Source organism: Flagellimonas yonaguniensis (assembly GCF_029193885.1).
GTDB lineage: Bacteria > Bacteroidota > Bacteroidia > Flavobacteriales > Flavobacteriaceae > Flagellimonas > Flagellimonas yonaguniensis.
Window position 1 is genome coordinate 1 of the sequence record NZ_JARFVB010000001.1, and the last position, 57,671, is coordinate 57,671.

General features: G+C 43.1%; 46 protein-coding genes, 1 tRNA gene and 1 pseudogene (1 of these 48 running past the window's edge). 8 read left to right on the top strand and 40 right to left on the bottom strand.

Going from position 1 to position 57,671, the window contains the following annotated elements; translation table 11 throughout:
- Positions 1–746 precede the first annotated feature (746 nt).
- The 17 genes from PY092_RS00005 to PY092_RS00085 form a co-directional block, all read right to left on the bottom strand.
- Complete coding sequence (locus PY092_RS00005; RefSeq protein ID WP_275613819.1) at positions 747–2,015, bottom strand: site-specific integrase; 1,269 nt, start codon at positions 2,013–2,015, stop codon at positions 747–749.
- 231 nt (positions 2,016–2,246) lie between these two features.
- Positions 2,247–2,318 (bottom strand) — tRNA-Arg (locus tag PY092_RS00010).
- 102 nt (positions 2,319–2,420) lie between these two features.
- On the bottom strand, positions 2,421–2,825 hold the full coding sequence (locus PY092_RS00015; protein ID WP_275613820.1) for a response regulator: 405 nt from the start codon (positions 2,823–2,825) through the stop codon (positions 2,421–2,423).
- Between the two features lie 99 nt (positions 2,826–2,924).
- Positions 2,925–3,338: a DUF6691 family protein gene (locus PY092_RS00020; protein WP_275613821.1), complete on the bottom strand. Its 414-nt coding sequence runs from the start codon at positions 3,336–3,338 to the stop codon at positions 2,925–2,927.
- On the bottom strand, positions 3,335–3,892 hold the full coding sequence (locus PY092_RS00025) for a YeeE/YedE family protein (RefSeq protein ID WP_275613822.1): 558 nt from the start codon (positions 3,890–3,892) through the stop codon (positions 3,335–3,337). Before PY092_RS00025 ends, PY092_RS00020 begins: the two co-directional genes overlap by 4 nt.
- A gap of 60 nt (positions 3,893–3,952) precedes the next feature.
- Positions 3,953–4,156, bottom strand: coding sequence for a YgaP family membrane protein (locus tag PY092_RS00030; RefSeq protein WP_275613823.1), 204 nt, complete (start codon positions 4,154–4,156; stop codon positions 3,953–3,955).
- Positions 4,157–4,166: 10 nt separating this feature from the next.
- Positions 4,167–4,472: a hypothetical protein gene (locus tag PY092_RS00035; RefSeq protein ID WP_275613824.1), complete on the bottom strand. Its 306-nt coding sequence runs from the start codon at positions 4,470–4,472 to the stop codon at positions 4,167–4,169.
- A gap of 1 nt (position 4,473) precedes the next feature.
- Complete coding sequence (locus tag PY092_RS00040) at positions 4,474–7,668, bottom strand: efflux RND transporter permease subunit (protein WP_275613825.1); 3,195 nt, start codon at positions 7,666–7,668, stop codon at positions 4,474–4,476.
- A 16-nt stretch (positions 7,669–7,684) separates the two neighbouring features.
- Positions 7,685–8,773: an efflux RND transporter periplasmic adaptor subunit gene (locus PY092_RS00045; RefSeq protein ID WP_275613826.1), complete on the bottom strand. Its 1,089-nt coding sequence runs from the start codon at positions 8,771–8,773 to the stop codon at positions 7,685–7,687.
- A 7-nt stretch (positions 8,774–8,780) separates the two neighbouring features.
- Positions 8,781–10,085, bottom strand: coding sequence for a TolC family protein (locus tag PY092_RS00050; protein WP_275613827.1), 1,305 nt, complete (start codon positions 10,083–10,085; stop codon positions 8,781–8,783).
- Between the two features lie 153 nt (positions 10,086–10,238).
- Entirely contained in the window at positions 10,239–10,373 is a 135-nt protein-coding gene (locus PY092_RS00055; RefSeq protein WP_275613828.1) for a hypothetical protein, read from the bottom strand.
- Positions 10,374–10,379: 6 nt separating this feature from the next.
- Positions 10,380–11,837 carry an NAD(P)/FAD-dependent oxidoreductase gene (locus PY092_RS00060; RefSeq protein ID WP_275613829.1) on the bottom strand — a complete coding sequence of 486 codons (1,458 nt, stop codon included), beginning with the start codon at positions 11,835–11,837 and terminating at the stop codon, positions 10,380–10,382.
- A gap of 120 nt (positions 11,838–11,957) precedes the next feature.
- Positions 11,958–12,995 carry a cytochrome d ubiquinol oxidase subunit II gene (gene cydB / locus PY092_RS00065; RefSeq protein WP_275613830.1) on the bottom strand — a complete coding sequence of 346 codons (1,038 nt, stop codon included), beginning with the start codon at positions 12,993–12,995 and terminating at the stop codon, positions 11,958–11,960.
- A gap of 4 nt (positions 12,996–12,999) precedes the next feature.
- Positions 13,000–14,373 carry a cytochrome ubiquinol oxidase subunit I gene (locus tag PY092_RS00070; protein ID WP_275613831.1) on the bottom strand — a complete coding sequence of 458 codons (1,374 nt, stop codon included), beginning with the start codon at positions 14,371–14,373 and terminating at the stop codon, positions 13,000–13,002.
- A gap of 130 nt (positions 14,374–14,503) precedes the next feature.
- Positions 14,504–14,632, bottom strand: a complete 129-nt coding sequence (locus PY092_RS00075) for a hypothetical protein (protein ID WP_275613832.1) — start codon at positions 14,630–14,632, stop codon at positions 14,504–14,506.
- 96 nt (positions 14,633–14,728) lie between these two features.
- Complete coding sequence (locus PY092_RS00080; RefSeq protein ID WP_275613833.1) at positions 14,729–15,991, bottom strand: NAD(P)/FAD-dependent oxidoreductase; 1,263 nt, start codon at positions 15,989–15,991, stop codon at positions 14,729–14,731.
- A 169-nt stretch (positions 15,992–16,160) separates the two neighbouring features.
- A complete protein-coding gene (locus PY092_RS00085; RefSeq protein WP_100816973.1) occupies positions 16,161–16,367 on the bottom strand; it encodes a YgaP family membrane protein in 207 nt (68 codons plus the stop codon).
- Between the two features lie 205 nt (positions 16,368–16,572).
- Here PY092_RS00085 and PY092_RS00090 point away from each other — a divergent pair, with 205 nt between their 5' ends.
- Entirely contained in the window at positions 16,573–17,454 is an 882-nt protein-coding gene (locus PY092_RS00090) for a sterol desaturase family protein (RefSeq protein ID WP_275613834.1), read from the top strand.
- Here the strand turns inward: PY092_RS00090 and PY092_RS00095 are convergent.
- From PY092_RS00095 to PY092_RS00155, 13 genes are all read right to left on the bottom strand, one after another.
- Entirely contained in the window at positions 17,451–18,452 is a 1,002-nt protein-coding gene (locus PY092_RS00095) for a Tll0287-like domain-containing protein (RefSeq protein WP_275613835.1), read from the bottom strand. The genes PY092_RS00090 and PY092_RS00095 overlap by 4 nt on opposite strands.
- Positions 18,452–18,721 (bottom strand): heavy-metal-associated domain-containing protein, encoded by a 270-nt coding sequence (locus PY092_RS00100; protein ID WP_275613836.1) that lies wholly within the window; start codon positions 18,719–18,721, stop codon positions 18,452–18,454. Before PY092_RS00100 ends, PY092_RS00095 begins: the two co-directional genes overlap by 1 nt.
- A gap of 16 nt (positions 18,722–18,737) precedes the next feature.
- Positions 18,738–19,082, bottom strand: coding sequence for a rhodanese-like domain-containing protein (locus PY092_RS00105; protein ID WP_275613837.1), 345 nt, complete (start codon positions 19,080–19,082; stop codon positions 18,738–18,740).
- A 107-nt stretch (positions 19,083–19,189) separates the two neighbouring features.
- Positions 19,190–20,599 carry an MBL fold metallo-hydrolase gene (locus PY092_RS00110; RefSeq protein ID WP_275613838.1) on the bottom strand — a complete coding sequence of 470 codons (1,410 nt, stop codon included), beginning with the start codon at positions 20,597–20,599 and terminating at the stop codon, positions 19,190–19,192.
- A 56-nt stretch (positions 20,600–20,655) separates the two neighbouring features.
- The gene (locus PY092_RS00115) at positions 20,656–22,389 is read right to left on the bottom strand and encodes a SulP family inorganic anion transporter (RefSeq protein ID WP_275613839.1); all 1,734 of its coding nucleotides are present in this window, start codon (positions 22,387–22,389) and stop codon (positions 20,656–20,658) included.
- A gap of 63 nt (positions 22,390–22,452) precedes the next feature.
- The gene (locus tag PY092_RS00120; RefSeq protein ID WP_275613840.1) at positions 22,453–23,085 is read right to left on the bottom strand and encodes a Crp/Fnr family transcriptional regulator; all 633 of its coding nucleotides are present in this window, start codon (positions 23,083–23,085) and stop codon (positions 22,453–22,455) included.
- Positions 23,086–23,227: 142 nt separating this feature from the next.
- The gene (locus PY092_RS00125; protein ID WP_275613841.1) at positions 23,228–24,304 is read right to left on the bottom strand and encodes an alkaline phosphatase family protein; all 1,077 of its coding nucleotides are present in this window, start codon (positions 24,302–24,304) and stop codon (positions 23,228–23,230) included.
- Positions 24,294–25,898: a fibronectin type III domain-containing protein gene (locus PY092_RS00130; protein ID WP_275613842.1), complete on the bottom strand. Its 1,605-nt coding sequence runs from the start codon at positions 25,896–25,898 to the stop codon at positions 24,294–24,296. Before PY092_RS00130 ends, PY092_RS00125 begins: the two co-directional genes overlap by 11 nt.
- Entirely contained in the window at positions 25,898–27,268 is a 1,371-nt protein-coding gene (gene pbfA / locus PY092_RS00135) for a (R)-1-hydroxy-2-aminoethylphosphonate ammonia-lyase (protein WP_275613843.1), read from the bottom strand. The genes PY092_RS00130 and pbfA overlap by 1 nt, the downstream gene beginning before the upstream one ends.
- Positions 27,246–28,517, bottom strand: coding sequence for a ComEC/Rec2 family competence protein (locus tag PY092_RS00140; RefSeq protein ID WP_275613844.1), 1,272 nt, complete (start codon positions 28,515–28,517; stop codon positions 27,246–27,248). Before PY092_RS00140 ends, pbfA begins: the two co-directional genes overlap by 23 nt.
- Positions 28,518–28,519: 2 nt before the next feature.
- On the bottom strand, positions 28,520–30,175 hold the full coding sequence (locus PY092_RS00145) for an alkaline phosphatase family protein (protein ID WP_275613845.1): 1,656 nt from the start codon (positions 30,173–30,175) through the stop codon (positions 28,520–28,522).
- 78 nt (positions 30,176–30,253) lie between these two features.
- Positions 30,254–31,705: a SusD/RagB family nutrient-binding outer membrane lipoprotein gene (locus tag PY092_RS00150; RefSeq protein ID WP_275613846.1), complete on the bottom strand. Its 1,452-nt coding sequence runs from the start codon at positions 31,703–31,705 to the stop codon at positions 30,254–30,256.
- A gap of 21 nt (positions 31,706–31,726) precedes the next feature.
- Complete coding sequence (locus PY092_RS00155) at positions 31,727–34,936, bottom strand: SusC/RagA family TonB-linked outer membrane protein (RefSeq protein WP_275613847.1); 3,210 nt, start codon at positions 34,934–34,936, stop codon at positions 31,727–31,729.
- Between the two features lie 282 nt (positions 34,937–35,218).
- Between PY092_RS00155 and PY092_RS00160 the strand changes: the two genes are divergently transcribed.
- A complete protein-coding gene (locus PY092_RS00160) occupies positions 35,219–35,785 on the top strand; it encodes a helix-turn-helix domain-containing protein (protein ID WP_275613848.1) in 567 nt (188 codons plus the stop codon).
- Here the strand turns inward: PY092_RS00160 and PY092_RS00165 are convergent, their stop codons facing one another.
- The 3 genes from PY092_RS00165 to PY092_RS00175 are packed head-to-tail and all read right to left on the bottom strand — an operon-like array spanning position 35,786 to position 38,827.
- A complete protein-coding gene (locus PY092_RS00165; RefSeq protein ID WP_275613849.1) occupies positions 35,786–36,460 on the bottom strand; it encodes a phosphonatase-like hydrolase in 675 nt (224 codons plus the stop codon).
- Entirely contained in the window at positions 36,457–37,629 is a 1,173-nt protein-coding gene (locus PY092_RS00170) for a TIGR03364 family FAD-dependent oxidoreductase (protein ID WP_275613850.1), read from the bottom strand. The genes PY092_RS00165 and PY092_RS00170 overlap by 4 nt, the downstream gene beginning before the upstream one ends.
- Positions 37,619–38,827: a DUF5690 family protein gene (locus PY092_RS00175; RefSeq protein WP_275614621.1), complete on the bottom strand. Its 1,209-nt coding sequence runs from the start codon at positions 38,825–38,827 to the stop codon at positions 37,619–37,621. The genes PY092_RS00170 and PY092_RS00175 overlap by 11 nt, the downstream gene beginning before the upstream one ends.
- 350 nt (positions 38,828–39,177) lie before the next feature.
- Here PY092_RS00175 and PY092_RS00180 point away from each other — a divergent pair, with 350 nt between their 5' ends.
- Positions 39,178–40,827, top strand: a complete 1,650-nt coding sequence (locus tag PY092_RS00180) for a solute:sodium symporter family transporter (RefSeq protein ID WP_275613851.1) — start codon at positions 39,178–39,180, stop codon at positions 40,825–40,827.
- A 48-nt stretch (positions 40,828–40,875) separates the two neighbouring features.
- Here PY092_RS00180 and PY092_RS00185 read toward each other — a convergent pair whose 3' ends face one another.
- Together PY092_RS00185 and PY092_RS00190 are read right to left on the bottom strand one after the other, a co-directional pair.
- Positions 40,876–41,565 carry a LytR/AlgR family response regulator transcription factor gene (locus tag PY092_RS00185; RefSeq protein ID WP_275613852.1) on the bottom strand — a complete coding sequence of 230 codons (690 nt, stop codon included), beginning with the start codon at positions 41,563–41,565 and terminating at the stop codon, positions 40,876–40,878.
- 3 nt (positions 41,566–41,568) lie between these two features.
- On the bottom strand, positions 41,569–42,591 hold the full coding sequence (locus tag PY092_RS00190) for a sensor histidine kinase (RefSeq protein ID WP_275613853.1): 1,023 nt from the start codon (positions 42,589–42,591) through the stop codon (positions 41,569–41,571).
- A 229-nt stretch (positions 42,592–42,820) separates the two neighbouring features.
- On the opposite strand from PY092_RS00190, the gene PY092_RS00195 reads away from it, so the two are divergent.
- Positions 42,821–43,381 carry a YceI family protein gene (locus PY092_RS00195; RefSeq protein ID WP_275613854.1) on the top strand — a complete coding sequence of 187 codons (561 nt, stop codon included), beginning with the start codon at positions 42,821–42,823 and terminating at the stop codon, positions 43,379–43,381.
- Positions 43,382–43,625: 244 nt separating this feature from the next.
- On the opposite strand, the gene PY092_RS00200 is transcribed toward PY092_RS00195, so the two are convergent.
- From PY092_RS00200 to PY092_RS00215, 4 genes are all read right to left on the bottom strand, one after another.
- Entirely contained in the window at positions 43,626–45,575 is a 1,950-nt protein-coding gene (locus PY092_RS00200) for a heavy metal translocating P-type ATPase (RefSeq protein WP_417958142.1), read from the bottom strand.
- 41 nt (positions 45,576–45,616) lie between these two features.
- The gene (locus tag PY092_RS00205) at positions 45,617–46,033 is read right to left on the bottom strand and encodes a Fur family transcriptional regulator (RefSeq protein ID WP_275613856.1); all 417 of its coding nucleotides are present in this window, start codon (positions 46,031–46,033) and stop codon (positions 45,617–45,619) included.
- Positions 46,034–46,203: 170 nt separating this feature from the next.
- Positions 46,204–46,680, bottom strand: coding sequence for a thioredoxin family protein (locus PY092_RS00210; RefSeq protein WP_275613857.1), 477 nt, complete (start codon positions 46,678–46,680; stop codon positions 46,204–46,206).
- A gap of 109 nt (positions 46,681–46,789) precedes the next feature.
- Positions 46,790–49,153 (bottom strand): TonB-dependent receptor, encoded by a 2,364-nt coding sequence (locus PY092_RS00215; protein WP_275613858.1) that lies wholly within the window; start codon positions 49,151–49,153, stop codon positions 46,790–46,792.
- A 92-nt stretch (positions 49,154–49,245) separates the two neighbouring features.
- On the opposite strand from PY092_RS00215, the gene PY092_RS00220 reads away from it, so the two are divergent.
- The 4 genes and pseudogenes from PY092_RS00220 (at position 49,246) to PY092_RS00235 (ending at position 55,273) form a co-directional block, all read left to right on the top strand.
- Positions 49,246–49,908 carry a metal-dependent transcriptional regulator gene (locus PY092_RS00220; protein ID WP_275613859.1) on the top strand — a complete coding sequence of 221 codons (663 nt, stop codon included), beginning with the start codon at positions 49,246–49,248 and terminating at the stop codon, positions 49,906–49,908.
- A gap of 145 nt (positions 49,909–50,053) precedes the next feature.
- Positions 50,054–51,097 (top strand): metal-dependent transcriptional regulator, encoded by a 1,044-nt coding sequence (locus PY092_RS00225; protein WP_275613860.1) that lies wholly within the window; start codon positions 50,054–50,056, stop codon positions 51,095–51,097.
- Positions 51,081–53,299: pseudogene (gene feoB, locus PY092_RS00230) on the top strand (ferrous iron transport protein B). Before PY092_RS00225 ends, feoB begins: the two are co-directional and overlap by 17 nt.
- A 657-nt stretch (positions 53,300–53,956) precedes the next feature.
- Positions 53,957–55,273 carry a tyrosine-type recombinase/integrase gene (locus tag PY092_RS00235; RefSeq protein WP_275613861.1) on the top strand — a complete coding sequence of 439 codons (1,317 nt, stop codon included), beginning with the start codon at positions 53,957–53,959 and terminating at the stop codon, positions 55,271–55,273.
- Positions 55,274–55,513: 240 nt separating this feature from the next.
- Here the strand turns inward: PY092_RS00235 and PY092_RS00240 are convergent, their stop codons facing one another.
- On the bottom strand, positions 55,514–57,671 hold the 3' portion of the coding sequence (locus tag PY092_RS00240) for a relaxase/mobilization nuclease domain-containing protein (protein WP_275613862.1). 146 nt of this gene lie beyond the right edge of the window; the window shows 2,158 of its 2,304 coding nt (coding positions 147–2,304); its start codon lies beyond the right edge, outside the window; it ends in the stop codon at positions 55,514–55,516.

A 57,671-nucleotide genomic window follows, 5' to 3' on the forward strand; every position in this document is an offset into this window, starting at 1 on the left:
TCTTGCCCGACATGAACTGCTCGAGCACCTTCTTTTCAAATTCTGTCTGTTCTTTCTTTGTCATGGTACTGTCTGAATAAAATTAATACTTCTAATCTTTTTCAGACAGAGTTCAGTTTACAGTCTCCTACCCAAGATTCATTTAGTATTAAAAATCAAAATTTAGCGAGCGTAACGCAGTGAAGTGCTGCAAGCGTCCCAAAACTTACCCTTAACTAATACTACTGAGCGAGGTAATTTTATCCATTAATCCGATATACTCTTCTCATCATTTGAGGTAATCCAACGGTCTGTTAGCCTCAATTTTATATTGTTCCAATCTCCATTCCGTTATTTTAAGCTTTAGACTGCTTCCATAGGCCATTTTGTTTTTTCATCAAATTGTGTCAATTTTTTCGTCAAAAATTTCCAGGGCTTACAGGGCTTCCCAAAGGGTTTACTGTAGATTTAGGAAAAGTTTACTGTAGCCCCGATTTTTGTGAAGTATTACAAAATCAGGTCAATCAACTGGTTTTCAACTTGTTGAATACCCGAAAACAACCGTGATGGCGCAATCTGCGCATCACCCTCTTGCTATTCCTTTTTTCACGCAAGCGTGAACTTTCTTTGGTGTATAGAGTAACAATAAATTCAGTGGTTTTTGTTTATTAGAAGCTGTTGAATGAATTTATCTTCCCGAACACTACAAAAACTCGATAGGAACCAAGCGCAAAAGTCTGGGTAAGATTGGGACTTGCAACACTACGTTACCCTTGGTTCGCTTTCTTCTTTAACTCTGATTTGGTTGCTACTTCTAATTTGCTTCTCAAAATCTCCATATCCTCACCAACCTTCCTTTCCAACACCTTTGCATAAATCTGGGTGGTGGTAAGTTTTCGATGTCCCAACATTTTTGAAATGGTTTCTATGGGTACACCATTGGTCAGGGTAACTGTCGTGGCGAACGTATGCCTTGCCATGTGAAATGTAAGATTCTTTTTAATTTTTGCTTCACTTGCAATCTCTTTCAAATAGGCGTTCATCTTTTGATTTGATATTCTTGGGAACAGCGTATTATTTATTACTGATCTGGAATCTTGTTTATACCGTTCAATCAAATCCATAGCTTTTTTTAAAAGTGGTATTTTAACAGGGTTATGGGTTTTCTGCCTTTTAGTGATTATCCAATATTTTTTATCCAACCCCATTATTACGTTATCTTCGGTCAGAAGCATTAAATCAGTATAGCATATACCGGTATAGCAACTGAATACAAAAAGATCTCTAACAGTTTTTAATCGCTTGGTTTGAAGCTCCAATTCTTCAATCGCTTGAAGTTCCTCGGAACCTAAATATTCTCTGTTCGTAGGGGTCAACCTTTGTTTAAACTGCCTAAACGGGTCTTTATCTATCCACTCCAGTCGATAGGCCAGAGAGACCATTTTCCTCAGTCTTTGAATATGCTTCATTACAGCATTGTTACCAATTTGCTTCTGATAGTGATTAGGTTTATGCTTGCGAAGAAAATTTTCAAAGTCAAGGATAAACTTATAATTCAGTTCATCAAGTCTGATGTCTTCCAATTTTAATTTTGTTTTCAAGAATAAAAAGATATACTTCTGGCTTGTCAGGTAGAGTCTCGAGGTATTTCCGTGGAGCTTGGGAAACATATTGGAATTATGGTAGGACACTAAGTCCTTCATGGTAAAATGTTGATTCTCCACTTCCTCATCCAGAAACCTGGCCTTTACACTCTTAGGAGTGATATGTTTACCCTCTATTCGTAATTGTTGGAATGAATGAAACAAACCAGAGTAGAACCCATCAAGATATTGGTTGATGGATTTGGCATCAATAGTAGAATTTTTTACCCGCTGCCTTTCGGAGTCCCAGTGATTGATTTGGATTCTCCGCTTTAAACTAATGTTCAGTTTTTTACCATTGACAGAAATCCTGGCATAAATAGGGGCTTTTCCATTTTTTGACCTACCGGAATAAAGCCAAAACAGGACGGAAAAAGTGAAATTTGACCTCATAGTTGTCTTCTTTTTGTTAAACGTTGACGAAGACGAAAGTCAAATCAAATCGAGTGTTCCAACTAAATTACTGAATTTTAATTACTTAAATTAAAACAGCAACTTGAAAAATGTTGACGATTTGTGAACTCTAAAAGCCGAAATCAAAGGAATTCAATTAAAATCAAAAAATATTAAATATCTGGTTTTCATTTATTTAATGATTCTTTGAATCATTCAGAAGTCAAAAAGTAGCCCCGGCAAGAATCGAACTTGCATCTAAAGTTTAGGAAACTTCTATTCTATCCATTGAACTACGGGGCCATACCATAAAATGGATTGCAAAAATAGCGTTTTTGATGAACTTTTCGCTAAACCGACAATCAATTTAAAATGATTTAATAAGCGACAGCAAAGAGTCTAATCTTACGCCCGTTTTCTTTCTTCTTCCTGAAGTATTTTCTCCAAATAGGAACGCGATAATGGCTTATCCACATAGCCAGAGATCATACCGTTTTTTTTGGCTATTGCTCTATCCGAAGCATTGGTAAAGGCTGAAAGCACATATACACTGGGAAGTTCGTGTCCCTTGAACAAATTCTTTAGATTTTCCAAAAAATCCCAGCCGTTCATTCCATCCATAACAAGGTCCAAAAAGATGATATCGGGCAACCTATCCTGTTCTTCAATGGAACTAAAGCAAGCCTGTATCCCCTCTTCTCCACTGGAACAGGTCACAATGTCAAAATTACCGTGGGATTGCTGTATGCAGTACCGAGTCGCGAATTGCGACACCAAATCATCGTCTATGATGAACGTAATTAACTTCATGTAGGGACTATTGTAAATTTGGGACGACCAAAGCTATGTGCTAGTTTGCTATGAACCATTCATTTTCGTTGTTTGGCCCAAAATACCGTTGAGTCAACCTTAATGGGGCAATTTGCCCCTAACGACACCATAAACAAAAGCACCCAATACCGCACCTAGCAGTACAATAAAAATGGGCCAATAACCCGCACCTACCAATATATAGATGGGTCCTGGGCAAGCTCCTGCCAAAGCCCAGCCCAGTCCAAATAGGGTTCCGCCCAGAATATATCGGGCAAACGTCTTTTCCTTATCGGGTATACTGATGGTTTCTCCCGAAAATGATTTTATCTTGGATTTCTTGATCCAAAAAACAAGTACAACCCCCAAGGCCAAAGCAGAACCAATGATACCATACATATGGAATGAATCGAACTGGAACATTTCATAGATCCTGAACCACGAAGCTGCTTCGGACTTATAAAGCACAATCCCCAAAAATGTTCCCAATATGATGTACACTATATTCTTCATACCGTAAAAATTAAAGGAAACAATAAGTGGACCATGATCAATCCGCCGATAAAAAACCCGATGACCGCGATCAAGGAAGGTCGCTGTAGGTTGCTCAAACCGGAAATGGCGTGTCCAGAGGTACATCCCCCAGCATAGCGGGTTCCAAAGCCCACCAAAAAACCAGCTATCAAAAGTATTATCCAAACTTTGGGATTCGAAAGTGACTCCATACTGAAAAGTTCCGAGGGCAAGTAGGCAGTTCCAGCACTATCAAAACCGAGGTCTTGGAGCTTGGTCACTGTTGTATCCGATATATCCACAGCTGGGTTGGGAGAAAGCCAATGTGCCCCAAAAAAACCCCCAATGACAGAACCCAGTACTACCAAAAGGTTCCATCGTTTGGATTTCACATCAACTTTGAAATAATCCGTGAACTTTCCTGCACCACCGATGGAGCAAAAAGTCTCCAAGTTGGAGGACATTCCAAAACGTTTGCCCATAAGAATGAGCAGTGCCATAATAATGGCAATAAGAGGGCCCGACACATACCAAGGCCAAGGTTGATAAAGCATTTTCGTGAGGTTTTTGGGCAAAGGTCACGAAAATGCCTCAAATAACAAACTTATGGGATGCTAGCAACAGTTATCATCCGAGTCAGAAACCCCGAATTTCTTCAAGATGTCTTCCAATAAACACCATTTGGTCAATGATGATTGTAGCAAGTTGGCCCCGACGAATGCGGTAAACCAAAGCCAGTTGATGTTCACATAAATGGCCAAGGCCAAACTGATCAGGATAAATGTTCCTGCAACTCCTCTTACAATTCTATTCTTCATTCCAATTTTTTTAAACGGTTCTATCAATGGGTATTTCCACTGCCCTGATCGGGTTGGTGGTTTCGCTCTCCTCATTGAACTGCTTCAATAGTTTGAACAACTCCGTCACTTTTTCTTCTTCAGTAAAGGAAAAGAACATATTGGATGCCGCCCCTCCTTTTTCACTTGGGAACCAACTACTGGTGTACATCAGTGGTGCTGCACTTTTGTACCCGTCAATATCGGACCCACTAAAACTTTCCACACCTGCCTTCTTAAAGAGTTTGAAAACCTCGTTTTTATATTCCTCCACAGTGGTAACAATGATCATTTTCATGTTAGTTGTAATTTTTACGTTCAATCATATAATAAACCAATGGCACAACCAAGAGTGTCAATACGGTAGACACTATGGTTCCTCCCATAAGTGATATGGCCAATCCCTGAAAAATAGGGTCGAACAAAATCACAAAAGCTCCAATGACCACGGTTCCAGCGGTCAATAAAATAGGGGTTGTACGCACGGCTCCTGCTTCTATAACAGCTTGCTTTAATGGAACATCTTCTTTGAGCCTTAAGTTGACGAAGTCGATAAGCAATACCGAGTTCCGTACCATAATACCTGCCAAGGCTATCATACCGATAAATGAAGTTGCGGTAAAAAACGCACCAAACAACCAATGCCCCAACACAATCCCGATCAATGACAATGGTATGGCCACCATCATTACCATTGGTGCCTTAAAGTTTTGGAACCAACCTACGATGAGCATATATATGATCACGATCACACCCATAAAGGCAATTCCCAAATCACGGAATACCTCCAAGGTAATTTGCCATTCCCCATCCCATTTTACGGTATAGTCATCTTCAAATTGAGGCTGTTCCATATAGAGTTCATTGATGGAATAGCCTTTGGGCAACTCCAATTGATTCAACTTGTCCGTCATGCCCAAAATGGCATACACGGGACTTTCCAGTTCCCCGGCCATATCGGACATCACATATACTACTCGCTTCTGGTTTTTCCTATAGATGCTCTTTGCCTTGGTTCCTTCCTTTACTTGAACCAAATCACCCACGGAGACCATATTCCCCTGTTGGGATGCTATCTTCAATTGTTTGATTTCATCCAAGCTGGATTTATCCTTTTCACTTACGGACAAAACAATTCCGACTTGATCAAAAGCATCTTCCCGGTAAATGTGCGATACAGGCTGTTCACGGAAAGACATGGCCATTACCTGAACTATTTGTTGAGGAGTAACCCCGTAAAGCATCGCCTTTTCCTTGTCTATCACAAAATCGTACTCCACCTGATCGTCCTCGACCATCCAATCCACATCCACCACATCGGTAGTGTTGTTCAAGATGCCCTTCACCTTATCGGCCAAGGCAATCTGCTTGTCATAATCTGGTCCATATACCTCAGCCACAATAGTAGAGAGTACAGGAGGTCCTGGTGGCACCTCAACAATCTTGATGTTCGCATGGTACTTTTTGCCCAATTCTTGGATTTTTGGCCTGAGCAATTTGGCAATATCATGACTTTGTTCACTTCTGTCGTGCTTGTCCACCAGATTGACCTGGATATCGGCCATATTGCTTCCCCCGCGTAGGTCGTAGTGCCTTACCAAACCATTGAAGGTTATCGGTGCGGAGGTACCCACATAACTCTGATAGTTGACCACTTCGGGTCGTGTGGAGAGATACGCCCCAATTTCTTTGGTCACCGCTGATGTCCTTTCCAAAGTAGTGCCCTCAGGAAGATCTATGACCACCTGGAACTCGTTCTTGTTATCAAAAGGCAACATTTTTACCGCTACGGATTTCGTAAAGAACATGGCTACAGAGGCAATCAGCAAGAAAAAAGTAATCCCCAAGAACATCCATCTTTTTTTCTTGCTATCTATTAAAGGTTGTTCGAACCTTGCATAAGCTTTGTAAATAAAAGTATCCTTTACTTCGATAGCCTCTTTTTCCTTTTTCTTCTTTTTGTCCTTCTCTCTTAGGAAGATGTAGCCCAAATACGGGGTTATGGTCAAAGCCACGAACAATGATAGCAACATCGCGATGGATGCCCCAATGGGCATGGGCGACATATAGGGGCCCATCAAACCAGATACAAAGGCCATTGGCAAAACAGAAGCAATTACCGTGAATGTTGCCAAAATGGTCGGGTTACCTACCTCATTGATGGCGTAGATAGCAGCATCCTTGAACGGCAAGCGTTTCATTTTAAAGTGACGGTGCATGTTCTCCGCTATAATGATGGAATCGTCCACCACAATACCCGTTACAAACACCAAGGCAAACAAGGTAATTCTGTTCAAGGTATAATCCAGCATATAATAGCTGAGCAAGGTCAATGCAAAGGTAATGGGCACTGAAAGGAATACCACAAGTCCACCTCGCCATCCCATGGCCAACATGACCACAAAGGTCACTGCGATAATGGCACCAATCAAGTGCATCAACAACTCGGATACTTTTTGGGATGCAGTTTCCCCATAATTTCGGGTCACTTCGACCTTAACTTCATCTGGAATCAAGGTAGTTTTTAAGTGATCCACCTTTTCCAACACCACATCGGCAATCTTCATGGCATCGGCACCTTTACGCTTGGCAATGGAAATGGTTACCGCTGGGTATTCCGATCTGTATTCCGTTGCTTTTTCGCTTGCAGCACCGAATCCGAGGGAAACATAGTTTTTGGGCAATTCTGGGCCATCCAAAATGGTGGCCACTTGCTTTAAGTAGATAGGCTGACCTTGTTTGGTTCCCACAATCAGATTTTCCAGATCTTCCTGTGTTTTCAAGAAGTTTCCTGTACTGATATGAAACTCGGTGTCGTTGGAAAGGAAATTGCCGGCATCCATCTGCTGGTTGTTGGCCTGAATCATTTGAGCAACTGCCAACACATCCATCCCAGACTCCGCCATTTTATCCTTGTCCACCACCACACGAAGTTGGGGACTGCGCCCTCCTATCTTCTTGGTAATGGACACCCCGTTGACTTTTTCTATCTCGTTGATAAGCTCTCCGGAAATCTGTCTCAACTGGAAGTCATCATACTCATCACTCCAAAGTGTCAAGGCGAGCATGGGAACATCATCTATGGCACGGGTTTTTACCAATGGCATGGTTACCCCTTCGGGCATTTGGTCCATGTGCTTGTTGATCTCATCGTACAAACGCACTAAAGACCTTTCGATATCCTCTCCTACGTAGAACTGTACAATGGCCATCCCTTGCTCTTGCATGGAGGTGGTGTACACGTATTCCACACCTTTGATATTGGATATGATTTTTTCCAGTGGTTTTGTGATCCTGGATTCCACCTCAGTTGGGCTGGCTCCGGGATATCCCACAAATATGTCCGCCATGGGCACATCTATCTGTGGCTCCTCTTCCCTTGGAATAAGGAAGGAACTGTACACCCCAATGACCATGAACACGATCATTAGGAGCACCGTTAATTTGGAGCTGATAAACCCTTTGGCTATTTTTCCTGCAAGTCCGTCTTTCATTGTTAGCTTTTTTGGGTTATTGAATGCTTACTTTGGCTCCATTGTATAACTTTCCTTCGGCCGACACGATATATTGATCTCCCTTGGACAAGCCAGACAATACTTCGACTTCATTTCCGTAATTCTCGCCCAAACGCAACCAGCGTAGCAAAGCCACATTATCCTGGCCCAAAGTATACACACCCGCTAACTGGCCTTTATGCACCAAGGCTTCGGACGGAACGGTAACAACTGTTTTACCGTCGCTCTCGCTTTCCGCCTCGAGCCTAACGGTGGCATACATACCTGACAAAATCTTGGCCTCTGTTTTATCCAATAATACCTTCATCACATATTGTCCGCCCGTATTTTGTGCAGATGCACTCAACTCGGACACTTTTCCCGTAATCGTGGTATCCAATGCTTTTACCAAAATATGGGCTTTGGTCCCCACTTCGATGGCCGAAATGTTGTTCTCCGCCACTTTGGCCTCTACTTCAAATCCACCAGGGGATTCCACAGATACCAACGGAACACCAGGGTTGGCCATATCTCCCTCATCGATGTACGTATTGGTAACCACTCCACTGAAAGGTGCCCTTATATTGGCGTAAGCAAACTGGGAGTTCACTTCGTTCTTCATTTGGTTTGCGGCTTCCAATCTGGCCTTGGCCATTTCGTAGCGCGCGGTCATGTCATCCAATTCTTTTTGTGAGGCACTGTTTTCATTGAAAAGGTTTTGGAACCTTTCATAATCTTTCTTGGCGTTGTTGAAGGCAACCGTGGCCTCGGTAATGGATGCTTCCACTTGTGCTTTTTTGGCACGCAGATCCACATTGTTGATAGAAATCAATAAATCTCCCTTGCTTACTTTCTGACCTATTTTTACGGGAAGTGATTCCACGTGACCCATCATTCGGGTGCTCAAGGTGGCACTGTTCACAGCTTTAATCTGACCACTTCCTGCCAAAATGGTGGAACTATCGCCCATGTCCACATCGGCAACGGTTACCGGAACAGCTTCCGTATTGTCCACAGTTTGTTTTTCGTCACTTCCACAGCCCATCAGGAAGAATCCCAAGGATGCGGTCAGAATGAAACTTTTATATATCGTAGTGTCTTTCATCTTGCAATTATTCTTTGGTTAAAAATGTTAATAAGGATTGTGCCTGATTGTATTCAAAAATGGTCTGATAGTATGCCAATTGCTTTTCAGCATAGGTGGCTTCGGCCATCAATAGATCAGTCGTTTTTTCCAAGCCCTCTTTGAATCTGTTGGTGCGTATCCTTAATGATTCTTCGGATTGCTCCATAGCCAATTTTGAGGTCTGGAGCCTGCTCTCGGCATCTTCGACCATCCGCTTGGTGCGTTGAAGCTCCATAGTACTTTTGGCGACGTACTGTTCGTATTCCTGTTTCGCTTTTTCATAACTTGTTTTGCTCTTCCCTGCTTTGGCAAAGCGCTGCGATCCTTTAAAAACATCCCAGCTCAAACTTGCCCCGATAATGTATCCTTTGGCATCGGCCTGAAAAATTTGGTCATCATACATTTCATAGCTGGCGAAAGCATTCAACCTTGGCAAAAAGGTCATATTATCGGCTTTCATGTTTGCTTTGTACGCTTCGGACACCAAATCCATGGCTTTGATATCCGCCCTATTTTCCAAAGAGCCTTCCACGGTTTCGCCAAGATTGTCCGGCACCAGCTCTTCTGATGGCTCATAGACAACATCTCCTTGTTCGTTCATTAAAAAAGCCAAATAGTCAGATGCATTTTTCACATTGCTCTTGGCCGTGTTCAATTGATCGGAAACCTCGGTGACCCGAACTTTTACTTCCAGCAAATCCGCTTTCTGAAGCAGCCCTTGGTCATAACTGTTCTGTGCCGTGTTCAAGTTGGCATTTGCGGCTTCAAAAGCTTTTTGCAACACTGCTACGGCTCTGTGGGCCAATTGTAATTGACCGTAGGCCTTTTGGGCCTCAAAATTGAGATAGTCCCTGGTTCGCATCGCCTGAAGTTCCTTAGCTTCCATAGTGGTCTTGGCCGCTTTGCGCTGATAGAATCCATCCAAATTGATCAAGGGTTGTTCCACCGAAACTTTGGTGGCATAGTTCTCTATCTGGTCGGGATCGTTCAAAAGGGCAGGGTTAAAATCCGCCTGGGTCAAAATCTCTTGGTTCAGTTTGGAACCGAAAGCCATCAATGGGTTTGTTGTTACCATTCCCGTATGCGACACGGCAATCTGTGGCAAAAAAATGGAATTGGAGAATCTATAGTCATATTTCGCCATCTTGGCTTCCTGTTCGGAAACCTTAATACTGGCATTGGACTCTTGTACCCTTGTCAATACTTCTTCCAGAGAAATATTGATTTGGTCCTGGGCAAACAATTGGCCCTGAGTCCACAATAGAATCGTTATTATCAGTATCCGTTTCATCTACTTATTTAATTTGAAGCAAAAATAGATTTGGCAATACACCTGCACAGTAACCTTGGTTACCAAGAAAATTTCAAAAAAACACCTCAATACGAAGACAACTTAACAAAGTAAGCCTGTATTGAGGTGCTCTACAATGATGAAAATCAGCGACTAAGCACTTCGGGTTCCCCCGTGCCCGCCTGCCACCACAATCAATACCTTAATGCTCAAATAAATGAACTTAAAGAACTGGATAATGGGATTCATCATCGTAAACCGTTTGTATTTTGAGATTCTTCGTGTCATAACTTTCTATTCTGGGATTAACCACCAAAAGGGTTTCATTTTTGCTTTATAAATAAAGGCGTAGTGCAAGGCCAATTTCAACCAGTGACCTGCAAGACCAATGGTTCCAAAGGTTTTACCCAGTTTTCTTCCATGGGTATCGGGATATTTATTGTAATCGGGCACGATGGGATAGGTAGTGATGCTCACACCGCTTCCCGTGGTCATACCAAAACCTGCGGATGCAATACAGGCCGCCCCCATATTCCCCATAGATCCTTTATGATGCAACTCTTGGTTGGAATGTTTAATCATCTCAATGATATTATCCGCTACCAATTTTGCCGTAATCCCCGAAGGCATTCCCGTTCTTGGGGGGGCAGGGGTAATATCCGTTCCGTTTTTGCTTTTTCTGGGTTTGGAGATGCTATGCGGTGGTGCGAAGGCTATCCCAGGGGCAAAAATGTTGGAATACGATGGATTTTGATAGGTTTCAGGCCAATCCTGAACACTCCATTCCTCATAGGGTTTAGGGGTGTAATCGGCATCAACGATCATAAATCCCCTAAAAAGCTTATCAGTGATATCGTCCCCCGTTTTATCGTAAGCCTTGAAACCATGTCCAGAGAAGGAAGGTATCAACATGGCAAAATCGTAGCTTTCCTTTTTGTACTCTCCGTCCAAGGTCTCATAATGGGCCACTCCGTCCTCAACTTTGTTGACCCCAGCTTCCAAAATCCATTTTATCCCCCTATCCTCAAATATCATTTCCACCATTTCGTTGGACTTCATGATATTGCTTCCATAGCTCATCAACATTCCGTCCATACCAAAATCCCCCAGATGGTATTCGTTAGAGATCCAGGTAATTTCGGCCATATCCCTTACCTTGTGTCTCCTAAGTTCTTGTTCCACATTCAAGATGTATTCGAATGCGGCGCCTTGACAGGTTGATTTGGCATGACCGGTTCCGATCAATATTTTGACTTTTTTGCCCTCCTTCATTTGCTTGATGAGTCCTTCCAGCGCAATCCAAGCTTCTTGAGCATGGGTATAGGTACATACCGAATGTGCTTTGTTCTTGCCAGGGGACAATCCTTCTGTGGCCTCAAAGTTGAGTTTTGGCCCTGTGGCATTGATCAGGTAATCGTAGGTTACCTTCTCTTGGGTTCCTTTTTCATTGCCCGCAACATATTCCGCCATTATATAGGGTTTGATTTCTTCCGAATCGCCTTCAGGATGAAAACTGACTGCTTTGGCCTGTTTGTAATCAATATGTTTTTTGGCATATAAGGGTGCCAATGGGAATAGGATATCCTTTGGTTTCATTCTACCGATCCCGACCCAAATATTTGACGGTATCCATTGGTAGTTCCCATTTGGGGATACCACCACCACCTCATGCTCTTTAGAGAGCTTTCTTCTTAAATGGGAGGCTGCTACATGACCTGCAATACCAGCTCCCAATACAACTATTTTGGACATTTTTGAATTATTTACCCAAATGTACTGGTAGCCGATCAGATATAAAGTGACCTAGGTCACATTCAAAAAAGAGCACTGTGCTTAATGCTCTTTTCTTCAATTGGAACAAAAAATCCAAAATCAATAACTGGTCTCGTCCAATTTAACTTTGCCCCAAAAGGTCTTGTATACGAATATGGTATAGAAAAGCACCAAAGGTGTCCCTATGGCCACAATGACCATCATGATCTGCAAGGATTTTGTGGAAGATGCCGCGTTGTAGATATCTATATCGTACATAGGATCTATGGTGGAACGCAATAATACCGGATACAGTTCAACCGCTACCAAGACCAATAGAAACGCTATGGTCAAAGAGGAGAATAGAAAAGCCCATTTATATTTTCGCTTTTCGGCCAATCTGGGCACATTGGCAATACTTAGGAAGGTAAGTAAAGGAATAATGAAAAGTGAGGGGTTACTTTTGAAATCATCCGACAAATGGGGAATATAAATCAATGTGTACAGGGTGGTCACTGCAAAACTGACCATAAAAAAGATCATGCCCCTTTTTAAGAGACGAGTTAATTTTGCGAACAACCTACCTTCCGTTTTCAACAAAAGAAAAATAGCACCATGTGCCATAAAAAGGGACAATGTGGTAAAGCCTGTCATCAAGGCATAGGGGTTCAAAAACTCAAAAAGCACTCCTCCTTGGTACTGGTAGTTTTCACCAATGGCTATTCCCTGCAATATATTCCCGAGCACAACACCCAATAAAAAGGCGAGCATAATGCTTGAAATGCTATAACAGACGTCCCACAACCTCCTCCACCACAACATGGGTTCCTTGCCCCTGAACTCAATGGAAATAGCCCTGAAAATAATGAACAAAAGAAACAACATAAAAGGAATGTACAACGATGAGAACATGGTCGCATACATTACGGGGAAGCCTGCGAAAAGTGCTCCACCTCCAATGACCAGCCACACCTCGTTGCCATCCCATACCGGACCCACGGCATTCAATGCTATCCTACGACTGTTCTCTTTCTTTAGAAAGAGATGCCACGCTCCTGCCCCAAAATCAAAACCATCCAAGATGGCATACCCTGAGAAAAGTCCTCCTACCACTAAAAACCACCATGTGGGATAATCCAATCCTAAAAAAGTTTCCATAAGCTTAGTTCATCATATGAGTTAATGTTCCTCCAAAAGGTGTATCGTCAGATTCCGATTCTTCATAGGGCCCATGTTTGATTTTCTTGTGCAATAGGTAAATGAACAACACGAACAAAAGGGCATATACCAAAAAGAACAAGATCAAGGAAAACAAAATTTGGTTGTCGGTAACGGCCTGGGAAAATGCATCAGAAGTTCTCAATAGTCCGTAGACCACCCAAGGTTGTCTTCCCATTTCGGCAGCAAACCAACCTACTTGATTGGCTATTTGAGGCAAGAAAACTGCAAAAACAAAAATCCAAAGCAACCATTTTTTGTTGAACAGCTTACCTCGCCACCACAAAAAGGTCGCGAAAAGGGTCAAAAATATCAAGGCCATCCCAATGGCCACCATAATGTGATAAAATTGAAAGACGGCATTTATCTGCGAAGGACGTTCATCTTCAGGAAAGGCATTAAGACCTGTTACAGGTGAATCAAAATCATAATCCAGTAAAAAGGACAGTCCTCCAGGCACCTTGATTCCGGATACCTCTTGATTTTCCTTATCCACCCAGCCCAGAATGTACATATCGGCGGGTGCCGATGCTTCAAAATGACCTTCGAGCGCGGCCAGTTTTGCTGGTTGGTTCTCCGCTACCCCATCAGCCGATTGGTGCCCTGTGAACAATTGGCCCAAAGAAAACACGGTGGCAACCACCAAAGCTATTTTAAAGGCCTTCTTCGAAATCTCAACATATTTCCCCTTTATCAGATAGTAGGCATGGACACTCAATACCAGAAAAGCTCCGGCCAGAAAAGCTCCCAGCCAAACATGCGTAAGCCTATCCACACTGGACGGATTGAAGACCATGGCCCAAAAGTCGGTGATCTCCGCCCGGGCATCCAATCCTTCGCCCACAATATGGAATCCTGCAGGGGTCTGTTGCCAGCTATTGGCCACAACGATCCAAATTGCAGAGAACATGGAACCCAGAAAAACCCCAATAGTGGACACCAGATGCACCCAAGGTTTGACCCGGTTCCAACCGAACAATAAAATTCCCAAAAAGCCACTTTCCAAAGCGAAGGCAAAAATCCCCTCTGCTGCCAAGGCACTGCCAAAGACATCTCCGACATAACGGGAGTATACGGCCCAGTTGGTGCCAAATTCAAATTCCATGACAATGCCCGTGACAACCCCGATACCGAAGGTAAGGGCAAATATTTTGGTCCAGAAACGGGCCAGTTTGTGATAGGTTTCGTTTTTAGTCCTTATGTAGATACTTTCAAAAATGACCAATAACAACCCAAGGCCTATACTAAGAGGGGGATATATGTAATGAAAAGCAACAGTAAAGGCAAATTGGATCCGAGCAAGTATTTCGGTTTCCATAAATAATATTTTGTTTTCAAAAATAGCTTTAACGCCAACCTTTTTAGGTTACTAAAGTTACAAACAAAATGGATTTAACATAAAAAAACCATCTTATGCTAAATCCATTTCTCCTATGTCTGATTAGTGTTTATTTTTTACCACTGTTCATCAAAGCGAAAACTGCAACCACAAGAACTATGACCACCAGTGCAAACACACCTATCATCCAGATGCCGTTTTCCCATGATACCAAAGGAATGTTCATTAATGATTTCACGATGTATTGGTTTTTAAGTTTGAGTCAAATTTACTGGCTTGACCCAATTGAAAATATGATAATTCTCATAAAAACAAAATCATAATGCATTGATCCCTAAACATTTTTACCCTTGAGCATTTTGTTCCAATATAAATTGGGCAGTCCGTATTTTTTCAACATCCAAAGTCTCCAATGTTCCTTGTCACTGTTAAAGACCAGCATACGTTTTAACTTAGGGTCCGGTATAAAATTGTTGTTGTAATCAAACTCGGCCAAGGTCATTTTTCCATAGCCGGTGACCAAGGGACATGAAGAATACCCATTATAAGATTTATTATTGGCCGTCTTGTGGTCCATCAATTTTAAAATATTGTCCACAACAACGGGAACCTGTTTACGAACCGCAGCCCCTGTTTTGGCCGTTGGCAATGCCGCAACATCTCCCAGACCAAAAATATTCGGGTAGGTATGGTGCTGCATGGAATGATGATCCACATTCAACCAACCTGATTCATTGGCCAGTATGGAATCACGGATGAACTTTGGCGCTGCTTGTGGTGGAGCCAAGTGCAACATATCAAAAGGCACACTGATGTCCACATCGCCCACCATGGTCTCTCCCAACTCGTTGTCCTCGTTGATGATGCACCTGTTTTCTTCTGGAGCCGTATGGCTAAAGTGAACGATCCGGTTTTCTACATCAATTTCTTTGGGCGCATAAAAAGGCTTGAAGTGAATGCCATACCGATCAATGACCTTCATAAGGGTCTCACGAATCTCCTTGACCCCGAAAATAACGGTTCCCGGGGTAGCAAAAATCACGTTGGTATCTTTCTTCAGGCCTTGCTTCCTAAAATAGTCCGCCGCCAGATAGGCAATCTTTTGGGGAGCCCCTCCACATTTAATGGGCGTGGTTGGCTGTGTGAACAAGGCATTTCCCTTTTTAAAATTCCTAATGGTTTCCCATGTTCGCTCTGGATCAATATAATTGCTACAGGCCACTCCCTGCTCCAAAGCTTCGGGCAGGCCTTTGATCATACTTGGTTCCATGACCAATCCTGGGGCCACTACCAAATAATCGTAGGTTATATCGCCACTGCTTTCGGTCGAAACCATATTTTTCTCCGGATTGAAGCCAGCGGCCTTGTCCTTGACCCAGTCGACCCCTTTGGGCATAACATCTGCCATAGGTTTGGCAGTCTTTTTAAAATCATAGGTTCCAGCACCTACAAGGGTCCATGCAGGCTGGTAGTAATGTGTTTCGGAGGGTTCTATAATAGCTATGTCCAGCTTTTTGTTTTTCCTCAATAATTGGGCAGCAGTCATAATTCCAGCCGTTCCTCCCCCGATTATCAGGATTTGATAATGTGACTTCATGTTTCTTTAGTTAAATCTATTTAGGTAAAATATTGAGGAATATCATATTATATTGTAACTAAAGTTACATACTTGATAATTTGAAGGCTGTTTTATGTGAATATTATCATTTTCACAAAAAAAAGCCGCTCTCAATAGAACGGCTTTCCTTATCAACCAACCAAAAAACCTAATTCTTGACCTTGCATGTATTAATCCCGAATAGGGTGTACAAAGGACAAAAACTAACAAAGCTTGTCAAGACAAATATGGCTGCCAAAGCCAGCAGCACGTATGCCAATGTTCCTGTAATTACATTAAAATAATACAATGCCCCTACACCAAGTGCCAGGATAATCCGAATTGTACGGTCTGCACCGCCCATGTTTTTTTTCATAATTGATAGTTTATGATTATTACTATACAATTTACCAAAAAATAGATCAGCTTGTATTCTCCTCTTTTTGATAATCAGAGGATTACTTCAAAAGTAGTGGTTCGTCGCCGACCAAATAGTAACCTCTGTTACACAGACGCCATTATTTTTAAAGTATTTTTGTTTATGAATCAGTTTTCAGCTTTTTGAACGACTTAATACTGGTATGTTGGAGTATTTTGATGCTTTTATCAATGGATTTCTTGGAACCGTGCGATGGACATGGAGGTCCATTATTTTTGATGTTCCCTGGTACACCAATTATTTCTGGGGATTGATCATTATCTCTCTTTTGGTCTGGGGGCTGGAAATCCTTTTTCCTTGGCGCAAAGAGCAGTCTATTTTTAGAAAGGACTTTTGGTTGGATGTGTTTTATATGTTCTTCAACTTTTTTGTGTTCGCCATTATCATCAGTGGGGTCTACAAAGTCTTAAGCGTACTTTTTGTGGATATTGGAATCACTTCAAAGTCCTTGGTCATTTTGGATATCGCCAATTGGCCGCAATGGGTGCAACTGCTGGTCTTTTTTGTGGTGCTCGACTTTGTACAATGGTTTACCCACGTTTTGTTGCACAAATACCCAATGCTATGGGAATTCCACAAGGTGCACCACAGCGTAAAGGAAATGGGGTTCGCTGCCCATATGCGTTTCCACTGGATGGAAAACATCCTCTACAAACCTTTAAAAACTTTGGGAGTGATGGTTCTGGGTGGCTTTGAGCCTGAACAGGCCTACATTGTACATTTTGCTGCCATTGCCATCGGGCATTTTAACCATTCGAACATTAAACTGACCTATGGTCCATTGAAATACATCTTGAACAATCCCGTGATGCACTTGTATCATCACGCCTATACCATTCCCAAAGGATCCTACGGTGTGAATTTCGGCATAAGCCTGAGCATTTGGGATTACATCTTCAAGACAAACTATATTCCAGAAAACGGAGGGAAAATTGAATTGGGTTTCCCTGGTGATGAGAAATTGCCCAAAGGATTTTGGGGCCAATTGATCTATGGCTTTAAAAAGCCAAAAAAAGATAGCTAGTCCGTGCTCTTCGGAGCATCAAAAACAATGCTCCAAATACCTCGCACCTCATCGGGCCCATACCCTATCGCCTTATCTTGGGGATACAGTTCCAACAGGCTCGCATATACTTTGGGGGTTATGTTTTTATCCGGAGTTCCGTGACAGTTCAGGCACATGGTGTTCGTTACAATGGGATAATAGAAGTGTACTTTTCCGTTCTCTTCACTTAAAATAGGTTCAACGGACGCTCCACCTGCAACCTGTCCCTTAAAAGTTTCGATATGCATCAATTCTATTGCATTGGCTTGATTTTCAGGGTTTCGGGGTTTATCTGAAACCCTTTTGATTCGGGCATTAAAGTTGGTGGACATGCTATCGGTCAGCGGGTATGCTCTTTCATTGCAAAATACCACAGCCTCTTCCACTCCTTTATTCTGAATAGTGCCCATTAGATTTTTACCAAGTACCTTTTTAGTCTCCAAAGCATAACGCATTCCCAATTCCTTGGGGGTTACTTCGGTTTCGGACACTTTTGGTGTCTTGCCCCTGTTGTAGAGCGAATCCCCTCGACGATCCATCCAATGTGCTTGAAACCAATCCGGTTCTTCAATCTGATAATCGTACATGTACTCAGCAATCCTTCTTACCCCACCTTGTGGGAACTGTTGGGCCGGCATCAATCCGAACCTGCGGACAGCTCCACGCATTTGGGCATGGTCTTCAGAAGGCGATTTCACGAACGCCATAATGGCCTCCACAAAAGCTTCCCTATTCGCATAATTTTCCAGATAATGGGCTTTTACGGCAACCATCGGCGGACCAATTCGCTGTCCGTTTTCCGGTGCAGATGGATTATGGCATAAATAGCATTGGTTTTCCATCATTTTTTTGCCTTCCTCAACTTGAGAGACCTTTTGTGCTATCGGTTCAGAGGCTTCTTCATCCGAAGTTTTAGGTCCCTGCTTGCAGGATAGCATCAGGAAAAAAACAAATATGGATATTGTAGTGAATCTCATCAGTTGGACATTTTACCACTGGCACAACTTACAAACGATTTTGCCTTGTCCACAAAACCGTTTTCATCATCAATAGTAGGATATCCCATGCGTTTGAGGGCGTCTTTAACTAAGGAAGCATCATCGGCGCTTTGATGATCAAAGCTAACCGATGAGCTGTCCTTCTCCACAATCACATCTTTGATTTCTTTTATCTCTGAAAGTTTGTTGGATATCGTCTTGACGCATCCTCCACACTTTAGATTTTGTATTTGGAATATTGTTTTCATAGCACACTTTTCTGAATCAATAGCACCAGCTTCTATACCCGCCCCTTAAATCGTATACCTTGGTAAAACCCATGCTTACGAGCTTCCTGGCTGCTTTCTGACTTCTGTTTCCCGATTGACAATAAATGTAAAGGGGAGCATCTTTCTTCATCTTGGAGAATGCGGATTCAAATGCAGTCCCTTGGAAAAAATCGATGTTCTTGGCTCCTTTTATATGACCGGACATGAACTCTCCCTTGGTTCTCACATCCACTAACTGGACCTTGCCTTTGGATATGGCATCTTTATATTCCTCCCTATCCATAATCTGGATTTCATCGGGAAGGTTTTGCTCCTTGAACAAAAAACTGAATATTGACATAGTTTCGTTGTTTTGAGATACTAAAGTATCCCAAACAGCCAATGGCGGTCAGTAACGATAGTTACACAAAACCATCTTTTGATGATTTTTCCGAGCTTATCCCTGTCTTATTTCAAAGTAGTCGGGCAAACGTAGTCGGTTACTGGTATTCCTGCTTTTTTAATATCAGCAAAACCACCAGATACGTCCACCAAATTGTGGATTCCCCTACTTTTTAAGATGGAAGAGGCGATCATACTGCGATATCCTCCTGCGCAATGCACATAGAAAATCTCTTTTTCGGGAAATTCCGATAAGTGATCATTGATGTAGTCCAATGGTGTCAAGTGGGCATCTTCAACATGCTCTGCCTTGTATTCCGATTCTTTACGGACATCGTAAACAGGCACTCCCTTATCAACCAACTTTTTCAATTCTTCCGCATTGACGCTATCCACAGTATCCACATCTTTTCCTGCAGCATCCCAAGCGTCGATTCCACCCTTCAAATAACCCAAAGTATGGTCAAAACCAACCCTTGACAAACGGGTAATGGTTTCTTCTTCCCTTCCCTCCGGGGTTACGAGCAGAATAGGTTGTTTTACATCGGCGACCAACGCCCCCACCCATGGGGCAAAACTGCCGTCCAACCCAATAAATATAGATCGTGGCACGTGACCTTTGGCAAAATCATCTTGATGGCGAACATCGAGCACAATGGCACCTGTTTCGTTAGCTGCAACCTCAAATGCTTCAGGGGTAAGGGACCGGGTCCCTCTTTCCAATATTTTGTCGATGTCCTCGTAGCCTTCTTTGTTCATTTTTACATTGAGCGGGAAATATTGTGGCGGTGGCAATAGGCCTTCCGTTACTTCCGCGATAAATTCATCCCTTGTCATATCGGCCCTTAGGGCATAATTCATCTTTTTCTGATTGCCCAAAGTATCCACGGTTTCCTTCATCATGTTTTTTCCACAAGCGGAACCTGCTCCATGTGCAGGGTATACGATTACATCATCAGCCAAGGGCATAATCTTGCCACGAAGGCTATCGAACAAAGTTCCTGCCAATTCCTCTTGGGTCATATGGGCTGCTTTTTGCGCCAAATCTGGTCGACCGACATCACCTAAGAACAAGGTATCCCCACTGAAAATCGCATGGTCCTTGCCATTTTCATCACGCAACAAATAGGTGGTGCTCTCCATGGTGTGCCCGGGGGTGTGCAACGCAACTATGGTAACATTCCCAAGCTTGAACTCTTCCTTGTCCGCAGCGATAATCGCATCAAAAGAAGGTTCAGCCGTTGGGCCATATACAATAGGCGCACCGGTTTCTTTGGACAGGGTAAGGTGTCCACTCACAAAATCGGCATGAAAATGCGTTTCAAAAATATATTTGATCTTGGCACCGTTCTCCTCAGCCGTCTTAATGTACGGGTCAACCTCTCTCAAGGGGTCGATTATCGCTGCCTCTCCTTCGCTTTCTATGTAGTAGGCGCCTTGTGCTAGACAACCTGTGTATATCTGTTCAATCTTCATTTTTTGTGGTTTTTACCAAATATATAATTCCGTCCCTTAAAGTTAAGTCACTAAAGTTACAAACTCTTTGCTTTGGACTGTAAGGACACTTTTTTCTGTATTGTACTCAATTTATGTGGGTTATTGCAGCAATCCACGGCATCGTAAGTCTGCACAAATAGGTTTTCTTCGCCCAGCACATCTATGATTCCGCTACTGTACAATATATCCCGTGTTGGGCCGATGGCCCCAGCGATCAAAAACTGGATCCCGTTCTCCCGCTGTTCCAAAATGATACGTTCCAGCATCACGGCTGCACTACTATCTATATAATTGATGGATTCTGCGTTCAGGATGATGAACTTGAGCTTTGGCCCTTTCTTTTCAATCTGTTGATAGAGCTGTTTTTTAAAATAATCCTTGTTGCCAAAGTATAGTTGGGCATCAAACCTGATAATTAATTTATCCTCATACACCTCCACATCTTCCAAAAAACGGTTCACGTTTTTGAAATAGGTGGTGCCCTTGATCTTCCCCAAAACCGCAATATGGGGGTTGGAAATGCGATACACCAATAATAAAAGTGAAAGCAATACCCCGAGAAGAATGCCTTCGATCAATCCGATGAACAAGGTCATCAAAAAGGTGGCATTCAGCAATAGGAACTCATCCTTTCTATTCTTCCAAAGCTGTAGCGGATACTTCAAATCGATAAGACCAAAAACCGAAACTATGATGATGGCCCCCAGTACCACAGTGGGAAGATTGTAGAAAAGCGGGGTCAAGAACAACAAGACTCCAGCTACCAGCAAGGCACTAAAAACCAATGCCATTCCCGTTCGTGCACCCGAATGATCGTTGATGGCCGTTCTGGAAAAACTTCCAGAAACGGAAAAGGACTGGAAAAACGAACCCAAAATATTCGACATCCCCAGAGCACGTAGTTCTTGATTGGGGTCCAAATCGTATTCAGGATGACGCTCCTCCACCGTTTTGGCAATGGAAATGGATTCCATAAACCCAAAAAGGGCGACTGTTATGGCGATGGGCAGGAACTGTCCAATCTTGTTCCATTGCATACCTGGTATCTGAAAACTGGGCAATCCCCTTGGGATATCCCCAACTACTTTGATTCCTTTGGATTCCAATCCCAAGAGTACTACGGACAAAATTCCCAGAACAACGACCAATAAAGGTATGGGCAATTTTTTATTAAGCTTTTTCAATCCAATAATGATGAGTATCACTAAAGTTCCCATCCCCAAAGTCAATGGATTAGCATCGCCCAAACTGGAAAAAATACTTCCCAAAAGCACATAGATCTTTCCCGATTGCTGCAAATCCACTCCCAAAATATGCTTTAACTGCCCCAAACCTATTAAAATTGCGGCGGCGGATGTAAATCCATTAATTACCGGCTTGGAGAGAAAATTGACAAAAAAGCCCATTTTTAAAACCCCCAGCAACAATTGGAACAGTCCTATGAGCAGGGTCAAAAATATAACGGCAGCAATATAATCTTGGGTATTGGCCAACTGCATCGCCCCGATTCCTGCGGCAACCAATAAGGAATCCATTGCCACGGGACCAACGCCCAATTGTCTCGAAGTTCCGGTAAGGGCATATACCAATTGGGGCACCAGAGCCGCATACAGCCCATAAATAGGGGGCATACCAGCAATCAAGGCATAGGCCATGCCTTGGGGAATCAGCATAATTCCCACGGTAAGTCCCGCTACCAAATCGCCATAGAACGTTGAGCGGTCATAATTGGCAATCCACGTTAAAAAAGGAAAAATCCTTTTGAGCATGCAATTGGTTTTATGCAAAAATAGGTTGACTAAAGACAATCCAAAGTAACAAAGGGCACAAACTTATAGATCCACAATTTGAATGTAGTTTCTATGTAGTTCCAACTTCTTCATTTTTTCCAGTTTTTTCAACAATCTGGAAACCACCACCCTGGAGGTGTGCAAATCGTAAGCAATTTCTTGATGCGTATTTCTAATGCGGTTATCATTGGTCACTTCCACCTTCTTTTTAAGGTAATCCACCAGCCTTTGATCCAAGTTTTTAAAGGCGATGCTATCCACGGTCTGAAGCAATTCGTTAAGACGGTTTTGATAACTTTCAAAAACATAATTGCGCCAACCTTTGTACTTGGCCATCCATTCTTCCATTTTTTGGACGGGAACCATCACAATCTTGGTATCTGTCTCAGTAATCGCCCTGATCTCACTTTTGGTCTGCCCCATACAACACGCCATCGTCACGGAACAGGTTTCCCCTTGTTCCAAATAGTATAAAAGCAATTCATCGCCCTCTTCATCTTCTCGAAGCACTTTTATGGCTCCGGATAACAATAGGGGAATGCTTCGTATGTATTGCCCAATACCCATTATGGTTTCCCCCGCAGGCACCTCCATTAATTTCCCCTCTTCTAGAATCTCATCGATTAGAGGCTGTTCAAAATAGTTGCTGAATGTTGCTAAAAGCTCTTCTTCCATGTTATAAAAATACACTGCTCTAAGGTAACCATTTTAGTAAAAACGGAACATTTTGGGCCATCTGAAAAAATAAGACCCGTACCTATGGCACGGGTCTACTGCGGTAACGCAAACTAACAAACTGAATTAAACGAACTTAAACTTATAATTTTATGGGTTTCCCCTCGATTTCTTTTGAGATGGGCAAGTCCAATATCTTCAGAATAGTGGCTGCAATCTGATTGGAGTACAATTGTTCTTCCCCCATAACTTCGCCTCTAGGATCAATATCTTTTCCAAAAGCCATCATCCAAACGGAGCCTGCCCCTTTGATATCGCTTCCATGGCTTCTCCAGGTATCCAACGGCTCTGTTCCACGTCCATGATCTGTAGTGATCAAAAACACGGTTTGGTCCTTATAAAAATCATCTTGTTGGGTAAATTCCCAAACCTCCTTGATCAATGCATCGGTATTGTGGGCCGATTTTAAATAGGCCTGATAATCCCCGTCGTGGGCAAAATCATCTGTTTCCCCATAGGAGATATAAACCAGTTTAGGATGCTCCTTTTTCATGTGTTCCAAAGCATAATGATGGGTAAATGCATCCAAACGGACCGTACCCCACGGACTTGGTATCTGCTGTTGCAATTGGTTGAGAAACTTTTCCCTTTCATTCAAATTTTTCGTGGCAGGCGCGAATCCCGCATTTACCGGAACCCCTGACCTCTCTTCGTTTACAATGAATGGAAACACATCCCAACTACCAAAGGCCGCTACTTTGCCTTTTCCTTCGGCCGTATTGTTGTATCGCTCTAAAATGGTAGTATTGGGGTTGGGGATTTTATCATTGCTCCGGATGTTTTCATCGTCTGCAGTTCCCGTCAAAATTTCGTTGTACCCTGGGTAAGAGAACCACATGGAGTTGGTCAAGTCCACTTGGCTTCCCAACTTTCTATTCCCATGAATTTGGCCCATTTTTTCCACTTGATTCCAGAAAAAGGGCAATAATGCTTCTCTTCTTTCACCTGGTGTTTCCCTCCAGAAAGCGTCCTTCAACATTTCGACATCGTGCACATAATCCTTGTTACCTATCAAAAGGGAATCCGCTCCCGTAAAGAGTTCCTGCCAGCGGAAACCGTCCAACGTAATCAATATCACTTTGGTGTCCTCTGCCTTTTGGGCATGAAGATTAACAAGTGCTGCAACGGCAGCCATCAAAAACAAAATTCTATTTTTCATTTCCTTGTGGTGTTTTAAATGTTGCTATTTCGGACCAATCACTCCAGTTTAGGTTTTGGTCACGATACCGAACCCTCCAATAATAGGTGGTGTTGGGTTCTAATCGTTTGGTTTTCTCATCGGTAAGATCGTCCTCCTTTTGACGATTTTCCTTGTAATACCAATTTTCGAACTGTTTCCAGCTATCCAATACCAACTTTTCAAAATCGGGGGTTTGGGAAACTTGCCAATGCGCTGCTGCATGGAAAGCACCACTGAGCGGACTTGAAAACCCACCAGCTTTTAACATAGTGAATTCGGTAGTCACAATTGCTTTGTTCACTGGCGAGACCACTGTTGGGGCATCGGGCTTTTTCTCCAATCGCCAAATAGTGATGCTATCGCGAAGCTCATTCTGTCTGGACTTAATGTTGTTCCCTTGACTGATTCTCTTGATCGTGAACTTGGGATCGTTCCGGTTACCGTCGACCTCGACCATTACAAAACCGTATTCGTCCTGGGTAACGGTAAACTCGTCATAATCCCTACCTTCAAACTCGCCCCAATTGTCAATGGCTCCCCCAGCCGAGGCCACATTGACCCACAAATGTTTGTGATCTCGGGACTGTCCACGCGAATAGCCATGGGTATGTCCAAAAAAGTGAATGCTGGGCTTTCCTGTTCTGGTAGAAAACGCTTCCAACATTTTTACCACCTTCCCAGTGGACTCTTCTTCTCCTGGAATCCATAGTTCCGATTTGTGGGGATGGTGCAACTGTGCAAACACAAAATCAATGTCATCGTTCTTTTCAGTATCGGCCAGCACCTGTTCCAGCCACTCATATTGTTCGCGAAGGTCGCGATAGCCGTCGTTGGAATTCAATCCAATGATTCTCGTATTGCCATAATCCTTGTACCACCAATGTTCGGCATAGGCCGGTGTTCCATTTTCGGGAAGGCTGAAATATTTGAAGTAGAAAACGGAATTGCGCTCATGATTGCCCAAAACGGGATATACGGGCACCTCGGCAAAAAGTTTTTGTGCAGGGTCAAAGAAGTGTTCTTTCCATTGATAATATTTGCTGCCCGTAGAAACTAGATCCCCTGGAATCATCACCATGGCCAAATTGTCCGGTAACTTGCCCCCATGCTCCTTTTCCAAATACTGAAGAACGCCTTGGTTCACGATTTCGGAAAACTTGTTCGGGTGCTGGCCATCATATTGCATATCACTCATGGCTACGATATTGAACGATTCTTCATCACTCGAAAAAGGCGGGGTCTTGAACTGAAAAATATCGGATTTTATCTTGCCCGTTTTTACACGATAATAGTATTCCGTAAAGCGCTTGAGACCTTCCAATTTTACGGTATGCACCCGTGATTCAGAGAAATTGATATCCTCGGCTTTTCCTGATGTTTTTTTGCCCAGTTTTTCCGTGGTTCCCCATTCTACAATGCTTTCTTCCCCACTAGCGGTCTCCCACATGATCACTATGGAATTTGGCTCTGCATCCTGAAGATAGGGTTGCACTAAGATTTGGGGTTGGGTTTGGGCTGTGAGTTTCATCAAACCCAAACAGCAAACGATAAGTAATTGGTTGATTTTTTTCATTAGGCTATGGCGTTGGTTTTTAAAAATGCGCAATTCAATATTTCAAAGGCTTTTTCCAGTTCTTCTCTGGTTATGGTCAATGGTGGGGATAGTTGGAGCACGTTTCCTTTGGAAACCTTGAAACTCAATCCCTGTTTAAGACATTCGTACATAATTTCTTCGGCTTCGGCCGTTGCTTTTTCTTTTGTTTTTCTATCGGTTACCAGTTCAATGCCCCATAGCAATCCCACCCCACGCACATCCCCGATCAAGGAATATTTTCGGTGCATTTTGTACAAGGCTTTTCTCATGAATTCTTCATCCTCCTTAACCTTTTGCAAGATGTTTTCCTCTTCCAAAATCTCCAAAAGTGTCAAGCCCGCCATAGATCCCAACGGACTTTTTTCGTGCGTATAATGCCCAAGGGAGATGTGGCCGAACTTGTTGTACTCTTCACGGGTGACAATCGCGGCCTGCGGAATAATGCCTCCCCCAAGTCCTTTTCCCAAACAGAGAATATCGGGTTCAATATCAAAAAGTTCGTAGGCGAACATGGTCCCCGTTCTTCCAAAAGCGATGGGGATTTCATCCAAGATCAATAAAACACCGTGTTTGGTGCAAAGCTCCCTAGCTGCTTTCCAGAATTTTTTTGATGGAATCTGCACATCGGTATTGCGAATGGTCTCTGCCAAAAACGCCCCGATTTGAGAATCCTTCTCCAAAACATACTCCAAATACTCCAATGCTTTTTCCTCGTTCCCTTCAAATATACCACGATAGGTAATTGGGGGTGGAATACGCTCAACACCGGGCATTAATGGCCCCATGTGCTCCTGAAAAACCGCTTCGCCACCAACACTGATGGCATCCAGGGATGCGCCGTGGAACGAATCCCAAAATGAGATCACCTTGTGCTTGCCTGTAATGGCCCGTGCCAATTTTAAGGCAATGCCAATGGCGGAGCTTCCGTTCGGGGTCAATAAGATGCGATTGAGATTTTTTGGTGTATGGAAGGTCAGTTTTTCCGCAAACTGAACTGCCGTTGCATTGGCGTACCTCCTAGTGGAAAAAGTAAGGTTTTGCAGTTGCTCCGTTAGCCGAGCAACCAATTTTGGGTGGGAAAACCCGATTTGATGCACATTGTTCCCATGAAAATCCAGATACTTTTTCCCAGAGACACTTTCAATATGCGAGCCTTCACAATTTTGGAGCACATCTAAACAGGGTGTGGACATGGATTGATGCATAAAATACTTGGCATCCTTTTCCAGTAGCTCCTTGGTTTCTTCGCTTACTTCGTTCTGCAACCATTGGCTCCGAGCAGGAGTCAGGTTGATGTCGCCCTCCACAACAGATTCTGCGTTGTGCCTATCGCGCTTTGTATGGTCCATGCTTGCTTTTTATTTCTCGTTCTTCGGTGGTGTCGTCCAATACGTAAATATCGTAAGAATTGCCGTTGTCATACACCCGAACAACAATATGTCCTTCTTGACTTTTATATTGATCCAACCTACCACCGATCACATCTTTGGTGCCTTGCAGCATAATGGTCGAAAAAATATCCCGGTCTCCGGGGTATAGTTTTTTTGATGTCATCCTTCGGAGGACTTCCTCCCCCGGATGATCGGCCGTCCAGTTTTGTTGTATCCAGACCCGGGGCCGAATGGTCCGTACATAATACGGGTTCTGGGAATCCCGGTTCCCATGATGATTCAATGTGGCCACATCAACAGCACCGATAACAGGCGCCACATGGGATTCCACATCATTCAAATTTGTTTGCCCAAAACCATTGATCCCCGAGATATCACCACCCGTGTAATAATTGAACTTGCCATAATCTATTCGGATGACATTGCTCAACGGATTCTCCCCATGATATTCCCCATCCTCAAAAAGGGCGTAAAAAGTATCATCATAACCCGTCCAAATATTACCATTGGAGGCAATGTTCTGAATGGAAAACCCAGGATAACCGGTCGGATGCTGTTGTAACCCAATTTGACGGTTACTCCCCACTTGCAACGCTTCGTTTTTCAACCCTACTTTTTCCGATTGGTGATCTATGAACTTCCAATATTCCTTCAAGGTAGGAATCATTCCGTAGGCATCCTTTGAAAATCGCTCTTGCGATTGCACTTTTCCATCTTTTAGGTTGATGGGAAAATCAAATCCCCTATCAATCAATTTTTTAATGGGAATCAACGTTCCCACTTCCATAATTCCTGTAAGTTGATACCCTGCAGGTGCAATCTTTCGAAGTGAATCCACCTCTCCAAAGTGATCATCGTGGTAATGGGTGATCAAGGCGTAATCCAACTTTCGTTCTTGCTTTCTGGGCAGGAATTGATCGATATAATCCACAATCCATTCAGGTGCCGTTTTGGACCTGTTGGGAACCAATTTTGCATTTCTGCTCGATGTTGTCCGCTGATGTGTTTCGGACATATCGCCGGCATCCACCAACAAGGTTGTACCATCGGGAAATACCATAAAAGCAGCATCGCCCCTACCTGTATTGATGTGGTGGATATCCAAAAAACCAGGCTCCCACTCGGGCAATTGCTGTTTTTGCCCATGTGAAACCTGCACCATTAAAATAATGAGTGGGAGATACGTTTTTTTGAGGTTGAAATGCATGTTTATTTTTCTCTATACAACTGGTTTGCTGGAATGATTTGTTTTGGGATGTCGGGACCTGAATACTTTGCATCCAAATGATAGCCCCCTCCACCATTAAAAAACGCTATGCGTACCAAATACCTTCCTTCGGATAGCTCCAAAGAACCGCTGCGTTCCATAACGCCATGGTCGCCATCGTTGTCCACGATTTCAATACCGTTTACATATAGCTTGCTACCATCATCACTATTGGTGAAAAAATTATAGTTTCCTTTTTCGATTACTTCCAAATAACTTTCAAAAACCACAGCTACTTGTTCTTGCGGCATATCGCCGGTCAGTGCTTGTTTATGGGAAAATTCGGTGGCATAACCTTCAAAAACGGGCTCCAATGATGTAAAATCGGGCAGTTTTTCCATGCCGCTTACCTGATACACCTGAAATTTGACAGGGTCTTGTTTGTCTTTTGATGTAATTCTAAAGTTTCCTTCAGCAACGGTACTCACTAATTGGTTGTTTTGAAAGATACCCGCTTTGACAATGCTTGTCTGTGTTAGGTAAAAGGTATCTTGGTAGATCTGGCTGTTTTCCATGGTGGGCACATTGTTGCCAATGGTATATCGAATCTCCCCAACATTGTTCGGGTTTTGTATGACCACAGCAACAGAATCCGCTTTAAAAACTCCTCCGGCCGGCTCATAATGGCCTGCATCCGGGAGAATTTTGGGCTGGGTTATCTGCTCTTTTCGCTTATAGATAAGTATTGGGGCCTCATTTCCTATAAAAGCGCCTTTTACAGGTCTTCCTATCCATGATTGCGGTGTTTGTAAACCCATGGCATAAGCAACGGTCGGCGCGTTATCGTATTGGTAAACGGTTTCTTCAATTTTGTAACCTTTTTTGATTCCCGCTCCATATAAAATGAACGGAATTTCCATTTCGGCCAAGCTTTCGCCCCCGTGACCATAGCCCAATCCTCCGTGATCAGAGGCTACAATGAACATGGTTTTTTCAAAAATCCCAGCATCCTTGGTAGCATTCACTATTTCGGCGATCAGGGAATCCGCTTTTTCCACTGACCGGTAATAATCAGGGCTACCATGTCCCTGTGCATGACCTGCATGGTCTACATGGTCTAGGTGCACAAAAGTGAATTTTGGGGTATTTTTTTTAATATAATCGACCGCTTCTTGGGTGGTTTTATCCTCATGATCCCCGTCAATATCAAAATCCACATCAGTTTTTTCGAACAAACGTCCAAAACCATCCCAATCGTAGATGGCCCCGACATGAGCCGAGGGCTGCTGATCTTTAAAAAGTGTGAATATGGTCGGAAAAGTCCCATTTTCGGTAACAACAACGGGCGGTAACTGATGGTCGAACTTTTCCCATCCATTGGAGGTTACCCCGTGCTGTTCGGTATCGGCACCCATGATCATACTGGCCCAATTGGGGCTTGAACTTGAAGGAAGTACAGACCTTGCATGCATGGTAGCTGCTCCATTCTGAATCATGGAATCCAAGGTCGGGGTATTTGCCTTTTGAATCCCGTTGGGACTCATCCCATCTATTCCAATGACAACTACGTGCTCAATATTTACGGATTGACTTACTTTTTTGGAGCACGATACCACCAAAACAGTCAACAAAATGGGTAATAGTAGCTTTTTTGACATCTTGATTGTTTTTAACAACAAAGGCTGCCCTGAAAAACAGGGCAACCATATGCTAGTTAAAGGACTAATTCCTATAGTTTAATACCTTGTTCCGGTTTCCCACCAGCTAGGGGTATTGATGTTATCGCCTTCTCCTCCCATTGCTTGAACGGCGGCTTCGTAATTGGCCGTGTTCAAGGTTTGCTCGGATGATGGATATAGGAAACGTACTGGATAGCGTCCACCATTAAGGTCGTCCTGACCCGTTTCCAGTGCTGGCATACCAGTTCTTCTGTAATCCATCCACCCTTGATAATCAACGTTCCATAGCGCTATGGTCTTTTGCTTTAAAAGCAATTCCAAAGAACCATCATACTGCACGGTTGGTTCTGCCAAATAGGTGGTAATATCTTCATCAGCAACTCCCCAATATGACAAACTCGCTCTTATCCCGGCATTGTAATAATCCTCGGTGCTTCCAGCAATAAAACCTCTTTCAGCAGCTTCGGCCAAGATGAACTGTACTTCTGAGTTTTTCATGATGAAGGCTTCTGCTGCCGTTGATGAGAAATAGAACAATTCCACATCCAATCGGCTTGGGCTATTGGCATCATCATAGGCACGGGCATTGTCCTGGTTCAGTCCAATTGGAATTCCAACCCATTCGCCATCACTGTTTCGATCGAACCAAATATCCAATCGAGGGTCATTGAATTCCTCAAAGTAGCCCAAAAGCGTAGTGCAAAGACTCTTCTCATCAAAACCACCGATACGGCCGGTACTTTCTGGCCAAGAATCGGTGTTGGATGTTCCGCTGAATACCAATACGGCATTGTCATCATTGGATGAAATGTAGTTTCCAGCATTCACTATGGCCTGCATTTCGGCAGAAACATCTCTTTGTTTGGAGATTCTCATCAGATAACGAAGACGCAACGAATTTGCCAGTTTTCTCCATTTGGAAGCATCTCCATCATAGATAACATCTCCTGTTGAGCCTGCAATGGCATCGCCTTGTGCCAATGCGGCATCAGCAGCGGCCAAATCTTGGAGCACACCATTGTAAACGGTTTCTTGATCATCGTACACCGGGGTGAAAATACCGTCGGATTCACCTGCCATAGCCTCTGTGTAAGGTACGTGGCCATACAAATCGGTGAGGTTAGCAAAAGAAAGTGCTCTCAATGTCAAGGCTATGCCTTCGTAGGTTGCATTTTGTGACCCTTCTGCACGGGAGATTTCCAGAATATCATTGATCTCGGGCAAATAGCTATAAAAGAAGTCCCACATTCCTTGATCTCCCCAATCGAATTGGCTAAAACCTGGAAAGTTGTTCTTTGCCATTAACTGGGTAATTGTATTTCCATCGCTATAGCCTTCCTGCGTCAATTGTCTTGTAATTGAAGAGGTTACGGTGGAAGTAAGTAGATTGGCACTCACTTGTTCAGGAGCATTTGGATTGGAATTGATTTCCTCAAAATTGTCCGTACACGAAACCAACATGGTTCCTGCAAATAGGATGGATGTTATGAAGTTTGATGTTTTCATCATTCTTTATCTTAAATTCTTTTTTTAAAATTCTACGTTAAGGTTAAGTCCAAAACTTCTTGTACTTGGCAAAGCCATATCTTCCACACCCGGCACAATGGTACCTCCTGAGAAGGAAATGGATTCTGGGTCTACGTGATCGTTTTCTGTCCAAAGGGCTAGATTACGACCCACAAGGGAAATGGTAGCGGATTTAACCGGTGTCTTTGCCAACAACTTGCTTGGAAGTGTATAGCCCAGTTTTACTTCTCTCAACTTAACATAGGTGGCATCGAACATCGAGCTTTCCTCATTTCCCCTATTATAAACATGTGAGTAATAGTTGGATGCCGCTACATTTACCGTATTGGGCGTATAGTTTCCGTTTCCATCATCTACAACACCTTGGGCAACGATACCCGTTTCACGACCTGGAACGGTAAAGTCCAACATACCAGTTGTGCCACCAATGGCCACAGTTCTTGAGTGGTAAACACCACCTTGTCTCCAATCGAAAAGGAATCCGAATCGAAGATTCTTGTATCTGAAACTGTTTTGGAAGCCCACCATGAAATCCGGATTATAGTTCCCTAGGTTCCTCAACTCGTTACTTCGGATGGGAAGACCTGAATCCCCGTCAATGATCCATTGACCATAATATGGACTGTTTTGATCGGTCACTTTCTCAAAACCCGTTCCGTATAGGTCACCCATACGCTCACCTACCTCGGCGACCACTTGCAAGTAGTTCTCTTTTACCAAATATTGATCCAATCCATCGGTAAGTTCCTTTACCTCGCCCCGGTTGGTGGTAAAGTTGATGTTGGTATCCCAGCTGAAGTTATCGGTTCTAACCGGTGTTGCGGTCAATGTTACTTCCAAACCTTTATTCTCCACTTCGCCCGCATTGATTATCCTTGAGCTAAATCCTGAGGTATTCGAAACAGGCAAGGAAAGAATCTGGTTGTTGGTCACGGATTTATAGACAGCTACGTCCAATCCCAATCTGTTCCCTAAGAATCTTAAATCAGCACCCAATTCAAAAGAGTTGGTACGCTCAGGCTTTAAATCTGCCAATTTTAATTCTGATGGGGAATACGCTCTTGAATACCCATTAAAAGTGTTACCGAAACCGTAGGTAGCAGCCAAGTTGTATGGATCAGTATCATTACCTACACTTGCCCAGCCTCCTCTAACTTTTGCAAAACTGATGGCCTCCGGCATTTGGAACATATCCGAAAGGATAAAACTCAAACCAACGGATGGGTAGAAATAACTGTTGTTTCCATCAGGAAGCGTTGAAGACCAGTCGTTACGTGCTGTAACATCCAAGAAAGCATAATCCTTGTATGCCAAGTTGGAGAAAGCATACAAACTGTTCACGGTAAATTTGCTATCGTAATCGCTCTGGGTCAAAGGCTCTGCGGCATTGCCAAAGTTGTAGATACCAGGAATCGACAATGAGTTGGCACTGATACGCTGATATCTGTTCTTCGCTGAACGGTGGTTGCCCCCAAAGGACACTCCAAAATCAAAATCTTCGTTCAACTCCGTGTTGTATGCCAAAAGGAAATCGGTGTTTTGCTCATAGGCATAAATAAAATCTTCCCTGTACTGGCCATTTGGGAAACGCTGTGTGGAGTACGCTCTTTTACGCATGTCCAATTCGTTGGAATAGTCAAAACCGGAACGCAGCATCAAACTAAGGCCTTTGGCCAAGGTCATATCAGCTCTTAAGTTCGTGATCACACGATCTTTGTTGAAAGCGTTTGTGTTTTCGTACACGGTAAAGAAAGGGTTATCGTGGTAGTTATAATTGTAGTTGTACTGTTGTACGCCTTCCAATCCTGGCTGCCAATAATCCCTTAGGTTGTTCATATTGATGTGACGACCAAACCAAATCCACAAGTACATAACGTTTTCCGTTCCGTATGAGTTGTTGGGACGATTACGCGAGTTGGAATTGATATAGTTCATGGAACCTGTCACTTTTAACCAATCCGTAAGATTGTAAGACCCGTTCACTTGGTATGACCTTCTCTTAAAATTGGAATTCGGGATAACACTTTCACTTTGTAGATCGGTAAAAGACACCCTGAAGTTTCCGTCTTCGTTAGCTCCCGTCAAAGCAATGTTGTTGCTCATGGTAAAGCCTGTTCTAAAGAAATCATCGATATTATTGGGTTGGGGCGAAAAAGGTGTTGCAATAATTTCATCGGCAAAGGTTCCGTCAGGATTTCTTGGCCTAACATGCACATCACCGGCACGAAGGCCACTGGATGTCGGGCTATCGTGCTGCGGAATCAATTGTCCATCCAATGCTGGCCCCCAGCTTTCATCCACATGGTCATTTATCCCGCCTGTTAGTGAACGGTTTTGACCTCCATCGTTAAAGGCAAACTGACCACCGGAACCCTGTCCGTATCTGTTCTGGTACTTAGGAAGCGTCAATAAATCCTCGAAAGTCGTGTTGTGGGTGATAGAGACACCGATACCTTTGGTTCCCTGGCCCGATTTTGTTGTAATGAGCACCACACCATTTGCACCTCTGGAACCATACAATGCTGTTGCATTTGGCCCCTTCAATACGGTCATGGTCTCCACATCGTCCGGGTTAATGTCCATCGCACCGTTTCCATAATCCACTTCCATGTTACCTTCGGAGCCTCTACTGCTCACATTGTTGTTGATCGGGATACCATCAACCACAAAAAGAGGGGAATTGGCATTTGGGCTTGGATTCAATGAGTTTTCTCCCCTAATAATGATTTGGGATGAAGAACCCACACCGGAATTACCCCCTGTTACCTGCACCCCGGCCATTTTACCGGAAAGTGAGTTTACAACATTGGTCTCCTTTGCTTCTGAAATTTCCTCACCGGAAACTTTTTGAACTGCATAGGCAAGCTTTTTTGTTTCCCTTTTAATACCAAGGGCAGTTACAACCACATCGTCCAATTGTTGAAAATCTGGTTGCAAAACAACTGTTGCGGATGTTTGTCCCGCTGTTTCCAATTCTTGGGAAATATACCCTATATAGGATATCACCAAGATTTCTTCTCCTTGTGGAAGTTCAATTTCAAAATTTCCATCAAAGTCGGTGGCCACCCCTGTGGAACCACCTTTTACAACTACCGATGCACCCGGCAACGGAACATTGTTTTCATCCAGTACCGTTCCTGTAAAAGTATCTTGGGCATATCCCATGACACATACAAAAATGGTAAATAAAAACCCTAAGGCTGAATTTTTCATTTGTTGAGTATTTGTAAAATTTGGTTAATTATTTATCAACAAATATCCAACACAAGAGTTAAGGCAGACATTCAAACAGATTAAAAAAATGATATGGAAAGGTTAAAATAAGCACCTCAATGTTATGTAAACATTATTTACAAATATGCACTTTTTTAAAATCTCCGAAAACACTAGTTTTCACAATATATCCTAGTACTGTAGTGGATTAACCAATTTTTTTCTTAATCTTGATTAATCAAATAATATTATAAATACTAAACTTTAGAAGCACATACAAAAATGGAAGATTACCTTATTGGCATAGGGAAAAGGATCAAGCAAATCCGCAAGAACAATAAAAAGACCATAAATGATGTTGCGATCAGTGCCGGGGTTACTGCCGGACTCATTTCACGTATTGAAAATGGACGAACCATACCTTCTTTACCTGTGTTTTTAAAGATAGTGGGGGCCTTGGAAACCGAGATGACCGATTTTTTTGATGGAATTCCCAAGGCCAATGGCCACAACTTTTTAGTGACCCGTAAGGATGAGCAATCCATTATAGAAAAAGAAGACGAAGCTGTTGGGTTTACCTATAATTATATTTTTGGAAAACAATTGAACTCCGTTGGTTTTGAAAGCGTGCTCTTGGAAGTGCAACCCAACTCGGAACGGGACAAAGTGGTCACCGATGCTTTTGAGTTCAAGTATATCTTGACAGGAGAATGCTACTACGAGATAGGGGACCAAGAAGTACTTTTAAAAGAAGGGGATTCCATTTTTTTTGATGGCAGAATCCCCCATGTTCCGATCAACAGGGGAAAAATTCCCTCTAAAATGTTGGTGGTCTATTTCTTTATTTGATCAGGGAAACAATTGCCCGGCCAAATCGGACAAGGAATCCAAAATCATGGATGGTTCCGCAGTTTCCAATTGCTCACGGGTTTGTGCCCCGGTCAATACTCCAACCGTTAATCCGCAATTAGCGTTTTTGCCTTCTTCAATATCAATCACGGAATCACCTGCCTTTAATACCTTTTCGGATGCCGTGATACCAAACATCGCCATGGCCTTATCAATCATTTCCGAAGATGGTCTCCCTTTGACCACATCATCTGCAGTGATCAAGGCGTCAATTTGTTCTCCTGGAACCCAGCCCAGTTTGTTTAAAAGCGATTGTGCCGTTTTGTGGTCGTAGCCCGTGTTGAGCACCACCTTTACATCTTTGGATTTTAATAGTTTGAAGAGTTCTTCGACACCATCATAAGTGGTCACATCCAAATTGGCATAGGCCTCTTCCAACATTCCTTTAAAATCTTCAAAAACTGCATTGGGGTTTACCCCAGTAGTTTTGGTTTCTTCCAATATATCGGCAATGGCCTTGAACTTTTCCTTTCCTGCCCCAAACTCCAAAACGGTATCCAAAGAAACCTCCACTCCAGATTTGGCCAAAGCGGCCCTAACGGTTTTGTACACTACATTATCTTCGTTTACCGTGGTGCCCGCCATATCAAAAACGGCCAGTTCTATTTTTTTCATAAATTGATTTTCTGCTTATTAAATATAGTAGCGATATTCTTCTTCGAGAACCCGGCACTGCCCGTCATTCCCTTTCCACCGATTCCCGTTACAATATGAATATTGTCGTCAATGGTTTTTTGAAAAACATCATTGTTCTTGCATTGTGAGTACATCCCATACCACCTTTTCTGTATTTGATAGGTGGGCAGGTCTATTATTTTTTTGGCCTCCTCGATCATAAAATTGTCAATGTCCATATCCAGGTCATAACCTAAATCCTCAATTTTGCCTACATCGGCATATTGATGGGAATCCCCCAATATTATCGAACCATCGGCAGCTTGTTTAAAAAGAACATGCACGCCCCATTTTTTTTGAAGGCTTTCTTTTGGTTCGTTGTTCTTGATTCTTGCATAGGATGGACATTCATGAAATGCCTCATATCTACGAATGGACCAACCTGTTAAGATAGACCCCCTTAAGTTATAGTTCTCTTGGGGTTTGGTCTGCATCATCTGCAATTTGGAAACCTCAAGGTCGCTGGCCGCAAATGTCTCCGGGTACAGGTTTTTAAAATCGGCTCCGTTGCATATAATTACCTTTTTGCCGAAAACCTCTTCGTTTTTGGTATTCTGGACCGATACCCATTCCCCATTGGATTCACAGGAAACAACAGGAAAATCAAACTTGATGTCCAATCCCTTTTGGGCAACCAAATAGTCCTGAAGCTTATGGATCATAGTTCTAGGCTCTACTGTGACCTCTTGAGGAAAAAACAATCCCGATACCACATAATCCTTTCGGAGTCCCGGGTATTTTTGCAAACACTCTTGCTGGGTCAGCATTTTGGATTCGTAGTCGTTGGTACTGTTTATCGCCCTTAGCTCTACCAACAATTGCTCCTCCTCTTCATTGGATGCTAAATACACCGTTCCGTTTTGACGGATGCTGATATCGAACTGCGATTGAATCTCTTTATATATTCGAAGGCTTTCACGGCCAAATTTTTGCCATTTGGTGTTCATGCCCGAAGGAACCACTTGTCCAAAATTTTGTGTTGTTGCTCCTTTGGCGTAGGCATCTTTTTCCACCAAACAGACTTTCAAGCCCATTTCCAATGCATGATAGGCATGAAAAGTCCCTAAAATACCACCACCTACAATGACGGCATCATATTTATTTCCCATAATCCAGTTGGTTGTTGAGTTGTTCCGCTTTGCGGCGAGAGGCGAAGTGGATAAATAGAATTATTGTGCTGGATATACCAATGAAGGCAACAGCGTAAGTACCGTAAACAAAAAAGTTGAGCCAAGACAAATTCGCCTGTCCAAAGTTTTTATAGAGCAATACCAAAATACTGCCGACATACCCAAAGGCATCAGCTATATAAATAAGAAATCCTGAGTTTCCCTTTACCTTGAACGTTGCGATAAAACGATCAAAAAAGAGACAGTTGAACGGTACATAACAAATATATAGCCCAAAACCGGTGCAAACCATCCAGACAAAAGGGTCCAACAACTTTGTCTGAAACATTAGGGTGCTCACGGCCAAGACCACTGTCCCAAGAATCAGCAATACATGATAGGTAAGCAAGGCTTTAAAGTTATCCTTGATGTAAAAAATGGTTCCTATGATCAATAGCACCACTATGGCAATAATAATTTCTGAAGTGGAAAAAACGGAAACATCCCCGCTGTATCCAATGCTATCCCAAAGTTCCCTGGCAAAATTGTCCCTAAAATCCCTAAAAGCGGTCAAAAACGTATAGAACAATACAATTAGCAGTAATGGGAAAAAGAATTTCTTTACCAAGTTTTTTCTATCCGTAGCGGTCATTGGAATCCGCTCTGTCCTGTTGGCGATATCTTCTGGGGTAGGCGGTGGCACCCGCTGTAAAAGGTAGGAGCAAATCAAAAGAGGAATAAAGAAAAGAGCTCCCGTGACTGATGGCATCCAAAATTCACTGACCCCCCAAGAGTTCATCACAAAAAGCCCTACGGATTTTACCACCCCGCTGGACACAATAAAACTGGATGATAGCACTACTCCTAAAATATCGGTAAAACGTCTTCCCTCGATATAAGAAAAAACAATTCCCCAGATCATTCCCAAAGGAAATCCATTAAGGAACATAAAGGGAATATTGTAGGGCGCGGGCACCCAAGCAAAGAGTAGAAGTGAAATTTCGGCCAGTACAATGAGCGAAATCAGGTAAAGCAACCTTCGGTTGGGTTTAAGTTCCGAGATGACTTTTATCCCAACAAATTTGGAAAGCGCATACCCCAAAACCTGAGTGATGACCAAAAGAATCTTGTAATCCACTCCCATAAAGGCCAACCCATCAAAAGTGGCCACTGAAAATGGTTTTCTAAAGGCATACATGCAAAAATATGTGCCAAAAGCAGCAAGGGAAGCATGCAAAACAAATACGATTCCTGGTCGCTTGGCGACCGTACCTTTATCAATCAATGTTTACAAATAATAAAATTATGTTTCAAATTACTCAAATTTATAAGAAAACAACCACACTTTTCAGTTTAAATTATTGTTAGCGATCCATTATGTTTTCTCAAGTGTTCTAGTTACATCAAATTTTCCAAATACCTCCTATATAAATTAAAATGTTGTGTTTACGACTTCATCCCAGATTTCGGAAAATTCAGGTTATATTAGCGTGCACAACCAGCTAAACAAATCGTTTTGTCCGTGGACAAAACATCAAATATTACAATATGGCACTTATTTCGTTTTTGGGATTCACCCTATTGGTAGGAATCATATCATGGTGGTCCGTTAGAAAAACCGATGAAACATCATCCGATGGTTACTTTTTGGGAGGCAGAAGCCTTACTGCAGGGGTTATTGCAGGTTCCTTGCTCTTAACCAACCTATCCACGGAGCAAATCGTGGGACTCAACGGTAGCGCGTACAAAGACGGGCTCTCCGTAATGGCATGGGAAACACTGGCAGCACTTGCCATTGTGGTCACAGCTATGTTCTTGCTCCCACGGTACCTCAAGGGTGGACTGACCACGGTGCCCCAATTTTTGGCCAAACGTTTTGATGTTACCACAAAGACCATAACCTCTGGATTGTTCCTCACTGGCTACGTAGTGGTACTACTTCCGGTAATACTGTATTCCGGTTCTGTCGCCATTAGCGGCATGTTCGATGTCCCCAAGCTATTGGGTGTTTCGGATTCAACGGCCTTGGTTGTTTGTATCTGGGGTATAGGGATCATTGGTTCCATATATGCCGTTTTTGGAGGGCTGAAGGCTGTTGCCGTTTCGGACAGTATTAATGCCGTGGGACTGATCATCGGTGGGATCATGATTCCTGTTTTTGGTTTGATGGCCATAGGGGATGGTAGTGTACTTGGCGGATTGGACACATTGATGTCCGCAAATCCAGAGCGTTTTGATTCAACTGGAAATCCGGGCCAAGAAGTGCCCTTTTCCACCATTTTTACCGGAATGATGCTGGTTCAGCTTTTCTACTGGGGGACCAATCAACAAATAATTCAACGAGGCCTGGGGGCCAAAAACCTTGCTGAAGGACAAAAAGGCCTCTTACTGGCTGCATTTTTAAAGATTTTGGGACCTATTATCCTGGTGTTGCCCGGAATGATCGCCTATTACTATTTTGAAGGGGGATTGGCAAGCAGTGACCTTGCCTATCCGGAACTGGTACGGGCCGTGCTTCCAAAACCTTTGATGGGCTTCTTCGCTGCGGTGCTTTTTGGGGCCATTTTGAGTTCTTTCAATAGTGTGCTCAACAGTTCGGTGACCTTGTTCGGAATAGACATCTACAAGCAGCACATCAACAAAAATGCATCGGAAATGACCGTGGTAAAATACGGCAAGGTGTTTGGCGTATGCTTGGCGCTTGCCGCCATGTTCATTGCACCGCTTATTGCCAATGCAGGCAGTTTGTTCAACTATCTGCAAGAAATCAATGGTATTTACAGCATACCGATTTTCACGATCATTGTAGTGGGGTATCTCACGAAAAGGGTTCCTGCAATTGCGGCAAAAATCGGTATTCTTTCAGGATCTATACTTTACATCATTAGCCAGTTTATCATTGGACCAAAAATGGTGGCCAATGCTTTGGCGGAAGCAAAGGCCAATGGAATTACGGACCCTGCCGAGCTCAACTTGATAGAGGCGGGCGCCTATCCTCATTACCTGCACGTGATGGCGATTTTGTTTATTTCCAACATCATCATCATGCTGGTCATTGGAAAATTCTACCCAAGAAAAGAGCCTTTCCAATTGGAGTACACCAAGCAGGTGTCCATAGAGCCTTGGAAGCATGTGAAACTGGCAAGCGCCTTCATCGCTATAATCGTAATCGGGATCTACATCTATTTTGCGAAGTAGAGAACAAGATGCAACAACACAAAAAGTCTGGAATTTCCAGACTTTTTTTTATAAAATACTCTTTAAAAAACTTTCTTTATACGCTCTTCCCATGGGTATTCTGGCGCCATTGGTCAACAATACCAGATTTCCTGATATCCTGTCTATCTTTTTGGTATTGATAATGTGGGATTTGTGTATCTGATAGAATTGACTACCGCCCAAGACTTCCTTCCAATGGCGTAGGGGCTCATTGGACAATATTTTCTTGTCCTTGAGATGTATTTCGGTATAATCCGAATCCGAGGAAATGGTATAAATATCCTTTACCAGAACTTTGATGTGCTCATGGCTGGACTTTACATAAATCTCCGTTAGTGGAGCTATATCATTTTTGGACACGATATGCTCATGCTTGGCATTCACTTTATTGACCGCTTGCAAAAAACGCTGGAAAGAAAAAGGCTTTAACAGATAATCCACAACGTTCAGGTCATATCCTTCGAGTGCATATTCCGAAAAGGCAGTGGTCAAGATAACATGTGGGGGGTCTGGAATGCTCTTCAGAAAATCCAGCCCGTTTATTTTGGGCAAATGAATGTCCAAGAACATGAGATCCACCGTTTCCTTGTTCAGGAATTCCATGGCCTTTAGTCCATCGGAAAACACTTCAACAAGTTCCAAGGTAGGCACGTCCTGAATAAACTTCCTCAATATTCGCTGGGCCGGTGGCTGATCTTCAACAATAATACACCTCATAACCTATACTTTTTCCAATTCCAATTTCAGGTACACATTATAGGAATTGTCGGCCTCTTCTATTTTCAGCACGTGCTTTTTAGGGTACAATAGCTCCAAGCGTTTTTGCACATTTTTTAACCCTATTCCCTTGGCAACACTATCCAGACTAAAGCCTGGCTCATAGTTGTTCTTGCAACGGAACTCCAATGTAGAGTCGCTCAATTTAACGGATATGTCGATCTCAATATCTGAAGATTGACCCGATTGACTATGTTTGAAGGCATTTTCAATGAACACGATCAAAATCAAAGGGGCAATCTTATATTCACCTTCTATTTTGTCCACATCAAAGTGTACTTCCCCCCTATCCTCTATTTGCAATTTGTACAATCGGATAAAGTTGCCCAACTGCTCCAATTCCTTTTTTAAAGGTACGAACTGTTCCTTGGATTCGTACAACATATATCGCAATACCCCACTCATCTCCAAGATGATTTCTGGGGTTTTTGGCGATTCCTGTAAGGCATAGGAATATAGGTTGTTCAAATTATTGAACAAAAAATGAGGATTGATCTGGCTTCGTAAAAACTGTAGTTCGCTTTCTTGTATCGTGGTCTCCAACTCATCTATTTGAGCTTGTTTTTTGAGGGCATCCCATCCAAACTTACCGCCTGAAAGGATGGTCATGACAGGCAATGTGCCCAAAAGGGCGATATATATGCCCGGAAAATGATCCCCTCGTTTTGTACCAGGATACATGAGCGGTTCCATCACAAGCTCCTCAATACAGATGACCAATGCCACCAACAATGCAAAACCCATGAAAAATTGCCAATACTTCTGTTTGTACAAATATTTGGGCATCAAGAAATAGGTTACCCCAATAGTGGCCAAGCTGTAATACAATAAAAATAAGACCCTATTCAGATTAATCACTTCCTCATTTCTGTCAAAAGAGAAAAACAAAAGCACAATACTGTGCAACACAATTTGGAAAAGAAGTTCTTTTTTGGAAATCAATACCTTATAATTATTTAGCTTCAAAATTATGTATAAAACATCTGCTAGGAAAAAGCAGCTTTACCAACAACCAAGTTTACCCCCTCAACGACATTTTAACCCCATACAATATATTTAATCCATTGGTTGGATGGAGGTTAACATATGTCGTTTACGGAAAATATTTAGTATTTACTTTACTAATGATCATATTTGGAACGAAACCATTCCAAAATGGTTAGCTTTAAACCATATACACTTAAATCACACAATCATGAAAAAGACATTTTTTACCTTGGCATTTATGACTACGCTATTGGTGGCGGCCCAATCAACCTGGAAATCGGACGGAGCCCACTCCAAAGTTGGCTTTGCCATTACCCACTTAATGATTTCCGAAGTAGAGGGGCATTTCAGTGAATTTGATATCACTGCCACAGCTACCGATACTTTTGATGAAGCCGAATTTTCCGTTGACATTAAAACAACCAGTATCGATACGGATAACGATAGGCGGGATGATCACTTGAGAAGTGCCGATTTTTTTGATGCTGAAAAATACCCGTCAATTTCCTTTAAAAGCACAAGTTTTGAAAAAACAGGGGATAAAACCTTTGTGCTCAACGGGGATTTAAGTATGCACGGGGTAACCAAACCTGTAACCTTGGAAGGAAAGGTAAACGGAATCATCTCAGACCAAAGAAGCCAAAAATTAAAGGCCGGTCTAAAACTTACCGGCACTATTGACCGTTTGGAATTTGGTGTGGGCGGCAATTCAGCTTCGTTGGGAGATGATGTGGAAATGACCATCAACCTGGAAATGGCACAACAATAAAAGCTAATTCTATATGATGTAAGAGGCTGTCTGAAAAGACAGCCTCTTACATTTGTATCTCCCCCCTTGGACTCGAAACCAAATATCCTCTGATCAGCAGCGTTACTGAATGGGATGCATGCAAATTCCAAAACTAAATGTAGTGTTTAAATACGTTTTGCTTCCAAACAAAATCAATTGAAACCAACTATTAGCGTACACTTTTTATTACTTCTTTGCATACATTCGTATGGTCACATACAGTTCAATCCCATTTCATCTGTTGAAGTCGCACCGCATTCAATATAGCCAGCAAGGCAACTCCAACATCTGCAAATACCGCTTCCCACATTGTTGCCATGCCACCAGCACCTAAAATCAACACCAATGCTTTAACTCCAAAGGCCAAAGCGATATTCTGCCAAACGATTCGACGGGTAGAACGCGCAATCTTTATAGCTCTCGCTATTTTACTCGGTTGATCGGTCTGAATGATTACATCCGCGGTTTCTATGGCCACGTCGCTGCCCAAGCCTCCCATGGCAATCCCCACATCACTGATAGCAAGTACGGGAGCATCATTAATGCCATCCCCAACGAAAGAAATGACATTGTCCGATCGTTGTTTCAATTTTTCCACTTCATTGAGTTTGTCCTCTGGCAACAATCCTCCCTTTGCCCAATCCAGACCCAGCTCCATGGCTACTTTCTGGGTAATGGAATCCTTATCCCCTGATAGTATGATGAGTTCTGAAATCCCAACATTTCTGATTTGCTGGACGGCCTGGTGCGCATCTTCCTTAAGTTCGTCGGCAATGGTCACATACCCTAAAAAATCGCTATCCACACCCACCATAATGATGGTCTCCACAATGGAATCGGTTTCCGTAGGGACCGTTATCCCATTTGCATCCATCAAGGCCCTGTTTCCCACAAGGACTTTTTTTCCGTTCACAATACCTTTCAAACCCTTTCCCGCCAATTCGCTTACTTCCACAGCTTTGCTGATATTGCCATTTTTGTATTGCAATATGGCTTGGGCAATGGGATGGGTGGATTGTGCCTCCATGGCCATGAGGTAGCCCATGAACTCCCTTTCTTCCATCCCAAAGGATTTGATTTCCTTTATTTTGAAAACTCCCTTGGTAATAGTCCCCGTTTTATCCATGACAATGGTATTCAACTTGGTCATAGCATCCAAAAAAGAAGCTCCCTTAAACAATATTCCATTTCGGGAAGCGGCACCAAGACCACCAAAATACCCTAAGGGTATGGAAATGACCAGGGCACAGGGACAGGAAATCACCAAAAAAATCAGTGCCCGGTACAGCCAATCCTTGAATATATAATCTTCCACAAAAAAGTACGGAAGGAATGTGAGGGACATGGCAAGGAACACCACGATGGGCGTATAGACCTTGGCAAACTTTCGGATGAACAGTTCAGTCTTGGATTTTCGGGCAGTGGCATTTTGTACCATATCCAAGATTCGGGCAATGGAACTATCCTTGAATTCCCTGGTTGTTTCCACTTCAATGACCCCTTCCAGATTGATGCTCCCCGCATAGAGGTTCTCTCCTTTTTGAAGGGTGTTGGGTTTGCTTTCGCCCGTAACGGCGGCCGTGTTCACCACTGCCTTTGCTGAAAGCAATACTCCATCCAACGGAACCTTTTCACCTACACGTACCTTAAGGTGTTCCCCTATTTTGACGGACTCCGGGCGCACCGTCACAAAATCTCCGCCCCTAAACACCAATGCCTCATCCGGTCTGGCATCCAAAAGAGCCTTGATATTTCCCCTTGCCTTGTCCACAGCAGCATGTTGGAAGAGTTCCCCCACAGTATAAAACAACATGACCGCAACACCTTCGGGGTATTTCCCAAGGATGAACGCCCCCAAGGTTGCAATGGACATCAGGAAAAATTCCGTGAATATTTCCCCTTTTTTGATATTTAACCAGCCTGTCCTTAAAATAGGAAGGCCGATGGGCAGGTATGCTCCCATGTACCACACCAAACGAAACCACTCCGGATTCGTATATAGTTTCAGTTGGTCATTGATAAGTCCCTGAACAAGGAGCACAAAACTGACCAAGGGCCATTTGTACTGGGCCCATTTTTTTTCAGAGGGGGCATTGTTGCAGCAACCTTCCCCATGTTGGTGCATATTTGATTCTTCCTGTAAACTCCCAGGGTTTTCTCCCATTTTTTTCATTCCTGCAATTTGCACAAAAAGGACATGCAACGGAAGTGCATTTATATCTGGTTGCATTTATCGCATATTCCCTTCATAACCAAGTTGGCATCTTCGGCAACAAAGCCTTCCGGGAGATTGATATGCGGGATTTTTTGTTCGGTCAAACAAACGGTTTCATTACAGCTATTGCAATGGAAGTGCAGATGCAGGTCCTGCTCCAAGTCACAATTACATCCCGGTTCACAAAGGGCGTATTTCTGAACGCCCGTACCGTCATCAATTTGGTGCGCAATGCCCTTGTCCTCAAAAGTTTTCAATGTTCGGTACAAAGTGGTCCTGTCTGCCTTTAAAAATGCCACCTCAATATCCGTCAACGATGTCGCCGCTTCTTTTTGGGCAAGGTATTTATAGATGAGAAGACGCATGGCCGTAGGACGTATCTCTTTGTTCTTTAGTATGTTTTCAATCTCTTTCATGTGTTTCTTTTTATTTTTTCTCAATGGTCACATGTAACCTTTGATGATTGAAATAATCTTCCCCCTGTGTGTTTAAATACTATTTTAATCATGTCAGTTTCATCAAATGGTTTAAGGTTTTGAGCAAGGCTCCTTATTCCAAAAGCTCTTCTGTTGAGACAACAATGATGCTATTCATTCAAAATCATGGCCATTTTCTTCGGAGGGACATACTCAAAATAACGGCTCCTTACTCGGAATCTGTCGTCCAAAATGACTATTGCGGGCACAGAGAAAGGTTTATCCTTCCTTGAGGCCAATGCCAAAGGTATCTCATGAGTGGGATTTCTTTTTTTGCCCGACTGTGCATTATGGAATGTATCTCCTCCAAAAGAAATGGTATCCTTTGATTCCACATCCATTTTTACTGCATAATATTGGGAATTGATTACAGAAATGACAGCTGGATCCTGAAAAGCGGCCATGTCCATTTTCTTGCAATAGGCGCACCAATCGGCATAAAAATCGATAAGGACCTTCTTTGGCCTTACAGTCAGTGAATCTTCCAATTGCTCAAAGCTTATCCATTGAATGTGCTGTTTTTGCGCATGGAGCGACCCGGCCATAAAGACAAAACATATAATAACGTACAGTTTATTTTTTTTCATGTGTAAGCAAGATAAAAAAAGACCACATCCCATTGCTTTTGAATTACCAGAAATTAATCTACATAGAATAGTGGTCTTTTTCATAAGAAACATTAACTAAACAATCATATCAATGCAGCTTTCCAAGTTTCAGCCCAAAGAAGATGGTTCTCGGCGCATTGGGCCCATAGATATAATCGGAATCCCTTCCTGCCCCCGTATCAAAATCATCTTGAAAGCTGTTGAACAGGTTTTTGATACCACCAGTGAAGGTAACCATGAAATTCTCGTTGAAATCGAAGTGGCTTTCCAATTTGATGTTAAGGTCGTAAAAGGCATCCGTGTCCATAAGTTCCATAAATCCGGTATCACTGATAACGTGGGGTACCGTCATAGACCCGGTATAACTACTTGTAATATCCATATTGAATGCATCGCTGGGCAACCATGAAACGTTCAGGTATCCATAAAGGTTCGGGTTGCGGACAAATTCATCCACATATATATCAAACTCGCCCGGTGTGCCATCGGATTCAAAAAGGGCTTGGGCCTCATCGTACTCAGCCTTTTGCAGGGTACCACCCAATTGAAACTGCCATTGTGGGTCAGGGGATACCCCAAACTCAAAATTGGCACCGTACACCTTGGCCCCAGATCCATTCCTGACCTCCTCCAAAATAGATCCGTTATCCAGTACAGCTCCAGTGCTGACCACAGTAAAGGGCCCTTCAATATCGGTATAAAAGCCTTCGATCAGAAAATCCATCTGCAAGAGACCTACGTTTTTGGAATAATTGAACGAACCGGTATAGGCATTGGAATACTCGGTTTCCAAGTCGTCCGAAAGGATGACAAACTGCGGTTCTCCGCCCACACTGGAAATATGAAGGTCCTCGTTAAAGGCCTGTGGCGCCCTAAAACCGCGGGCATAGCCACCCCTGAACTTAAGGTCTTTTGTAATCTGATAGGCAAGGGTCAGTCTGGGTGAGAATGCTGTTTGCGATATATCAGATTCCCTTTGGATACCCCCAATGGCATAGTCCCCATCAACGGATACATTATCCAATCGAGCACCGATCAAGGTGGTAAAGACATCGGAGAGTTTCCATTCGTATTGGGCATAAGCCCCCAAGGAATTCACTTTTTGATCGATCAAACGATCATATCCAGGGATTCCATCCTCTGTCTTGGCATGGTTGAACTCGGCACCGGAGGTCAGTACATTCTTGTTCTTGAAGGTCTTGGTATACTGCAGACCGTTTACCCAGGCCAGATCTTTGGTGGAACCATAGGCATTATTGGCCGATATACTATCCTGATAGGTCCTTTCGCCACCCAGACCTCCGTAATAGCTGCCCCGGTTCGTATGGGAGGCCGAAGTATAGACTTGATACAGGGAGCTACGGTCTTTACTGTTAATCTCATAATCAGCCCCCCCCAAAAAAGTATTATGGTCCAATTGTTCGGTAATATCCGTAAAATGTGGTGCCAAATCCAGTTTGTCCCCACCCCTACGGAATTCCTTTATCGCATTTAGGTTGAGTGAGACACGACTACGGTCATTCGGCCTCAAAAAGGCCTTGGCCCCCACGGTATTGTTCTGTAGTTCCACCATTTCGGTAAAACCGTCTCCATTGGCATCATAAGCATCCCTGTTGCGGTAATTCCCAAATAGGGTAACCCCGCTGTTAAGATCGTCCGCAACGATGGAGGTATTGAAGGTTACCATGCGATCCACCGCATCCCCGTCCACCAAGGCCATGGTACTACCAATTTCCCATGTGTTCAATATAGGATCCTTGGTGATCACATTAACCGTACCGGCGATGGCATTCGAGCCATAAAGCGCTGATCCACCACTGCGGACCACTTCTACCCGTTCTATAATATTGGTCGGAATCTGTTCAAGTCCATATACGCCGAGCAACGAAGAGAACACAGGCCTACTATTGAGCAAGATTTGGGTATAACCGCCCTCCAGACCGTTCAGGCGTACCTGGGTAAAGCCACAGTTCTGACAATTGGTCTCTACCCTTACACCAGGGGCAAATTTAAGACCGTCCGCCAATGAAGTGGATTGGGTGGCCGTCAACAATTTTGGTTTCAAAGTAGATACCACAACCGGAGCATTCCGACGTTCCACCCGGTTCCGGGTGGCACTGATGACCACCTCGTCAAGGCCAAGGGCATCCTCAAGAAGGGTAAAGTTCAAGGTAATACTTACCCCTGGCATTACCTTCACGGTCTTTGATGCCTTTCGATAGCCCTGTGAACTCACTTGTATGGTAAGTTCCCCTGGCGAAACCTGAAGTTCATAGTTTCCCTTTGCATCCGTGAGTGTACCTTCAGTGCCATTGGCCACAAAGACGGTAGCATAAGGAACAGATCCATCTGCTGTAGCCACATTGCCGGATATGGTGGCTTGGTTCGACTGGGCAGATGCAATTTGCCCGATTAAAATTAAACAAAACAAAAAGTATTTTTCAATATTCATTCAATAATATTTACCTTATTCTTAATTATTTTTTAGACAAATCTAAAAAAAGGTTTTGATTAAAAAAATGTATTTTTGGAAAAAATATTCAAATGACCCGTTCGGAGGAAAATTATCTCAAGACCATCTTTCATTTGGGAGGTAGCAAAACCACTACCCCCATAACCACAAATGCTATTGCAGAACAGATGGAGACCAAGCCGTCATCGGTAACCGACATGGCCAAAAGACTGTCCGAAAAGGGTCTGGTAAACTATAAGAAATATCAAGGGGTATCACTATCGGAATTGGGTATAAAGACGGCCCTGAACATCATTCGAAAGCATCGTTTGTGGGAAGTATTTTTGGTCAGGAAACTGGATTTTACCTGGGACGAAGTACATGAGGTAGCTGAACAATTGGAGCATATCAAGAGTGAAAAGCTGATTGACAAGATCGACGAGCTCCTTGGATTTCCAAAGTATGATCCACACGGTGATCCCATACCCACAAAGAATGGTGATATCGATGAACAAGGGTATGACAAACAATTGTTGAGTGAGCTTCCCGTTGGCACCAAAGGAACCTGTGTGGCGGTAAAGGATAGTTCCGTGCCTTTTTTGCAGTATTTGGACAAGCACGGGATTTCAATAGGCAAGACCATACATATTTTGGGCAAGGAAGTTTTTGATGGTTCTTTGCACCTAAGGGTCGGGAATCGGGAACATACGGTCTCCCAGCAAATTGCTACAAATCTTTACCTTCAGAGCAAATAGGTCATCGCTTATTATTATACTTGTCTAAAATTTTTGTTTAGATTAGACTAAATTTTTAATTTAGCAAAACTAATTAAATAAAAAGCAAAGATCCATTGGACCTTGGCCTTTTACTAGTTACTATAAAGAGAAATATAAATTTTCGATGGAACATCCAATATTGGCACTGGGACTGGGACTACTTGTTATAGTGGTATTGGCATGGGCATTTTGGCCCAAAAAAGGGCTTTTCGCTCGCATGGGCAAAGTTAGGAATAGTTCCCGACGAGTCCTTTTGGAGGATACTCTTAAGTACCTGTTTGATTGTGAGTATAAAGGGAACACTTGTGATTTGAACAGTGTTGCTGGTAATTTGAACATCAGTGCAGACCAAATGGCCAGACTTCTGGCCCATCTCAGGGACATGGGACTTGTGGTCTTTCAGGAACAAAACATACGCCTCACGGATACCGGAAAATCATATGCCCTTCGGATAGTACGTGTACACCGGATATGGGAACGATTTTTAGCAGACGAAACTGGAGTGGAACAGATGGATTGGCATGGCGAGGCGGATATCAGGGAGCACCAGCTCTCCATGGAAGACGCCAACAGGATTGCGGCCCGGATAGGGAATCCGGCATTTGACCCCCATGGCGACCCCATTCCGACCAAAGATGGTAAAATCCCCCCTTTTTCGGGAAAAACATTGAACAGTTTAAAGGAAGGCGAAGTGGCCCAGATTGTTCACATTGAGGACGAACCGCATTATATCTTTGAACAGTTGTCCGCCCAAGGACTTTATCCCGGGATGCAAGTGTACCTTTTGGATGTTCAAGAAGGCAAGGTAACTTTTGCGGCGGATGGGAACGAATGTGTACTGACCCCGCTTTTTGCCTCTGCAATAACCGTTCAACCTTTGCCAAAGGCAAAACCAATACAGGAAGGATATCAAACACTTTCCGATCTAGAGGTTGATGAGACCGCAACCGTTGTCGGGATTTCCTCCTATTGTAGAGGTTTGCAGCGCAGACGGTTGATGGATTTTGGGATTGTTCCCGGGAACACCATAACCGCTGAGATCCAGAGTGCCTCTGGGGACCCCGTTGGCTATCGTATTCTGGGCACTACCATCGCCATCAGAAAGAATCAGGCCGACCTGATTTTTATCAATAACATTAAAAAAGAGCACCATGAGCAGTCAGCCTAATTGTGAAAAATGTCCCGTACATCACAAGGACAACCTTGTTCGCTTGGGAATCAATATGGAAAAGATGGACTATGTAGTGGCCCTTGCCGGAAACCCCAACACCGGTAAGAGTACGGTCTTTAACAACCTAACGGGACTGAGACAACATACGGGCAACTGGCCCGGAAAAACGGTAGGTCGTGCTGAAGGGGCTTTTTCCTATGATGACAAACGGTATAAGATCGTAGATCTTCCGGGCACCTATTCGCTTTTATCCACCAGTACGGATGAAGAAGTGGCCCGTAATTTCATCCTCTTTGGACGCCCTGATGTAACCGTAATCGTGGCCGATGCCACTAGACTGGAACGAAACTTGAACCTGGTTTTACAGATTCTAGAGATAACGAACAGGGCTATTTTGTGCCTGAACCTAATGGACGAGGCGAAGCGGAACCATGTCGAAATCGATGTGAGAGCGCTTTCAAGAGAGTTGGGTATTCCAGTGGTCCCAACTTCCGCCCGAAAACGCGAGGGCATGTCCGAACTGGTCAAAATGATTTCCGAAGTGGCCTCGGGACAATATGTCTGTAAACCCCATAGGACCCGTAACCATTCTCCTCAATTAAAGCGGGCCATTACTAAGCTATCAAAAAAATTATTGGACACATACCCTGGCCTACCCAATGCCGATTGGGTGGCCTTAAGGCTTCTCGAAGGCGACCAGAGCATTATTGAGGCTCTTCATAATGGCAGTCTGGGAGAATTGGTGGAAAATGAAACCCAAATAGAGGTATGATGGAACAGAAAAACAAACAGGTCAATGAGGAAATCTTGGGAATGGCCAACAACCTTAAATGGGAACTGGGCATGGACACCCATGACAGTATTGTATCTTCCCTATATGCTGATGCGGCCCAAATTGCACGTAAAACGGTTTCCATGGATGGTGATCGTCCATCATTTAGTATGGAACGCAAGATAGACAAAGTGGTCACAAGCCGGATGCTGGGGTTTCCCATCATGTTCGTGCTCTTGGCACTAGTGTTCTGGATTACGATTTCCGGGGCCAATTATCCATCTGGACTGTTGGCCTCCTTGTTGGTGGATACCCTGCATCCCCTATTGAAGAATGCTGCGGACAGTGTGATGCCATGGTGGCTTTCTGGGGTTTTTGTCGATGGGGCCTATTTGGCCATGGCTTGGGTCATAGCGGTCATGCTGCCTCCAATGGCGATATTTTTTCCATTGTTCACCCTTTTGGAGGATTTAGGTTATCTGCCAAGAGTGGCCTTTAATATGGACAGTCTTTTTAGAAAGGCCGGGGCCCATGGGAAACAGGCTTTGACCATGAGTATGGGATTTGGTTGTAATGCCGCAGGGGTTATCGCTGCCCGGGTCATAGATAGTCCCAGGGAACGATTGATTGCCATAATCACTAACAACTTTTCCCTGTGTAATGGGCGTTGGCCGACTCAGATCCTTATTGCCACTATTTTTATTGGTGGTATGGTCACACCGTTTTGGGCAGGAATTGTTTCTACAGGAGCTGTTGTAGGTGTGGCTGTGTTGGGAATAGTCTTTAGTTTGATCGTTTCGTGGGGTCTGAGCAAATCTGTACTAAAGGGAGAGGCCTCTACATTCAGTCTTGAACTTCCACCTTACAGGCCACCCAGGATTCTACAGACCCTTTACACCTCCTTGATCGACAGGACCTTGTTCGTGTTATGGCGGGCCGTGGTGTTTGCCATTCCAGCTGGGATTGTCATTTGGTTGGTTTCCAACATTACAATCGGGGATTTGAGCCTTGCGGAACACTTTATCGATTGGTCCAATCCCTTTGCTGTGGTATTTGGATTGAACGGTGTTATCTTATTGGCCTATATTATTGCCATACCTGCCAATGAGATAGTCATTCCCACCATTTTGATGCTTACCGTCCTCGTTACCGGTATGGCCGGAGTGGGCGAGGGTTCTGGTGTAATGTTCGAACTGGATTCCATTTCCAGTACCGAGGGAATTTTAAGGGAGGGGGGCTGGACATTGCTTACCGGCATCAACCTTATGTTGTTCAGTTTGCTGCACAACCCCTGTTCAACGACCATCTATACCATATACAAAGAGACCAAGAGTGCCAAATGGACCGCAGTGGCCACCTTTTTGCCTATTGTGCTGGGGTTTGTCGTTTGTTTCTTTACCGCACAATTGTGGTATCTGTTCTTTTGATTGGTTGGCAAACAAGTATGCCTGTTTCTATAGTAAATAGCTACAAGGAAATTATGAAAAGGAGCAAGGTGTGCAACAGGAATGTAAAAGCAATTTCTTTTCTTCTTCTGGAAGTACAAGTTTTTCTCTTATAAGTGACATTACTTTAAATTTGACCCAAGAATCCTGTGCTTTCAAATATTATGATTAACAAAATGGCCCTCCTGCCATCCCATTGACAATTATTTGGATCAGTTAAGAATTGGATAGCCTTATAGTAATTTCAAAATGACCTATTGAGTGTATAATGAGTGTGAACAAACTGCTGTATGTCCAAATTATATTATGGAGAAGTTAGTGATATAGAACATAAAAATACGACCCCAACAATTTAATGACACTGATTCATCTAAAATGAATTGGTTCAAACCAACCAGTGCAAATAAAAAAGGCTCCAGAGTGTGATTTTCTCTGAAGCCTTGCTTTGTCTGCTCCCCCTCTTGGACTCGAACCAAGGACCCTCTGATTAACAGTCGGTTCACTTATGGCTCCATATGGTTTTATATGTCTTAAAATGCCTATTTTACAGGGATTTTGCTTATCTTTAATAAGTATTAAAAATCATTTGAAATCAAAAAAAGCACGCCAAAAGCACGCCACTTTTTTAAACGTTAAATTATGGCCACAATCAAGATAACCTTCGATAAACGGGCAGATCACAAAACTAAAGATAAAAAATTTCCATTGGTTCTGCGTGTTGGGCACGCCAGAAAAACACGTGATATACCTTTCAATTTACATTTGAAAGAGAATCAGTATGATTTTTCGACCGGAAAGATAACTGGAATAATGAACGCTACAAGACATACTAAACGCACCCGAAAAATTTATTCGGAGGTTGATTTATGGATGGATGAACATTCGGGCGAAATAAAAAATTGGGAGATAAAAAAATTAAAATCTGAAATCGAACGAATATTCTTTAAAAAATCTCCATCACATTCTATTCTCAATCATGGTGCAGTCTATCTGAATAGACTTCGACTAGAAGAACGTTTTTCCACGGCAAGTTCTTACGAAGATGCCCTGAAAGCCTTGATTAAATTCCGCAAAAGCCTAAAAGGGGAGGATGATACAGTTTTAATCAAAACACTTTTCGAACTAAAAGACGGCAAATTAAAAGTCCTTGATGATTACAAAGATTTGGATATGGAAATCAAAGCCATGGACTACGCCTTTTCAAAAGATTTCAAGGCTTATATGAGCAACCGTTATAAATCAAAAAATACGCCCGCTATACACCTTAGAAGCTTACAGGCCATAATGAACGATGCGGGGAAGACCTATCAAGATTTAAAAGACCATAAGCCGTTATCGAGCATAAAAAAACAAAGTCATGAAAACGCCCCTGCTCCTCTCAACTTAGAAGATATTAATGCCATAAGAAAACTTAAACTGGAAGCTCGCACCCCTATATGGGATACCCGCAATTTTTTATTGTTCATGTTCAACAATATGGGCATGAACCATTTTGATATGGCTATTTTAAAATGTTTTCAATTCGAGGATAACCGTATTAAATACTTCCGTAAAAAAACACATTATGAAGGAGATTACTTTAGCGTTCTGCAAAATGAAGAATCCCTCAAAATCATTAGATATTATTTGAACGGCCAAAATGATGATGAGTACCTATTTCCTATTATTCCAAAAGGCACTACGCCCGAGAGGTTACATAAAGTAAACAATGGAAAAGTAAAAACTTTCAATAAGTACGCTAAACGCATTGCAAAATTAGCAGGAATTAATAAAAAGATTACTACTTATACCCTAAGAGATACATGGACAAACATCGGCTTGGATATGGGCATTGACATACGTAAGATTTCATCGGGACTTGGGCATTCAAGTGTTCAAGTTACCGAAAAACATTACGGAAAAAGTGTGTCGGAAAAAATATTGGATGAAATAAATGCCAAAATCACGGCATCATAGGAAATAGACCGGTGCAGTTATTGCTATTATAAACTTGGTTATGTCGGGATTAAAACCTTATTCCAAAGGGGGAAATGTCGGGGTAGGTGTCTGGGTTATTCGAATGAGCAGAAAGAGATTTTTGGTTTTCTATTTTTCTTAGCAAACAAATTCTTTTTCTTTCTTCTCCCTATCCACAAAAAAAAGCGCCCGTCAGGGCGCAAAATCCCATATCAAAACACCTTTTCAAATTTTACCACCCTAGCCCATACCCACGCCTTTTCTCTTATATTTCGACCAATCCGTCAACTCATCCTTAAATCCGTTAAAGGCCTCATCCTGATTTTTGCCCCTACCGCCCAATAACGAACTAACGGCATAAACGCCTTTTCTGAGCAATCGTTTTTGTTGGACACTAGATTGCCTTTGGGATACTTGAACAAGGCTCTGCCGAAGTCCATTATCCATATGGTGCTGCACTATCTCCCGATGTAGGTTCGGATAAGCTTTTTCACTGGTCAGTATAAAGGCGACCTTATCGTAGACTCCCCTTTCCATGAGATGCCCTACCCAAAGGTTTTTGAGATCATTCCTGCCCTCTTCAAAAAGTCCTTTGATGACGGTTCGTTGTCTCTGCAATCTTACGCTCAAATCGGGAATAGAATTTAAATAAAGGCTCGTTCTTTTCGGTAATGGATAACTAGCTTTGTTGTTAGTATAAATGGATTTGACCTCGAACCCTTTCTCTCCTTTTACAAAATAGAACCCCTTGGCGTTGAAAAGTGTGATATAGTCCTTCGCCGATTTTTCAAAGGGGGCATGCATCTGTTCGGCATATTTTACATAGGAGCCCAAAGCGACACGTTCATACTGCCATTTATAAACGGGATCCATCCTTTCGTACAGTTTCGGAAAAATCATCGGCAGGAAAATGGCCGATCCCGTCATCTTGGGGCTATTTTCCGAAGATTGTTCCGTCAACATTTCCAGCATCAAATGGTTTTGACGCACAAAGCCCGTGGATACATGTTTTTCCATATTCTCTGGAAAAGGTAGATTGCCCAATTTTACGGGTATGGTATGCTTGTTCGATTGGGTAAAGGACAATTGATTGTCATGATACTTCACACCCAAAGCTTGGAACAAAAGACGGATACTTCCCTGTTCCGTGCCGACATTGAAAATACCTTTCTCCAATACCTTCCCGATAAGCTTGAACTTTTTCTCCAAGATTTCCTTTTCCTTTTTGGTTTCCAGTTCGTAGATTCTTTTCTTGATAATGGGAAAGGCATTTTCCACAGCTTTCCTGAATTCGATCCTTTGATTCCTTGGGATGTAGCGTTCCAAAAAGCGAAATTTTTCCGAGGCTTTAAGGTTCGGAACGATATCTCCGAAGTTCCTGGTGATAATATGTTCAGATAGTAACCCGTCCTGTTTCAGGGATTTCAGGTAAGATGTCGTCAATGCCTCTTTTATAGCTTTTTGGACTTCCAATTTGAACTGCTTGCTTTCGATATCGATTTGAGTAGGTTCGTTCCCGTTGCCAAAAATTTCCAAACGATTCTGCATTCGGATATGTTTACCCAGTCCCCTTTTCCCGAAAACATACTTCGACTTGTCATAGATAGTGTACCCCTCGATTACATCGCCTTTTGTCTCCAGTTCGATGTCGATACCCTGATAACCCTTGAGCACATCCTTTAGGTCATGCGGACGGATAGTTTTAAAAAGACCGTACGTTGTTTCAATTTGTTTCAACAGGCGTTTCCGGTGCATCGGCAACAATTTTGACTTGGAATGTGCATCGAAGACCTTTTGAAGTTTCGGGCCGCTAAGGTTCCGGTGCACGGCGGAACCGCTCAAGAACCTTGTCCGGTAGCCTTTTTGGTTGTTCAGTCCAAAGGCGACCCCTATCCTTCCCATTTCGTTTTTTGTTTGCCTTAGTTCGATGTGATAGGGCTTTACCAACCTTGCGAGTTCATCGAAGCTCCGCACTTTGTATTTTTGGTTGATGCTGTTGAGCACGTCCTGTAGATAGAATTTCGTCCCTTTTTCAGCATCCATACCGAACTGTTCTTCTGGCAATCGGTATATCGGGAGTTGTCTATTCCGTTTTGTCGTCGGTGCCTGGGACAGCCCGTATTTTTTCTCCAGGTACCGCCTTGTCGCCATGCTCCTTTTATGACTATTGTAAATAGGCAGGACTTTTCCATCCTCTTTCACGATGGTGGTCACGATATGGACATGTTCGTGCGTGGTATCCGTATGCCGTACCACCACATAGGGCTGTTCCCCAAAGCCCATTTTTTCCATATATTCCTTGGAGATTTTAAGGAACGTTTTATCGTTAAGGTGTTCCCCATGGGGTAGGTTCAGGCTGATATGGGCATAACGGTTCTTTGTGGCGTTGCGCTGCCCC

What these genes read in the sequence shown, in the direction of transcription:
- PY092_RS00005 (WP_275613819.1), bottom strand. Translation starts at nt 2,015, where the DNA reads ATGAGGTCAAATTTCACTTTTTCCGTCCTGTTTTGGCTTTATTCCGGT.
- PY092_RS00015 (WP_275613820.1), bottom strand. Translation starts at nt 2,825, where the DNA reads ATGAAGTTAATTACGTTCATCATAGACGATGATTTGGTGTCGCAATTC.
- PY092_RS00020 (WP_275613821.1), bottom strand. Translation starts at nt 3,338, where the DNA reads ATGAAGAATATAGTGTACATCATATTGGGAACATTTTTGGGGATTGTG.
- PY092_RS00025 (WP_275613822.1), bottom strand. Translation starts at nt 3,892, where the DNA reads ATGCTTTATCAACCTTGGCCTTGGTATGTGTCGGGCCCTCTTATTGCC.
- PY092_RS00030 (WP_275613823.1), bottom strand. Translation starts at nt 4,156, where the DNA reads ATGAAGAATAGAATTGTAAGAGGAGTTGCAGGAACATTTATCCTGATC.
- PY092_RS00035 (WP_275613824.1), bottom strand. Translation starts at nt 4,472, where the DNA reads ATGAAAATGATCATTGTTACCACTGTGGAGGAATATAAAAACGAGGTT.
- PY092_RS00040 (WP_275613825.1), bottom strand. Translation starts at nt 7,668, where the DNA reads ATGAAAGACGGACTTGCAGGAAAAATAGCCAAAGGGTTTATCAGCTCC.
- PY092_RS00045 (WP_275613826.1), bottom strand. Translation starts at nt 8,773, where the DNA reads ATGAAAGACACTACGATATATAAAAGTTTCATTCTGACCGCATCCTTG.
- PY092_RS00050 (WP_275613827.1), bottom strand. Translation starts at nt 10,085, where the DNA reads ATGAAACGGATACTGATAATAACGATTCTATTGTGGACTCAGGGCCAA.
- PY092_RS00055 (WP_275613828.1), bottom strand. Translation starts at nt 10,373, where the DNA reads ATGACACGAAGAATCTCAAAATACAAACGGTTTACGATGATGAATCCC.
- PY092_RS00060 (WP_275613829.1), bottom strand. Translation starts at nt 11,837, where the DNA reads ATGTCCAAAATAGTTGTATTGGGAGCTGGTATTGCAGGTCATGTAGCA.
- cydB (WP_275613830.1), bottom strand. Translation starts at nt 12,995, where the DNA reads ATGGAAACTTTTTTAGGATTGGATTATCCCACATGGTGGTTTTTAGTG.
- PY092_RS00070 (WP_275613831.1), bottom strand. Translation starts at nt 14,373, where the DNA reads ATGGAAACCGAAATACTTGCTCGGATCCAATTTGCCTTTACTGTTGCT.
- PY092_RS00080 (WP_275613833.1), bottom strand. Translation starts at nt 15,991, where the DNA reads ATGAAGTCACATTATCAAATCCTGATAATCGGGGGAGGAACGGCTGGA.
- PY092_RS00085 (WP_100816973.1), bottom strand. Translation starts at nt 16,367, where the DNA reads ATGAAAAAAAACATGGGCGGTGCAGACCGTACAATTCGGATTATCCTG.
- PY092_RS00090 (WP_275613834.1), top strand. Translation starts at nt 16,573, where the DNA reads ATGTTGGAGTATTTTGATGCTTTTATCAATGGATTTCTTGGAACCGTG.
- PY092_RS00095 (WP_275613835.1), bottom strand. Translation starts at nt 18,452, where the DNA reads ATGAGATTCACTACAATATCCATATTTGTTTTTTTCCTGATGCTATCC.
- PY092_RS00100 (WP_275613836.1), bottom strand. Translation starts at nt 18,721, where the DNA reads ATGAAAACAATATTCCAAATACAAAATCTAAAGTGTGGAGGATGCGTC.
- PY092_RS00105 (WP_275613837.1), bottom strand. Translation starts at nt 19,082, where the DNA reads ATGTCAATATTCAGTTTTTTGTTCAAGGAGCAAAACCTTCCCGATGAA.
- PY092_RS00110 (WP_275613838.1), bottom strand. Translation starts at nt 20,599, where the DNA reads ATGAAGATTGAACAGATATACACAGGTTGTCTAGCACAAGGCGCCTAC.
- PY092_RS00115 (WP_275613839.1), bottom strand. Translation starts at nt 22,389, where the DNA reads ATGCTCAAAAGGATTTTTCCTTTTTTAACGTGGATTGCCAATTATGAC.
- PY092_RS00120 (WP_275613840.1), bottom strand. Translation starts at nt 23,085, where the DNA reads ATGGAAGAAGAGCTTTTAGCAACATTCAGCAACTATTTTGAACAGCCT.
- PY092_RS00125 (WP_275613841.1), bottom strand. Translation starts at nt 24,304, where the DNA reads ATGAAAAATAGAATTTTGTTTTTGATGGCTGCCGTTGCAGCACTTGTT.
- PY092_RS00130 (WP_275613842.1), bottom strand. Translation starts at nt 25,898, where the DNA reads ATGAAAAAAATCAACCAATTACTTATCGTTTGCTGTTTGGGTTTGATG.
- pbfA (WP_275613843.1), bottom strand. Translation starts at nt 27,268, where the DNA reads ATGGACCATACAAAGCGCGATAGGCACAACGCAGAATCTGTTGTGGAG.
- PY092_RS00140 (WP_275613844.1), bottom strand. Translation starts at nt 28,517, where the DNA reads ATGCATTTCAACCTCAAAAAAACGTATCTCCCACTCATTATTTTAATG.
- PY092_RS00145 (WP_275613845.1), bottom strand. Translation starts at nt 30,175, where the DNA reads ATGTCAAAAAAGCTACTATTACCCATTTTGTTGACTGTTTTGGTGGTA.
- PY092_RS00150 (WP_275613846.1), bottom strand. Translation starts at nt 31,705, where the DNA reads ATGATGAAAACATCAAACTTCATAACATCCATCCTATTTGCAGGAACC.
- PY092_RS00155 (WP_275613847.1), bottom strand. Translation starts at nt 34,936, where the DNA reads ATGAAAAATTCAGCCTTAGGGTTTTTATTTACCATTTTTGTATGTGTC.
- PY092_RS00160 (WP_275613848.1), top strand. Translation starts at nt 35,219, where the DNA reads ATGGAAGATTACCTTATTGGCATAGGGAAAAGGATCAAGCAAATCCGC.
- PY092_RS00165 (WP_275613849.1), bottom strand. Translation starts at nt 36,460, where the DNA reads ATGAAAAAAATAGAACTGGCCGTTTTTGATATGGCGGGCACCACGGTA.
- PY092_RS00170 (WP_275613850.1), bottom strand. Translation starts at nt 37,629, where the DNA reads ATGGGAAATAAATATGATGCCGTCATTGTAGGTGGTGGTATTTTAGGG.
- PY092_RS00175 (WP_275614621.1), bottom strand. Translation starts at nt 38,827, where the DNA reads ATGTATGCCTTTAGAAAACCATTTTCAGTGGCCACTTTTGATGGGTTG.
- PY092_RS00180 (WP_275613851.1), top strand. Translation starts at nt 39,178, where the DNA reads ATGGCACTTATTTCGTTTTTGGGATTCACCCTATTGGTAGGAATCATA.
- PY092_RS00185 (WP_275613852.1), bottom strand. Translation starts at nt 41,565, where the DNA reads ATGAGGTGTATTATTGTTGAAGATCAGCCACCGGCCCAGCGAATATTG.
- PY092_RS00195 (WP_275613854.1), top strand. Translation starts at nt 42,821, where the DNA reads ATGAAAAAGACATTTTTTACCTTGGCATTTATGACTACGCTATTGGTG.
- PY092_RS00200 (WP_417958142.1), bottom strand. Translation starts at nt 45,575, where the DNA reads ATGAAAAAAATGGGAGAAAACCCTGGGAGTTTACAGGAAGAATCAAAT.
- PY092_RS00205 (WP_275613856.1), bottom strand. Translation starts at nt 46,033, where the DNA reads ATGAAAGAGATTGAAAACATACTAAAGAACAAAGAGATACGTCCTACG.
- PY092_RS00210 (WP_275613857.1), bottom strand. Translation starts at nt 46,680, where the DNA reads ATGAAAAAAAATAAACTGTACGTTATTATATGTTTTGTCTTTATGGCC.
- PY092_RS00215 (WP_275613858.1), bottom strand. Translation starts at nt 49,153, where the DNA reads ATGAATATTGAAAAATACTTTTTGTTTTGTTTAATTTTAATCGGGCAA.
- PY092_RS00220 (WP_275613859.1), top strand. Translation starts at nt 49,246, where the DNA reads ATGACCCGTTCGGAGGAAAATTATCTCAAGACCATCTTTCATTTGGGA.
- PY092_RS00225 (WP_275613860.1), top strand. Translation starts at nt 50,054, where the DNA reads ATGGAACATCCAATATTGGCACTGGGACTGGGACTACTTGTTATAGTG.
- PY092_RS00235 (WP_275613861.1), top strand. Translation starts at nt 53,957, where the DNA reads ATGGCCACAATCAAGATAACCTTCGATAAACGGGCAGATCACAAAACT.